Source organism: Luteimonas sp. gir, assembly GCF_037198055.1.
Classification (GTDB): domain Bacteria; phylum Pseudomonadota; class Gammaproteobacteria; order Xanthomonadales; family Xanthomonadaceae; genus Luteimonas; species Luteimonas citri_A.
The window spans coordinates 57,672-112,403 of record NZ_JBBAXQ010000004.1 but is presented as its reverse complement, the minus strand read 5'-3'; the positions used below and the strand labels follow the sequence as shown (position 1 = coordinate 112,403).

Genomic DNA, 54,732 nt, shown 5'->3' with positions numbered 1-54,732 from the left:
ACCAGCACCGGCGCGATCGCCAGGCCCAGTACCAGCAGCGCCAGCAGCAGCTGGCGCGACCAGGACAGGCGGGTGGGGGAGACGTGCATCCGCGCAGCCTAGAGGCAAGGCGCGGCGTTACACAATTCCAGACTCAGCGCGCCCCGCGCAGCCGTTCGAGCACGCCGTCGAGCGCTTCGAGGTTGCCGTAGTGGATCACCAGCCGGCCCTTGTTGCCGCGACCATTGGCGATCGAGACCCGCGTGCCCAGGGTCTCCGACAGTTCGTTTTCCAGCGAGACGATGTCGGCCTGCGGGCGGACCTTGCTGCGCGCGGCGCTGCGGCCGTTGCCGCCTGGCACCCGGCCGGCCGCGAACTGTTGCGCGCGGTGTTCGACCTCGCGCACCGACCAGCCGTGCTCGACCGCGTCGCTGGCGAGTTTGCTGGCCAGCTCGGGCGAGAGTGTGAGCAGCGCGCGCGCATGCCCCATCTCCAGTTGCTTGGACTCGACCAGGATGCGGATCGCCGGCGGCAGTTCGAGCAGACGCAGCAGATTGGACACCGCCGCACGCGAGCGGCCCACGGCCTCGGCGGCCTGGGCGTGGGTGAGGTCGAACTCGTCGATCAGCCGCTGCAGCGCCTGGGCTTCCTCCAGCGGGTTGAGGTCCTCGCGCTGGATGTTCTCGATCAGCGCCATCGCCACGACCGTGCGGTCTTCGACGTTGCGCACGACCACCGGCACGTCGGCCAGGCCAGCCTGCTTGGAGGCGCGCCAGCGGCGTTCGCCGGCGATGATCTCGTAGGTGCGGTCGGGCAACTCGCGCACGACGATGGGCTGAATCACGCCCTGGGCGCGGATCGACTCGGCCAGCTCGGTGAGCTTGTCGGGGTCCCAATGCTTGCGCGGCTGGTAGCGGCCCGCGGTCAGCGCATCGATCGGCAGCGTGCGCAGGGTGTCGGCCTCGGTGGCCTCCAGGCTCGGCGCCTCGGCGGCGGCCTTGGGGCCGAGCAGTGCTTCGAGGCCGCGTCCCAGGCCGCGCTTCTTGGCGGGCGTCTTGGCCGTACTCATGCCGGGGTCTCCGTGGCGGTGGCGTCCTGGTGGGGCGGTGTCCGCGCGCGCTCGCGGCGGAGGATCTCGCTGGCCAGGCCCAGGTAGGCGACGGCGCCGCGCGAGGCGCGGTCGTAGCCGACGATGCTCTGGCCGTGGCTGGGGGCCTCGGCGACGCGCACGTTGCGCGGCACGATGGTCCGAAACACCTGGTCGCCGAAGTGGGCGGTCAGTTCGGCCGAGACCGCATTGGCCAGGTTGTTGCGCACGTCGAACATGGTGCGCAGCACGCCTTCGATCTCGAGCGCGGGGTTGAGGTTCTGCTTGAGGGCGTCGATCGTCTGCAGCAGTGCCGACAGGCCCTCGAGCGCGTAGTACTCGCATTGCATCGGCACCAGCACCGAGTCGGCGGCGGTCAGCGCGTTGAGCGTGAGCAGCGACAACGCCGGCGGGCAGTCGATGATGATGAAGTCGTAGCGGTCGCGCAGCGGCGCGAGCGCGCGCTTGAGGCGCTGCTCGCGGTCCTCGGCGTTCATCAGCTCGACCTCGGCCGCCGTCAGGTCGGTGTTGCCGGGAATCAGGTCGACCTCTTCCTCGGTCTGTACGATCGCGTCCATCGCCTCGACCTCGGCCAGCAGCACGTCGCAGGTCGAGACCGGCACGATCGACTTGTCGATGCCGCAGCCCATCGTCGCGTTACCCTGCGAATCGAGGTCGACCAGCAGCACGCGCTTGGGCGTACGCGCCAGCGCCGCGGCCAGATTGACCGCTGTGGTCGTCTTTCCGACGCCGCCTTTCTGGTTGGCGATGGCGATGATGCGGGCCATGGGCTCCGGGCGCGGTTGAGGACGGGAGCCGGGCGCCATGCGGCGTCCGGAGGGGGATTATGCCCTAAGGCGGGCAGGGGTTCGGGCGCACCGGCCGGCGCCGATGCGGTTCAGGCGCCGTCGCCGTCCGATGCGCGCGCGATGACGACCAGATGGCGGTCGGCCTCCAGGCCCGGCACCCGCAGCGGGTGCACCGCCTCCAGCCGCCAGGCGTCCGGCAACGCGGCGATCTCGTCGTCGGGCCGCTGGCCCTTCATCGCCAGCAGCCGGCCGTCATCGGCCAGCAGGTGGCCGCCGGCGACGAGGATGTCGGGCAGGGTGGCGAGCGCGCGCGCGGTGATCGCGGCGAACGCGCCGGGCCGGTCGACCGCCTCGATCCGGGACTCGGCCACTTCGGTGTTGCGAAGACGCAACTGGCGTACAGCCTCGCGCAGGAAGCGTGCCTTCTTGCCGTTGGACTCGACCAGGGTCACCCGCAGCTCAGGCAGCGCGATCGCCAGCGGAATGCCGGGCAGCCCGGGACCGGTGCCCAGATCGGCGAGCGTTGCCAGCCCGGCCGCATGGGGCGTCATCGCCAGCGAGTCGAGCAGGTGGCGCACGACCATCTCGCGCGGCTCGCGGATCGCGGTGAGGTTATAGGTGCGGTTCCAGCGCGCGAGCAGCGCGAGGTAGTCGAGCAGCGGCGCGGCCAGGGCCGGGTCGAGGTCGAGGGCGCGCAGGCCAGCGTCGAGGTCGGCGCGCAGCGCGGGGTCGTGGGGGTCGGTCATGGCGGGCATTGTAGAAGCCGCGGCCGCCAGGCCAGCGTCGCCAGGTAGCCGGGCAGCGGCGAGAACGCCTCGATGCGCCAGTCCTCGGGGCGGCCGAGTGCGGGATCGCAGGCCACCAGCGACCAGTGCGCGTCCCGGGCGGCGAAGGTCAGCCGCTCCAGACCGAACGACAGCCCGTGGCCGTGGGCCTTGAGCACCGCTTCCTTGGCGCACCACAGCTGGACGAACGCGGTCTCGGCCTCGGCTGCCGGCAGCCGGGCAAGCGCGTCGGCCTCCTCGGGGGCGAAGAACCGCCGCGCCAGCGCCATCGCCTGCGGCCGTGGACGCAGCCATTCGATGTCGATGCCGACATCGACGCCGTCGCCGAGCGCGACCGCCAGTGCCTCGCCGCTGTGGCTCCAGTTGATGTCAAAGCGGGTCGGGGCCTCGCCAGGCGCCTCGGCAGCGAGGCGCAGCCGCGGCCGGCCGCGGGCATCGCGGGCCAGGTCGATCCGGGCATCGTCGGTTGCCAGCTCGGCGGCCAGCCAGGGGCGGATCAGGGTTTCGGCCGACTGGCCACGTCGGTAGTCGCGCCAGGCGCAGCGGACCGGGCCTGTACGCAGGCTGCTGTATGGGCTGAACATCCGCACTTGGCATGCCGCGGGGCGTCCAGCGTAAGCTAAAACGTCGGATACGCGATGCCGCCGGGGCGCGCGGGCCAGGTCACGAGGAGCGCAGTGCGGATGTCGGCAGTCGTGTGGGAACAGGGGGGCGTGGGGGAAGCGCAAGATGCCGGGCGGCTGCCGCTGGCCGCGGGCGAAGGCGCACGCGCGGTCGCGTTCGGTGCGCAGGGCCCGGTGCCGCTGGCGACGTTCCTGGCGCATGTGCGCGGTGTGGCCGCGATGCTGCCCGACGCGCCATGCGCGCTGAACCTGTGCGAGGACCGCTACCGCTTCCTGGTCGCGTTCTGCGCGGTTGCGCTGCGCGGGCAGACGACGCTGCTGCCGCCCTCGCGCACGCGCGGGGCGATCGACGACGTGCGGGCGCGCCACCCCGACAGTTACTGCGTCGGCGATCGCGGCGACTGCGGCTGCGAGGCCGGCGCCCCCGCATCGGGTGCGATGCCGCCGCATTATCTGCGCCTGCCCGAGGCCCTGCCGTTGGCCTTCGGCGACGACCTGCCCACGCTCGCCGCCGATGCGGTGGTCGCGATCGGCTTCACCTCCGGCAGCACCGGCGTGCCGACCGCCAACGCCAAGACCTGGGGCAGCTTCCACGCCAGCACCGCGCAGAATCTGGCGGCGCTGGCCGACCTGCACGGCGGGGCGACGTTGCCGGTGGTGGCGACGGTGCCGCCGCAGCACATGTACGGCATGGAGATGTCGGTCCTGCTGCCGTTGCTGGGCAACGTGGCGGTGCATGACGCGCGACCGTTCTTCCCCGAGGACATCGCCGCGGCGCTGCGCGATGCGCCGGCGCCGGCCCTGCTGGTGACCACACCGGTGCACCTGCGCACGCTGGTCGAATCGGGTGTGGCACTGCCGCCGCTGGCTGCGATCGCGACCGCGACCGCGCCGCTGCCGCAGGCGCTGGCCGCGCAGGCCGAGGCGCGCTTCGGGTGCGAGGTGCGCGAGCTGTTCGGTTCGACCGAGACCTGCATCTTCGCCCGCCGCCGGACCGCCTGCGAGACCGCCTGGACGCCGTTCGCGGGCGTGCGCCTGCAGCCGGTGCCCGACGGCACGCTGGTGACCGCGCCGCACCTGCCCGAGCCGCGGATGCTGGCCGACATCGTCGAGCTCGACGCCGACGGGCATTTCGTCTTGCGCGGTCGCCAGGCCGACATGATCGAGATCGCCGGCAAGCGTGCGTCGCTGGCCGATCTCACCCGCCGGCTGTTGGCGATCGAGGGCGTGCGCGATGGCGTGATCTGCCAGGCGACGACCGCCGATGCCTACGGGGTGCGGCGGATCGCGGCCGTCGTGGTCGCCGATCCTGCGCTCGACGACGCGACGCTGCTGGCCGCGCTGCGCGAGAGCACCGATCCGGTGTTCCTGCCGCGGCGGCTGCGCCGGGTGGACGCGCTGCCGCGCAACGAGACCGGCAAGCTGCCGCGCGCCGCGCTGGACGCTCTGCTCGGCGACGCGGTGGCCTGAGCGCGTCGTTTGTGTGCTGACGGCCGCCGGCGTGCCCGGCGGTTCCCTTTCGCAGTTGGAGGTTGGCTGGCATGGAACCGACGTCGTTCTGGTCCTGGGTGTTCTATCTGTTCGTCGGCGGCATCGCCGGCTGGTTGGCGAGCCTGCTGATGCGCAGCCGCGGCCAGGGCATCGTGCTCAATGTCGTGGTCGGCATCGTCGGCGGCTTCATCGGCGGCTGGCTGTTGCCCAGGATCGGGCTGAACGTGGGCGGCGGCTGGCTCGGCTTCCTGGTCACTGCCTTCCTGGGCGCGGTCATCCTGCTGGCGATCGTCAACCTGTTCCGCCGCTGACCCCACAACCGGGGTCAGAGTCGATTTTTAAACCGGGGTCAGAGTGCAATTCTGCGAAGCGAAATTGCACTCTGACCCCGGTTTTGGAGTCGTGTCGGTGCGGCGCGTGTTGTCTGCGTCTTCCCGCGGCTACGGGTCCAGGCGCAGCTCGACCCAGGCCGGCGCGTGGTCGCTGGGTCGATCCCAAGTGCGCGGTTCGCGGTCGATGCCTGAGGCCAGTACGCGGTCGCGCAGGGCGTCGGAGACCAGCGTCAGGTCGATGCGCAGGCCGAGGTCGCGGCGGAACGCGGCTTGGCGGTAGTCCCACCAGCTGAACATCCCGCCCTGCGCGTGATGCAGGCGGAACGCGTCGTGCAGGCCCAGCGCCTGCAGCCGGCGCAGTGCGTCGCGCTCGGCGCTCGAGGTGAGGATGTGGCTGTCGTTCCAGACTTCGGGGTCGTGCACGTCGCGCGCATCGGGTGCGATGTTGAAGTCGCCCAGCACCACCAGGTGGGGGTGGATCGCCAGTTCGCGCGCGACCCAGTCGTGCACCGCCTCGAGCCAGCGCAGCTTGTAGGCGTACTTCTCGGTGCCCACGTCCTGGCCGTTGACGACGTAGAGGTCGATCACGCGCACGCCGTCGATCGTCGCGGCGATCACGCGCTTCTGGTCGTCCTCGAAGCCGGGAATGCCGATCTGCACGTCGGCGATCGCACGCTCGCGCGCCAGCAACGCGACGCCGTTGTAGGTCTTCTGGCCGGAGAACACGCTGCGGTAACCCAGCGCGGCGAGCGCGGAGTCGGGGAACTTCGCATCCTCGAGCTTGGTTTCCTGGAGCCCGACGATGTCCGGCTGCGCCTCGCGCAGCCACTGCTCGAGGTGCGGCAGGCGGACATTGAGCGAATTGACGTTCCAGCTGGCGATCTTCATTCAGTGGTCACTTGTTGATGTCTTGGAGAGGCCGGGCGGCCTGGTGCGACAACGCGAACGCGACATCCTATGCGCCAAGTACGATAAAGCATAATTATCGGGATTGGCTAATAATTCATAAATATGCGCTGATTCCGATATTGTCAACTTATCGCGATTGGCGCATAGTCTTGAGCCAAGGAGACCGCGATGCACGACCTGGCCCGTACCCCCAAGCAGATCGGCGCCACCATCCGCCGTCACCGCAAGCGCCTTGCCATGAGCCAGCGCGCGCTGGGCGAGCGCGTCGGCCTGCGACAGGAGACGATCTCGTTGATCGAGACTGGCAATCCGGCGACCCGGCTCGACACGGTGCTGGCCGTGCTAGCGGCACTCGATCTGGAACTGCGGATCGCCGCCCGCAGCCGCGGGGCCGACCCCCTGGATCTGGTCTGAGCATGGCCCGGGCACGCCGACATCCGCCGCTACGCGTCTACCAGAACGACCGGCTGGTCGGACATCTGCAAAAAGAGCCCAGCGGCGCGATCGAGTTCCGTTACGACCGCGCGTGGCTGGACCGCGGCAGCAAGGCCTTCCCGGTCTCGCTGTCGCTACCTTTGCGCGAGGACCCCTGGCGGGGTGAGCCGGTCGTCGCGGTGTTCGAGAACCTGTTGCCGGACTCGGACGAGCTACGAAAGCGCGTGGCCGAGAAGGTTGGTGCTGCCGGCATCGATGCCTACAGCCTGCTGGCCGAGATCGGCCGGGACTGCATCGGCGCCCTGCAGTTCATCGCAGGTGATGCGGCGCCGATCGATACGTCGCGGCTTTCGGGCGAAGCGGTCGACGAGGCGGCCATCGAACAACTGCTCAAATCGCTGGCGCAGGCCCCGTTGGGGCTGCGCCGGGATGACGACTTCCGGATCTCGGTTGCCGGCGCGCAGGAGAAGACCGCGCTGCTGCAGTTGGACGGACAATGGCTGAAGCCGCATGGCACCACGCCGACCACGCATCTGATCAAGCCGCAGATCGGCCAATTGCCCAATGGCATCGATCTGTCCAACAGCGTCGAGAACGAGTTCTACTGCCTCCGCTTGCTCGGCCACCTCGGTTTGCCGGTCGCCCATGCGGAGATCGTGACGTTCGGTCAGACCAAGGCATTGGTCGTCCAGCGTTTCGACCGCGTCTGGAGCCAAGGCCGCCTGGTTCGCCTGCCGCAGGAGGATTGTTGCCAGGCGTTGTCCGTTCCGCCGGCGCGCAAGTATCAGAGTCACGGCGGTCCTGGCTTCGTGGCAATCGCGGACCTATTGAAGGGCGCCGACGCGCCCGCCGACGATCACCGCACATTGCTCCAGGCGCAATTGATCTTCTGGCTGATTGGTGCAACCGACGGCCACGCCAAGAACTTCAGCATCTTCCTGCATCCGGGGGGTGGGTACGCGTTGACGCCGATGTACGACGTGCTCACTGCGCAGCTCAGCCTCGATGCGAGACAGATCGAACGCAAGCAGATGAAACTCGCGATGTCGGTCGGCAACAACCACCACTACCGCATCGACGAGATCCAAGCCCGGCATTTCTTCCAGACGGGCGACGCGGCGGGACTGGCGCCCTCGCTGGTGCGCCATGCGATCGAAGACATCGCCGCCCGAATGGATGCTGCGCTGGCGTCGCTCGAACGCGCACTGCCCGCGGACTTTCCGGCGGCGCTGCACGCGTCCGTCAGTGGAGGCATTGGACGCCGGATGCGCGGACTGCTGGCGGGTCTGAAGAGCTAGGTGTGTAAACCCAGTACGTTGTTCAGCGGGATGCGGGAGATGGGTGGCCTGTAACCGAGGCTAGCGTGAGGGCGATGCCAGTTGTAGTGGTGCAACCAGTGGGTGAGGGCATTGGCCCGCTGCTCGGAGTTGTCGTAGGCGCACGCGTAGGCCCATTCGCGCAGGCTGGTCTGGACCAGGCGTTCGGCCTTGCCGTTGGTGCGTGGGGTGTACGGCCGCGTTCGCGAGTGGCGCATGCCGAGCCTGCGGACCAGGCGGTGGAAGCGGCGGGACCGGTAGCAGGAGCCGTTGTCGGTCAGCAGCCGCTCGAAGCGCACGCCCAGGGTGCGGTAATAGCGAACCGTGCGGAGCAGCGCCTTGCAGGCGCTGCTGCCGCGTTCCTCGGGCTCGATGGATCCGAAGGCCACGCGCGAGTGATCGTCGATGGCCAGGTGTACGTATTCCCAGCCGATGCCGCGATGGCGGTGCGACCGGTCGCCGGTGACGCGATGGCCCGGCGAGCCGATCCGCCCCAGCTTCTTGATGTCCAGATGCAACAGTTGGCCGGGCCGGGCGTGTTCGTAGCGGTTCTCCGGCACAGGCGGCTCCAATTCGGCCAACCGATGCAGACCGGCACGGTGCAACAACCGGGCGATGGTGCTCGGTGCCACGGGCACCTGCTGGGCGATCTGGCGGTAGGTCTGACGCGAACGGCGCTGTTCCAGCACCTGGGCCACGATGGACGCAGGCGTGGCATGGGGACAGGTATGCGGCCGGGAAGTGCGGTCGGTCAATCCCTCTGGTCCTTCCTCCCGGAACCGCTTCAACCACTTGTAGGCGGTCCGTAGCTGACGCCCGCTGCATGCGCCGCTTCTTCCACCCGAAGGCCGTGAACGAGGACCCGATCCACGAGCAGGGCTCGACCGCGAGGACTCAAACGGGCATGTTTATGCAGGTTCATCCGGGGCTCCTGGGGGCTGGTTGGCGTCGTAACCCCCATCTTCCAGAGATGCCCCGGATGAACAACCTACTGAGAGATCACAGCTAGGCCGCATGCAGCGGCGTGGGACTGCTGCACCCGGCCGTGCCGTGGCGCCCTGCATCGCCGACAGCCGGTTTGCGCCCTGCAGTGAGCGAATGACGCGCCGGCCGCTCAACGCGCGCTGCCGGATGCGTGCATGCGCAGCGTGGCGGTGGTGCCGCCGCCCGGCGCCGATTCGATCTCCAGCGCCCAGCCCAGGTGTTCGCAGACGCGCGCGATCAGTTCCAGGCCGATGCCGTCGCCCACGGGGGCCGCGCTGCGCGCCATGCGCGAGTAGATCGTGCTGATCTGCTCGGGCGACATGCCGTGGCCGGGGTCGCGGATGACGACGGTCGCATCGGCAGACAGGGCGATCTCGATCCGGCCGTCGTCGCTGTGTTCGATCGCGTTGCGCAGCAGGTTGCCCACCGTCGCGCGGACCACGCCGGGCGGGGCGAGGATCGTGCACGGTTGCGGTGCGTGCAGGACGATCTCCAGCGCCTTGTCGCGGGTGAGGTGGCGGTGGTCGTCGATGATCGCCGGCAGCAACGCCGACAGTTCGATCGGGTGGCCGGCCTGCAGCAGGCGGGCCGGATCCTTCGCCAGTGCCAGCAGCAGCGCGATCAGGCGGTCCATGTCGTCGGCGGTGTGGCGGATGCGTCGAAGCTGGTGGGCGGTTGCCGCGGGGATTTCGGGGGCGGCGAGCGCGAGCTCTGCTGCGCCCGACATCACCGCCACCGGTGTGCGCAGTTCGTGGCTGGCAGTGCGGATGAACGCCCGCTCGCGTTCGACGAAGTGTTCGTTGCGCTGCAGGTAGTCGTTGAGCGCGGCGGCGATGACCTCCAGTTCCGAGCTGGCCTGCGGCCCGGGCACGACGCGTTGTCCTGCGCGGTCGGGCGACAGGGTGGCAATGTCGCGCGCCAGCGTCGTCAGTGGGCGCAAGGCGCGTCCCAGACCCACCGCCATCACCGCGCCCATCAGCAACACCAGCAGCACCGACGAGCCGAGGATGAACAGCGTCAGCCGGTCTTCCTCGCGCTCCATCTCGGTGATGTCCAGCGTGAGCACGTGGCGCAGGCCGTCGACATGCGTCACCAGCACCAGCATCTCGGTGCCGTCGGCGAGCTCGACCTCGTCGTGGATGCCGTCGGGCAGACGATCGGTCTCGGGCGGGGCGCCGGCCTGCCCGACGTACAGGCGCAGGCTGTCCGAATCGCTCCAGCGGTACGCCGGGTCGCCGGCGCGCCGCTCGAGGTGGCGGGCGAACTCGGTGCGCAGCATCGAATCCCATAGCAGGCGTTCGGCGTACTCGTTGACCAGGAAGCCGTGCAGCGACACGGCGGCCGCCAGCAGCAGCGCGTAGGCCGCCAGCCAGTAGAGGATGCGGGTGCGTAGGCTGCGGGTTCGGCTCATCCGGGCAGGCACGCATCCGTGGGCGCGACGAGTCGGTAGCCGTAGCGCGGGAGCGTGCGGATCAGCTTGACCTCGAACGGGCCGTCGACGCTGCGACGCAGGTCGTAGACATGCGAGCGCAGCATGTCGCCGTCGGGCGGGGCGTCGCCCCACAGCGCGTGTTCGAGCAGTCGGCGTTCGACCGCGGCGGGGCTGGCCTGCATCAGCGTCTCGAGCAGCTTGCGCCCGGCCGGGTACAGGTGCAGGACCTGGCCGGCACGCGTGGCTTCCAGCGTGTCCAGGTCCAGGCGCAGGTCGTGGATCTGCAGCGCGCGCGGGCTGCGCCGGCCGCGCGCACGTGCGAGCACGGCATCGAGCCGGACTTCGAGCTCGGGCAGGGCGAAGGGCTTGGTCAGGTAGTCGTCGGCCCCGGCGCGGAAGCCGACGAGCTTGTCGTGCAGATCGTCGCGCGCGGTGAGCATGATCACCGGCGTGTCGATCGCATGTTCGCGCAGCCGCTGTAGCAGCGTGCAGCCGTCCAGTCGCGGCAGCATCCAGTCCAGGATGATCGCGTCGTAGCGCTGGGTCACCGCCAGGTGCAGGCCGACGATGCCGTCCGGTGCGGCGTCCATCTCATGGCCACGCGGTTCGAAGTACTCGAACAGGTTGCCGACAAGGTTGCGGTTGTCCTCGACCACGAGCAGTCGCATCGGTCCTTCCCACAGGGTCGTGCCCGGTATCTGCGTCCGATGATACGGGCGGCGGTCGCGGCGTTACGACAGATTTCCGACATCTTTCCCATGCGCTTCCGACAGGTCGCTGGCGATCCTGTCGCCACCGCCCCCTGCCGGCGGATGGAATCGGCGATGACCAGGCTGCACGGGACGCTCGCCCGGCTCCGCCCTGTACTGGGGATCTGCGCGCTTGGCCTGCTGCTGCTGAGCCTCTCGCGGCTGGGCCTGGCGGCCTGGCACCACACCCGGGTCACCGCAGTCGACGGCTGGGCGCAGGTGCTCTTGCAGGGCCTGCGGGTGGACATCGCCAGCGTCTGCCTGCTGTTCGGCCCGCTCGCCGCGCTGCTGATACTGCTGCCCGCGCGCGTGCTCGCCTGGCGGGCGGTGCGCGGCGCGGTGATCGCGTGGTTGGTCGCAGGCGCCACGCTGCTGGCCGGCCTGGAACTCGCCACCCCTGGCTTCATGCAGGAGTACGGGCTGCGTCCCAACCGCCTGTTCGTCGAGTACCTGGCCTATCCGCGCGAAGTGCTGTCGATGCTGGTCGGCGGCCGCCTGCTGGAGTGCATCGCGGTGCTGGGACTCACCGGCCTTGCGGCCTGGGGCAGCACCCGCCTCGTCCGCCGTTGGTGGCCGCGGGACGATGTGCCCCTGCCTGGATTGCCGGTGCGCGCGGCGCTGGCGCTGGTGGTGCTCGCGCTGGCGGCGCTGGGGGTGCGCTCGACCCTGGGGCATCGGCCGATGAACCCCGCGATGCTGGCCTTCAGCAGCGACCCCACAGTCAACACGTTGCCGTTGAACTCGTTCTACTCGCTGGGCGACGCCGTGCGTGGGTGGCTGCGCCACGAGGACAGCGCGCAGGCGCTGTACGGCGAGTTGCCCGATGCGGAGGTGCTCGCGACGGTGCGCCGCGACACCGGCCTGCCGGCGGCCGCGTTCGCCGATCCGGCGATCCCCACGCTCGCTGCGCGCACGCCCAGTTGGCAGGGGCGGCCGAAGAACCTGGTCATCGTGCTCGAGGAGAGCCTCGGGGCGCAGTTCATCGGCAGCCTGGGCGGGCGCCCGCTGTCGCCGCACTACGACACGCTCTCACGTCAGGGCTGGGCGTTCACCCGCCTCTATGCGACCGGCACGCGTTCGGTGCGGGGCATCGAGGCAGTCGTCGCCGGGTTCGCGCCGACCCCGGCGCAGGCTGTGGTCAAGCGGCAGGGCAGCCAGCATGGCTTCTTCACGCTGGCCGAAGTGCTGCGCCGGCGCGGTTACGACACCACGTTCTACTACGGCGGCGAGAGTCACTTCGACAACATGCGCGGGTTCTTCCTGGGCAATGGCTTCGGTCGCGTGATCGAGCAGCGCGACTACCGCAACCCGACCTTCGTTGGCGCCTGGGGCGTGTCGGACGAGGATCTGTTCGCGCGCGCCGACAGCGAGTTCGCGCGCCTGCACGCCGAGGGCAAGCCGTTCTTCGGCTTTGTGTTCACTTCCAGCAATCACGACCCCTTCGAGTTCCCGGAAGGGCGCATCGCACCCTACGAGCAGCCGCTGCACACGCGCGACAACGCCGCCAAGTACGCCGACCATGCGCTGGGCGGGTTCTTCGCGCGCGCGATGGCCAGCGACTACTGGCAGGACACCGTCTTCCTGGTCGTGGCCGACCACGACTCGCGGGTGTTCGGCCGCGACCTGGTGCCGATCGACAACTTCCACATTCCGGGCCTGATCCTCGGCCAGGGCATCGCGCCGCGCCGCGACGACCGCATCGCCAGCCAGATCGACCTGGGGCCGACGCTGCTGTCGCTGATCGGCATCGGCGATGCCACGCCGATGACCGGCCGCGACCTCTCCGATCCGCGGATCAACCTGCCGGGACGGGCGCTGATGCAGTACGACCGCAACTTCGCGTGGCTGCAGGGCGAGGACGTGGTGGTGTTCCAGCCGGACAAGCCTCCGAGCCAGTACCGCTACACGCCCGGGACCGGGGTGCTGCGTCCGGCCGCGCTGTCGCCGGCGCTGGCCCGGCAGGCGCATGCCCAGGCGCTGTGGGGCTCGCTCGCCTACGACCGCGGCTGGTACCGGCTGCCGTCCGCGCGCTGAGTCCTCGCGCAGGCGCCGGTCCCGGGCACAGGCGCGGATCGCAGCGCCGCGGCTCTGCGCGAGGGGGCAAAGCCGTGCGCGGGCAGGCATACTCGCGCGATGAACCTGCGCCCCTATCGCAACATCGCGCCGCAGCTCGGCGCCCGTGTCTATGTCGATCCGGCCGCGACCGTGATCGGCGACGTGCATCTGGGCGACGACGTCTCGGTCTGGCCCGGCACGGTGATCCGCGGCGACGTCAACCACGTGCGCATCGGCGCGCGTACCAGCGTGCAGGACGGCACCGTGATCCACGTCAGCCACGCCGGCCCGCATGCCAAGCTCGGCGGCTTTGCGACGATCGTCGGCAGCGACGTCACGGTCGGCCACAAGGCGATCCTGCATGCCTGCACGATCGGCGACGCGGTGCTGGTGGGCATGGGCGCGATCGTGCTCGACGGCGTCGTGGTCGGCCGTCACGCGATGATTGGCGCCGGCGCGGTGGTACCGCCGGGCCGGGAGATCGGCGAGGGCGAACTGTGGGTCGGCAATCCGGCGCGCTGCGTGCGCCGGCTCACCGAGGCGCAGATCGAGGGGCTGCGCTACAGCGCGGCACACTACGTCCGGCTCAAGGACGAGTATCTGGCCGCAATGGCGGCCTGAGCGGGACGACGTACGACGCATGAGCGATACGGAGCAGGGGCGCAGGGAGGCCGCGACCGCAGTGCGCACGCAGGCGCCCATGGCCCTGCTCGACACCGTGCGCGAGGTGCACACGCCCGAGGGCGTGGCGCTGCAACTGCCGGCGGCCGGCCCGGTGCCGCGCGCGGTCGCCTGGCTGATCGACCTGGGCATCCGCGGCGTCCTGCTGCTGGCCGCGGCGATCGTGCTCGGTCTGCTGGGCCGGGTCGGCTCGGGCGTCTACATGGTCACGCTATTCGTGATCTTCTGGGGCTACCCGGTGCTGTTCGAGGCCCTGGCCGGCGGCCGCACCCCCGGCAAGCGCGCGTTGTCATTGCGCGTGGTCTCGGCCGATGGCGCACCGATCGGCTGGATGGCCAGCTTCGTGCGCAATCTGATGCGCACCGTCGACATGCTGCCGATGGGCTACGGCGCGGGTCTGGTGGCCTGCCTGGCCGATCCCTGGAGCCGGCGGCTGGGCGACATGGTCGCCGGCACGCTGGTGATCCATGCCCCTCGCGATCGGACCTTGCCGACCGCGCTGGAGCTGCAGCCGCAGGCCCCGGCCGTGCCGCTGCAGGCGCATGAGCAGATCGCGGTGATCGCGTTCGCCGAGCGCGCGGGCACCCTCACGCCCGGACGGCAGCAGGAACTGGCCGACGTGGTCTCGCCGGTGACCGGTGCGCGCGGCGAGATGGGCGTGCTGCGCCTGCTGGGTATCGCCAATTGGCTGCTGGGGCGCCGCGCATGAGGCAGGACCGCTTCGTCGCCCGGCACGCGGCCGAATGGGATGCGTTCGAGCGCTGGCTCGATGCGCGCGCGGCCAGCCCCTGGCGCGCGCGTCGTCACCGCCATGGCTGGGACGGCCTGAGCGACGAGGAGATTCCCTCGCGCTACCGGCGGTTGTGCCAACAACAGGCGCTCGCGCGCCGACGCGGCTACAGCCCGCAGCTCACCGCCCGGTTGCAGGCGCTGATGCAGCGCGGCCATGCAGTGATGTACCGCCCGCCGCCGCCGCCATGGCGGCGCGCGCTGCTGTTCCTGCTGGCCGAGTTCCCGCGCCTAGTGCGCGCCCAGCGCGGCTGCCTGTGGGCGTCACTGGCCTTGTTCGCGTTGCCGATGGTGCTGTTGTTCGCGCTGGTGCTGCGGTGGCCGGAGCTGGCCTATACGGTGCTCTCGCCGTCGCAACTGGCGCAGATGGAATCGATGTACGACCCGGCGGGCGCGGACATGGCCTTCCAGCGTTCGGGCCAGACCGATGTGCAGATGTTCGGCTACTACATCTGGAACAACGTCAGCATCGGGTTCCGCACCTTCGCCAGCGGGCTGCTGGCGGGGGTGGGCACGATCTTCGTGCTGCTGTTCAACGGCGTGTTCTTCGGCGTCGTTGCCGGCCACCTGCAGGCGATCGGCCATGGCGGCCCGTTCTGGCGCTTCGTGGTCGGCCATTCGGCGCCCGAGCTCACCGCGATCGTGATCGCCGGGGCCGGCGGCCTGCGGCTGGGCCTGGCACTGGTCGCGCCGGGCCCGTTGCGGCGGGTCGATGCGCTGGTGCAGGCCGGACGCGATGGCGGCCGGCTGTGCATCGGCATCCTGGTGATGCTGGTGTTCGCGGCGTTCGTGGAGGCGTTCTGGTCGTCGACCGGGTCGATTCCCGATCCGGTGCGCTTCGGGGTCGGCGGCGGGCTGTGGTTGCTGGTGCTGCTGTGGCTGTGGCGCGGTGGGCGTGGAGGCGTGGATGCGCGTTGAGTCGGTCCAGGTCGAGCTGCGCCCGCGGACCGGCTGGGAAGCGATGGAACTGGGCAACGCGCTGGTGCGCCGGCATGCGGCTGCGATCTGGGGGCCGTGGCTGGCGTGCGCGCTGCCGCTGTTTGTCGCGGTCAACGCCGCGGCCTTGGCGATCGACCGTCTCTGGCTGGCGACACTGGCGCTGTGGTGGCTGACGCCGCTGCTCGACCGGATTCCGTTGTTCGTGCTCTCGCGCGCCGTGTTCGGCGCCGCGCCGCGACTGCGGCAGACGCTCGCCGCGCAACTGCGCTGGGGCTGGCGGCCGCTGCTCGGGTACCTGACCTGGCGGCGGTTCAGTCCGTGGCGGACGGTGGCGCTGCCGGTCGCACTGCTCGAAGGTCTGACCGGACCGGCGCTGGCGCAGCGCCGGCGACTGCTGGTCGACGGCGTCGGCGGGCATGCGCTGTTGCTGGCCATCGTCGGTCAGCTGTTCGTCGGCGTGCTGGTGCTGTCGCTGGTCTCGCTGGTGCTGCTGTTCGTGCCGGCTGAGCTGCTGTCGGAGTCGGCGCGCGCGATGTGGGCGCTGATCACCCAGCAGCCCCCGCGCTGGGCGCAGGTGCTGGGCAATCTGGCGCTATGGCTGGCGATCGGTCTGGTCGCGCCGTTCCAGGTCGGCGCCGGGTTCGGGCTGTACCTCAACCGGCGCACGCAGTTGGAGGCCTGGGACCTGGAGATCGCGTTCCGGCGGGTGCGTGCGCGGATCGCACCGGCAGCCTCCACCGTCGCGGTCGCGCTGTTGGCGGGCCTGCTGCTGGCCGCCGGGCCCTCGCAGGCGCAACAGGCCCGGGCCGACGACCCGCTGGCGCCGACCAAGACCTGGACGCCCGAGGACCGGGACCGGCAGCGCGAGCCGGACGCCTCGGCGGTTTCGCTGCAGGACGTGTTCGACGACCAGTTCGCGCAGGAGGCGGACTTCGGCCAGTCCGTCGAGCGCGCCTATGCCGATCCCCTGCTCGACAACCGGCGGATCGAGCGGCGCTGGCAGCCCAAGACGCGCGAGGACAAGGCGCGCGATCGCAGCAGCACGCTCGATCCGGGGGTGTTCGCGGCGATTGCACAGGTGCTTGCGCTGATCGCCGAGTACGGGCTGTGGATCGTGTTCGGCCTGATCGTGCTGGCCTTGGCGTTGACCGCACGCCGCTGGTGGCCGTGGATGCGCGACGGGCTCGCCGCACCGGACGCGCCCAGCGAGATCGTCGTCGATGCGGCGCCGCCGCTGCCCGAGGCCTTGCCCGACGATCTGGTGACGACTGCGCGGACGCTGTGGCGTGAGGGCCAGCGGCGGCGCGCACTTGCGCTGCTCTACCGCGGCAGCGTCGAGGCGATGGCCGAACGGGCCGGGGTGACCCTGGTCCCGGGCGCGACCGAGGCGCAGTGCCTGCGGGCGTCGCGGCGTCTGCCCGAGGCCAGCGACCGTGATGCGTTTGCGGGCATGGTGCGGGTCTGGCAGCGCGCCGCGTACGGTGGGCGGCTGCCCGACGACGAGGGCTTCGAGGCGCTCGTTGCCGCGTTGGCGCCGCGTTTCGGGTGGGCGTCCTGATGGGCTGGCCGACGCGCATCGGACTGGGGGTGCTGGCGGCGCTCGTGCTCGCGCTGAGCGTGGCGTGGTTCCTGCACACCCACGAGCGCGTGGACGAGGAGCGCACGCTGCCGCCGCGCGGCGAGGCGGCCTACAACCCGCTGTACGCGTTGCGCCAGGCGCTGCGTGAGGCCGGGGTGCCGGCGCAGTCGCGCCAGCGCCTGCGCCTGGACACGATCGCGCTGGGGCCGCGCGACACGCTGCTGATCTACGGCGATCCGGGGGCAATGACGCCGGCCGAGATCGCGACCGTGGTCGACTGGGTCGACGGCGGCGGTCATCTGGTGGTGCGCACGCCGCCGCCGCGGCTGCGCGACGGGGCGACGCGGCCGCGGACCTTGCTCGGCGAACTGGGCGTGCGGCTGATCGACGGCGCCGGGGTCTGCGAACACCTGCGCATCGAAGGCCAGCCGCCGCATACCGAGTTCTGCGGGGGGCGCCGCTTCGAGCTCGACGGGGGCGAGCCGTGGCTGGCCTGGGGCGACCCGGACGGCCATCTGGCCTATGCCCGTTTTGCCCACGGCGAGGGCTGGGTCGATGTGCTCGCCGACATGGATTTCCTCGCCAACGATGCGCTGCGCGAGGGCCCGCACTGGATGCTCGCGCGCCAAGTGCTGGCGCCGAACTGGGGCGAGGGGACGGTCCACCTCGTCTACGCCGCCAGCGTGCCGCCGCTGTGGTACCTGCTGCTGACGCGCGGCTGGATGGCCTGGGGGCCGCTGCTGCTGGCACTGGCCGCCTGGCTGTGGATGCGCACGCAGCGGTTGGGCCCGTTGCGGCCGTCTCCGCCGGCCGCACGGCGCGCGCTGCTCGAACACGTGCGCGCCAGTGGCGAGCACCTGGTGCGCTACGGCCGTGCGCCGTTGCTTTACGAGGCGGTCCGCGAGGCGTTCCTGGCGCGCCTGCGCCGGCGTGACCCACTGGCCGCCTCGCTCGAGGGCGAGGCCCGCGACCAGGCCATTGCCGCGCGCACCGGCCTGTCCCCGCGCGAGGTCCGCCAGGCCCTGCTCGCGCCCCGTCCCGACGATGCGAAGGCGTTGCGCCAGCGCATCGCCCGCCTGATCCAGATGCGATCGAACCTCACGAGACTCCGACCATGAGCGAACTGCCTGTGTCCCCGCCCGCGCCGATCATCGGCGATGCCCTCGCCGAACGCGTCGCCGCCGTCCGCGACGAGGTGGCCAAGGCCTTCATCGGCCAGCCCGAGGTGCTCGACCAGATCCTGGTCGCCCTGCTGGCCGGCGGCCATGTGCTGCTCGAAGGCGTGCCGGGCCTGGGCAAGACGCTGCTGGTGCGTGCGCTGGCGACCGCGCTGGGCTGCAACTTCGCGCGCGTGCAGTTCACGCCCGACCTGATGCCCAGCGATGTCAGCGGCCATGCCGTGTGGGACACCAAGAGCGAGACCTTCGTCGTGCGCCGCGGGCCGATCTTCACCAACCTGCTGCTGGCCGACGAGATCAACCGTGCACCGGCCAAGACCCAGTCTGCGCTGCTGGAGGCGATGCAGGAACAGCAGGTCACGATCGAAGGCCACAGCTTCGAGCTGCCGCCGCCGTTCATGACCCTGGCCACGCAGAACCCTGTGGAGCAGGAAGGCACGTACCCGTTGCCCGAGGCGCAGCTCGATCGCTTCCTGCTCAAGGTGCTGATCGACTACCCCGAGCACGAGGACGAGGTCGCGATGGTGACCGCGATCAGCGGCGGCAAGGTCGCGGCCGATTTCGACCTGTCGCAGTTGGCGACAGTGCTGGCCCCGGGCGAGATCGTCGCGCTGCAGCAGGGCACCGCGGCGACCGTCGTCGATGCCGCGGTCGTCGACTACGCCGTGCGTATCGCCGGCGCGACCCGCCGTTGGCCGGGCATCGCGCTGGGCGCCGGTCCCCGTGGCAGCTTGGCGCTGATCCGCGCCGGACGCGCGCAGGCGGTGCTGGCCGGACGCGATTTCGTGACCCCCGACGACATCCGCGAGATCGCCACGCCCGCGCTGCGCCATCGCATCGCGCTTGCGCCGGAACTGCAGATCGAAGGTCAGGATGCCGACCAGGTGCTGCAGGCGGTGCTGGCCAAGGTCGACGCGCCGCGCCGATGACCTCGGGCGTTCGCCAACGCGGAATGCAGACATGAGGCCGGCGCCGGTCCTGATCGGGCTGCTCGTGGTCTGGGGCCTGGCCGGGGTGGCGGCATCGCTGTGGCCGCCTGCGGTGCTGCCATGGCAGGCGATCGGTGCGCTCTTGCTGGCGCTGTCGATCGGTGACCTCGCATTGCTGGCGCGCCGACCCACGCCGGATGTCGTGCGCACGGTACCCGAGGCTTGGCCGATCGGTGTGACCCGCTCGGCGGTGCTGCAGATCGAGGGCGGCGCACGCGTGCAGCATCTGGACGTGCACGACCTGCATCCGCCGGACTGGGAGGTCACGGGCCTGCCGCGGCGGCTGCGACTCGCGCCGGGCACCGTCGCCCGGGTCGAATACCGGCTGCGCCCGATCCGGCGCGGCGAGGCCGCATTCGACGGCGTGCAACTGCGTCTGCGCTCGCCGCTGGGCCTGTGGCGGCAGCGGCGCGATGCCGGTACGCGGCAGCGCGTGCGCGTGTTCCCGAACTTTGCCCCGTTGACCCGGCTCGCGCTGCTCAGCGCCGACCAGGCCTCGCGGCTGGTCGGTGCGCACATCAAGCGGCGACGCGGCGAGGGCACCGATTTCCACCAGATGCGCGAGTACCGCGTCGGCGACAGTCTGCGCCAGATCGATTGGAAGGCCAGTTCGCGCGCGCGCAAGCTGATCTCGCGCGAGTATCAGGACGAGAAGAACCAGCAACTGATCGTCGTGCTCGACACCGGGCGGCGGATGCTCGCCCAGGACGGTGCGCTGTCGCACTTCGACCACGCACTCGATGCTGCGCTCGTCGTGTCCTATCTCGCATTGCGCCAGGGCGATGCCGTCGGTCTGCTGGCAACCGGCGGCGACGCGCGCTGGATGGCGCCGCAGCGCGGCATGGGCGCGGTCGACACGCTGCTGCGCGTGAGCTACGACCTGCAACCGCAGGCGGTGGCGACCGACTACCTGGCCGCGGCGACCGAGCTGTCGCTGCGCCAGCGTCGGCGCGGCCTGCTGATGCTGGTGACCAACCTGCGCGACGAGGACATCGAGGATGTGCTGGCCGCGGTGCGCATGCTGCAGAAGCGGCATCTGGTCGTCGTCGCCTCGCTGCGCGAGCGCGCGCTCGACGAGGTGCTCGACGCCGAAGTGCGCGATCACGACGACGCCGTGCGTGCCGGCGCCACTGCGCGATATCTGGCCCAGCGCCAGGCGGCGCACGATGCGCTGCGCAACCACCGCGTGACCGTGCTCGACGTCACTGGCGAGCAATTGCCGTCCGCACTCGTCGAGCGCTATCTGGCGATCAAGCGCGACGGCATGCTGTGAGGCGAGTGCCAGTTCACGCGATGCGCATGCGACCGCGCTAGGCTGCCCACGCGCGCCAGGACGCCGCGCAGGGGGAGGGTCCGGCCGCGATGCCCGCCATTGGAGGAATCGCCATGCTTACCGTTTGTCGCCAAATCCCATCCGCGGCCGCTCGCCGCTCGCGCGCGCTGCGTCTCGTCGCGGCCACTGCGCTGCTCGCCCTGTTGTCGGCCTGTGCGGCCACGGTGCAGCGGCCGGCCGGCGTGCCGGAGGAACCGGTCGTGTTCGGGGGCGACGTGCGCCAGGTCGTGCTGGTGGTCGAGGGCAGCGATACCGCACGCGCGTCCGACGACTGGTCGCAGTTCCGTGCGCTGTGGGACGAGGCGATCCGCAATGCGACATCGGCCGCCGGGATGCAGGGCAGCGTGCGCGACAGCCGGCCGGCCACGCTCGATCCGCCGGGCGTCGTGGTGGTGCTGCGCGTGGACAGTTACCGCTATGTGTCGACCGGCGCCCGCATCGGCCTGGGCGTGATGACCGGTAACGCGCACATCAAGGCCAGCGCGCAGTTCGTCAAGCAACCCGGGGGCCAGGTCGTCGCCACGCGCAGCTACGACACGACGTCGAGCGCCTGGCAGGGCATCTTCGCGCCGATGACCACCAAGCAGGTGCAGGCGATCGCCGACCGCATCGTGGCCGAGGTCCGCGCCGGCAGTTGATCGGCCGACGCGGTGCCCGGTCGGGTCAGCCGCCGAGGTGGAAGTAGGGCTCGACCGTGCCCTTGAGCTTGACCGTCAGCGGCTGGCCGCGGCGGTCGAGCGCACGGCCGGCCGCGACCCGGATCCAGCCTTCGCTGACGCAGTATTCCTCGACGTCGCGGCGTTCGTTGCCGTTGAACCGGATGCCGATGCCGCGGTTCATCGCGTCCGCATCGTAGTGCGGGCTGCGCGGGTCGTTGGACAGGCGGTCGGGCGGTGTATCGGTCATGGCGGGCGGCATCGCGATCGGAAAGGGCGGAAGGATACCGCCGCCGACCGCGAGCTTCATCTGTGGCGCTGTGGTCAGGGCGCCAGGCCGCGCCCCTGGCGCCGGGCGTTGTCGATCACCGCACGCACCAGCGCGCGATCGTGGTGGCGCGAGATCGGCGTCGCGCCCAGCGCGATCGCGCGTTCGCGTAAGGCGGCGGTGACGTCGTAATGCGCGCCGCTGGTGCGGTTCTGGAACGCGCGGCGCGGAATGCCGAGCTGCGCAGCGAAGGCATGCAGCTCGTCGAGCGTGTCCGCCAGCAGGTGCGCCCAGCGCTCGCCGCGCCACAAGTGCACCGCATCGTCGACGTAGACGGTCATGCCAGGCCTGCACATCGGCGTCATTGCCGGTTGTTCATGATAGCGCCCGGATGCGGTCGTGCGCCTGTGCGATCCGCATTCTCCCCCGACATCGAATGGCTGCAACGCGCGCGTGGCACGGCGGTTCGCGTGGCGAAACCCTGCGTTTTTACCGGTGTTTTGGCGTGTTTTCGCGGCGCCGGATTTGGGGTCGAGCGCGAAAATCGCTAAAATGGCCGATTCGTGTCGATTCATCGAGTGTTTCGAGGAGGGCAGACCTGTTGTGATGATGCGTGGTTTCAAATGGGTGGTATGTGGTGTCCTGGCAGGCGCAATGCCTGTCGTGTCGGCCGATGATGGCGCCGACCCCGGACGCAGTCTCGAGCTCGGCGGCGCGGTCCGCTTCAACTACGGATGGCTCGATTACGGGCCCACCAGCGGCCTGCAGACCGAACTGGTCCGGGTCGATGCCAAAGGCCATGCCGGCCCTGCGTTCTTCTCCCTGCAATACCGCTGGTACGACGGCTTCGACGCCGTGCATCACGCCTATGCGGGCTGGCGCCTGGAGGACGGTCGCGATGGCGGCCCCGTGTCCGACATCCGCGCCGGTGTTCAGCAGGTGCCGTTCGGCCTGTTGCCGACGGCCTCGCACAGTTTCTGGTTCGGCTCCGGCTACTACCTGGGCATCGAGGACGACTACGACCTGGGCGTGGTGTGGCAGCGCCAGCACGGCGCGCACCAGTGGCATGCGGGCGTCTTCTCGGGCGACGAGTACGGCACCGGCGCCAACTTCGACCGCTACTCTTTCGACGTCGCGACGACCGAGGACTTGCCTTATCGCGAGCGCGAACGCGCGATCGTGCGCTACGAGCGCAGCGGCACGAGCGGCGATTGGGAGACGGCCTATGGCGCATCGGCATTCGCCGGCCGCATCGAGAATCGCATTGACGGCCGCAAGCACGATCACACCGGCGCGGCGGTGCACGGGCAGTGGACCCGCGGTCCGCTGACGCTGCAGGCGCAGTGGGCGCGCTACCGTTACGACAACCCCGAATCGCGGATCGCGATGTCGGCCTTCATGTTCCCGTTCGAGATCGCCGCGCAGGCCGATGTGCCGACATTCAACGTCGCCTGGGACATGCAGCGCACGGGCTGGTTCGACAGCATCACCTGCTACAACAACGCCAGCGCGACGCTGCCTGCCGGTCATGATCCAGGCCTGCGTGATTCGATCCAGAACGTCACCGGCTGCAGCTTCGGCAAGGGCGTGATGCTGACCTACGTCGACTGGATCGCCGGCAAGAACATGTGGTTCGCCGGCGGCCCGGGTATCGGCGTGCGCGATCCGGCCAATGACGGCTGGCACTCCCGGCTCAACGTCAACATCGGCTTCTACTTCTGATCCCTGGCCCGGGCATCGCGCCCGGGCCGCTCGTCGTACCGCCGGGCCCGCCCGGCATTTTCACCCGGTCGCTACGGCCCGTGGCGCAGTCCTGTCACGCCCGCCGCTGCGCCCCGCTATCGAGGACTCACCATGAACGATCCCACCGTGCGCCCGGAGACCGATCCGGCCGCGCCGCCGGAACACTGGCACTCGCGCATTCTCGGTCCTGTCTTCTTCCCGTCCGCACTGATCGTGCTGGCATTGGTGGCGATGTCGTTCATCGTGCCCGAGGCCTCGGAGACCATTTTCAGCCGTGCCAAGGCGTGGGTCGCCGAGGATGCCGGCTGGTTCACGATCCTCGCCGTTGCCGGCTTCCTGGTCTTCATCGTCGGCATCGCGGTCAGCCAGTTCGGCAGGCTGCGGTTGGGTCCGGACCACAGCCGGCCCGATTACAACTATGCGACCTGGTTTGCGATGCTGTTCGCGGCGGGCATGGGCATCGGCCTGATGTTCTTCGGCGTGGCCGAGCCGATCATGCACTACGCCGATCCGCCGGTCGGTGATGCGCAGACGATCGCCGCCGCGCGCCAGGCGATGCGGATCACGTTCTTCCACTGGGGCGTGCACGCCTGGGCGATCTACGCGGTGGTCGCGCTGTCGCTGGCGTACTTCGCCTACCGCCATGGCCTGCCGCTGCGGATCCGCTCCTCGCTCTACCCCATCATCGGCGAGCGCATCCATGGTCCGATCGGGCATGCCGTCGATACCTTCGCGGTGCTTGGGACGATCTTCGGCCTGGCGACCTCGCTGGGCCTGGGCGTGATCCAGATCAACGCCGGCTTGAACTACCTGTTCGACGTGAGCGTGAGCACGACGGTGCAGGTGGTGCTGATCGTCGTGATCACGCTGATCGCCACCGGTTCGGTATTCACCGGCCTGGACCGCGGCGTGCGCCGGCTCTCGGAACTCAACATGATCCTGGCCGTCGCGCTGCTCGCGTTCGTGCTGGTGATGGGGCCGACAGTGCACCTGCTGCAGGCCTTCGTGCAGAACACGGGCATGTACATCTCCAACGTGTTCTCGATGACCTTCAATCTCTACGCCTACGACCAGCGTCCGACCTGGCTGGGCGGCTGGACCCTGTTCTACTGGGGCTGGTGGATCGCCTGGTCGCCGTTCGTGGGCATGTTCATCGCGCGCATCTCGCGCGGCCGCACGATCCGCGAGTTCGTCGTCGGCGTGCTGCTGGTGCCGCTCGGCTTCACCTTCCTGTGGATGACGATCTACGGCAACAGCGCGCTGTACCAGGTCATGGTCGAAGGCAGTCAGAGCCTGGTCGATGCAGTCGCTGCCGACAGTTCGGTCGCCCTCTTCCAGTTTCTGGAGGACTACCCGCTGTCGTCGGTGACCTCGGCGGTCGCAACGCTGCTGGTGGTGATCTTCTTCGTGACCTCGGCCGACTCGGGCGCGCTGGTGATCGACATGTTGTCGTCCAAGGGCGAAGAGGAATCGCCGGTGTGGCAGCGCATCTTCTGGGCGCTGCTGGTGGGGGCGATCGCGATCGCTTTGCTGATTGCCGGCGGCCTGTCGGCGTTGCAGGCCGGCACGATCGCCAGTGCATTGCCATTTACCTTGGTCATGATCCTGATGTGCTGGGGCATGGTGAAGGCGATGCGGCTGGAGATGGTGAAGCGCACGAGCATCCGTGACGCGCGCATTGCCCCGGTCGCCACCGGCGGCGGCGACTGGAAGGCGCGCTTGCGTGCGCTGGCGCACCATCCGCTGCAGAAGGAAGTGCTCGCGTTCCTGCAGTCGCAGGTCAAGCCGGCGTTCGAGGACGTCGCGACGGAGCTGCGTCGGCAGGGCCTGGAGGTCTCGGTCGACGAAGGCGAGGACGGTCGCGTCTGGCTGCAGGTTGGCCACGGCGAGGAAATGGACTTCTACTACTCGGTGCGGCCGGTGTCGTACGAGCCGCCGAGCTTCATGCTCGATGACCCGCGCCGGCGCAGGAAGGATTCCGATCGCTACTATCGCGCCGAGGTGCATCTGCGCGAGGGCGGACAGGACTACGATGTGATGGGCTGGCGTCGCGATGAGCTGATCCACGACGTGCTCGACCAGTACCAGCGCCACATCCACTTCCTCAACGTGGTGCGCTAGCGCCCCGCAGGACCGCAACGCAAAAGGCCGCGCAGATGCGCGGCCTTTTGTTGTGGGTCGTTGGCCAGATGATGTGTCGGGCGCGGGCGTTCAGCGCTGGGCGAGGGCGGGGCGTAGTTCGCGTCGCAGCCAGTCGTCGATGAGTTGCTTCTCGTAACGCAAGGCGTCGCTGCTCATGGTGCTGCCGGCGCGCTGCAGAAAGCCCATGTCGCGCAGTTCGCGCGGCCCTTCGGCGACGATCGTGCCGGATGCGTCGCGCAGTACGAAGTCCAGATCGATCCGCGGCGGGTAGTGGTCCTTGACGATGCGGACATGGTCGAGCTGCGGGCCACGCCAGGGCTCGTACATGCCGGCGCGGCGGATGTCGTTGATCGTGACCTCGAGCGTGCTGCCGGGCGGCAACTCGCGCTCGGCGCGTCGGCGGATGTGCTCGGCGATCTGCACGACCCAGTTGCCGCGGCGCGCCTCCCAGCGATTGCCGCTCTGGCGGATGTCGGAAAACGCGTCCGGGTCGCCCCATTGCACCGACACCGGACTGTCTCCGGGCAGCGCCCTCGGGATCTCGGGGTCGGTCACGTCGCTGCGTGCCAGCACCGGCGCGGCGATCGCGGTCAGCGCGGCGGCAAGCAGCAGGGGCAGGGAACGGCGGTTCATGGCGGTGACTCCCTCGCGTGCGGTGTCCGCACGGCGCATCGGACAGGAATTGGAGCATGCGCCGGGTGGGCTTAACCGGCAATCAAATCGGCGTGTCCGTTCAGCCGTGCATGTCGGGGCGGCATCGCCGTCGCGGTTGCGCGCTACATTGGCAGGTCGTCCCGGGCGCGCACGCACCCCGGAAAGGACGCTCACGCAGGCGTCGGGCGAAGCCAGTAGGCTCGTCGTATGCCTGCCAAGCGCCTCCGCCATCTTGCATGGACCGCCTGTCTTCTGTCAGGCGTGCTGCTGCCGGCGGCCGCGCCGCGTGCCGACGATGTGCTCAACCGGCTCGCGGCCGCCGCGCCCGAGCTTGACCGCGAGGTGTTGTCGCTCGCGTTGGCAGCGCGCACGTGCGCCGCGCGGACGCGCGATGTCGGTCGCCGGCTGGCGGTGATCGACTACTCGCGGCCTTCGACCGAGGTCCGTCTTTGGGTGTTCGATCTGGCGCAGGCGCGGCTGCTGCACGCCGAGCACGTCGCCCACGGACGCGGCAGCGGCGGCAACCTGCCGACGGTCTTCTCCGATGTCGAGGGCAGCTACCAGTCCAGCCTGGGGCTGTTCGCGACCGCCGAGACCTACACCGGCCAGAACGGTTACTCGCTGCGCCTGGATGGATTGGAGCCGGGCATCAATGGCCGCGCCCGCGAGCGGCTGATCGTCATGCACGGGGCCGACTACGTCGATCCCGACCAGGCTCGGCGGCAGGGACGGCTGGGGCGCAGTTGGGGTTGTCCGGCGGTGCGCACGGCGGTGGCGCGCGCGGTGATCGATGCCCTCAAGGATGGCCAGCTGCTGTTCGCCTATGCCGACGATCCCGGCTGGCGACAGGGCTCGGCCTTGCTGCACTGTCCGGCCCGCTGAACGCGCGGCGGAGGCTTCACATGGCCGGCGCAGCGGACGCGGAACCATGCCGGCATCCCCGTTGCAGGAGCGCCCCGATGACGCCATCCCGATCCCGTCCCGTCCGCTGGATGACCGCCTGCCTGGGGCTGCTGCTGAGTTGCGCGCCGGCGATCGCCCAGGACCGAGCGCAGGCGGATGCCGGGACTGCGCTGACGCCCGAGTCGGTCAATGCGGCGACGGTCGACGGCGGCGATGCGGCGATGCTGCGCGCGCAGGTGCTGCTCGACCGCGCGCATTTTTCGCCGGGCGAGATCGATGCGGAAGGCGGCACCAATACCACACGCGCGATCGCCGCCTTCCAGCGCTTCCACGGCCTGGAGGCGAGCGGCACGCTGGATGCGCGCACCTGGCAGGCGCTCACCGCCGATGCCGTGCCGGCGTTGACGGCGCACACGCTGACCGCCGACGAGGTCGCCGGTCCCTTCGTCGCGTTGCCTGAGGACATGATGGAAAAGGCCAAGCGCCAGGCGCTGGGCTTCGAGAGTCTCGCCGAAGCGCTGGGCGAGCGTTTCCATGTCGCGCCCGCGCTGCTGCGCCGGCTCAACCCCGGTGTCCGCTTCGAGGCCGGCGCGCGCATCGTGGTCCCGAACACGGCCGATGCTCCGGCGTTGGAGAAGCCCGAGCGGGTGGTGGTCAGCAAGTCCGATTCGGTGTTGCGGTTGGTTGATGGCGCGGGCAAGGTCTATGCGCAGTTCCCGGCGTCCACCGGCAGCGAGCACGATCCGCTGCCGATCGGCGAGTGGAAGGTCGAGGGCGTGGCCGAGGACCCCACGTTCCACTACAACCCGGACCTGTTCTGGGATGCCGACCCGGGACACGCCAAGGCCACGCTGCCGCCGGGGCCCAACAATCCGGTCGGCACGGTCTGGATCGACCTGTCCAAGCCGCACTACGGCATCCACGGCACACCGGAGCCGGCGAACATCGGCAAGACCCAGTCGCACGGCTGCATCCGGATGACCAACTGGAGCGCGCGCCGGGTCGCCGGCGTCGTCGGGCCGGGCACCGTCGTGCTGCTGGAGGAATAGACCATGACCCGTGCCGGCCTGTGGGTCGCGCTCGCGGCGGTGCTCGCGCTGGCGAACGCGGCCGTGTTCCTGTGGCGCGACGGATCCGCGCACGACGCCACGTCGCCCATGACCACCGGGGCCGCGCCGTCGCCGCCTGATTCAGATCCGAGGCCGGCCGATACCGTTGCAACGAGCGCTGCATTGGCGCCTGCTGCGCCCGTGGCGGGCACCACGTCCGTGGCGGCGCCCGAAACGACGCCAGAAACGCCCGCGCCCGCCGCGGATGGGGATGCAGGCACGCCGCCGCGGCTGCTGCTGCCGGTGCAGGGCATCGCGCTCGCCGACGTGCGCGATACGTTCGACGATGCGCGCGGTAGCGAGCGCCGCCACGAGGCGCTCGACATCATGGCGCCTGCCGGTACGCCGGTGCTGGCGGCGGCCGACGGCACGATCGAAAAGCTGTTCACCAGCGATCGCGGTGGCCTGACGATCTACCAGTTCGAGCCCACCGGGACGTGGTCGTACTACTACGCGCACCTGCAGGCCTACGCGCCCGGCATCGCGGAGGGCGTGCAGGTGCGGCGCGGCGATGTCATCGGTCGGGTCGGCAGCACCGGCAACGCCGATCCCGCCGCCCCGCATCTGCATTTCGCGGTGTTCCGGCTGACGCCCGAACGCCAGTGGTGGACCGGCGCGCCGGTCAATCCGTATCCGCTGCTCGAACGGCCGTGACTCAAGGCGCGAGCAGCGGACGCAGCGCCGGCCAGACGTGATCGAGGATCTTCGGCTGCGCCTCGGCGGTGGGATGCAGGTTGTCGTTCTGGAAGTTGGCGCGCTCGTTGGCGACCGGTTCGAGCAGGAACGGCAGCAATGCGACATCGAACGTGTCGGCCAGCAGCCGGTAGTTGGCTTCGAAACCGCGCGTGTAGTCCGGGCCGAGATTGGGCGGCATGCGCATGCCCACCAGCAGCACGCGCGCGCCGACGTGCTGCGAGGCGCCGATCATCCGCGCCAGATTGCGCCGGGCCTCGGCCAGCGGAAGCCCGCGCAGCCCGTCGTTGGCGCCGAGCGCAATGACCACCACCTGCGGACGCTCGCGCACGACCGCCTGCACGATCCGGGACGCGCCGCCGGCGGTGGTCTCGCCGGAGATGCTCGCATTGACCACCCGCCAGTCCGGCGCCTCGTGCTGCAGCCGCTGTGCGAGCAGGCCGACCCAGCCCTGCGCTGCGGACATGCCGTAGCCCGCCGACAGTGAATCACCCATGACCAGCAGCGTCTTGGTCTGCGGATCGGCGGCAGGGCGCGCCGTGGCGGCCTGGGCCTGTGCTAGAACGGGCAGGGCCAGCAGACACGCCAGCATCCAGCGCGCCACGCGCGCTTGCATCGGGCGGCGCGTGGCCGCAGTTCCCAGTGTCATCTCCCATGTCTCCGGTTGGTCGGCGGTGCCGCGTCGCGGTGGTGCGCCCGGCTGGTGCGAACAGTGAAGGATATCTATGCACGACGGTTCCCCCCTGCAAGATGAAGCCGCGCGCGCGGCGCACTGTGCGCTCAACGTCGATGGGCTGGGCAAGCGTGTGGCGCTGCCGTCCGGGGACCTGATGATCCTGCAGGACGTCGGCTTCCGCATCGGGCATGGCGACACGGTGGCGATCGTCGGCGCCTCGGGCTCGGGCAAGAGCACGCTGCTGTCGCTGCTGGCCGGGCTCGATACACCGAGCACGGGCCGCGTGCTGCTCGATGGCGCGCCGATCTCCACGCTCGACGAGGACGGCCGGGCGCGGGTGCGCGGCGAGAAGGTCGGCTTCGTGTTCCAGAGCTTCCAGTTGCTGCCGTCGCTGACCGCGCTGGAGAACGTGATGCTGCCGTTGGAGCTGCGCGGCGACCGCGATGTCGAGGCGCCGGCGCGCGAGGTGCTGCAACGTGTCGGTCTTGGCGAGCGCCTGGGCCACTATCCGCGCCAGCTCTCGGGCGGCGAGCAGCAGCGCGTGGCGCTGGCGCGCGCGTTCGTGACCCGGCCCTCGCTGCTGTTCGCCGACGAACCGACCGGCAACCTGGACACCGCCACCGGCCAGGCGATCGTCGACCTGCTGTTCGCGCTCAATGCCGATGCCGGCACCACGCTGGTGCTGGTCACCCACGACGATCGTCTGGCCGCGCGTTGCGCGCGGCGTTTGCGCATCGACAGCGGCCGGCTCGTCGCCGACGAGGCGCTGGCCGCATGAGGACCGCGGGCCTCGCCTGGCGGCAGCTGCGCCGCGACTTCAAGGCTGGCGACATCCGCATTCTGTTCGCCGCCCTGGTGCTCGCGGTCGTCGCGGTCACCGCGGTGGGCTTCGTCACCGACCGCGCCGAGCGCGCATTGGCGATCGAGGCCAACCGCTTGCTCGGCGGCGACGCGGTGGTGCGCGGCGATGCGCCGATCGACGGCGCGCTCCGTGCGGCTGCCGATGCGCCGGGGCTGCGCGCGGTCGAGACCGTCGAACTCGACAGCATGATCCGCGTCGGCGAGGGCGATGCGGCCAATCTGCGCCTGGGCGATGTCCGTGCGCTCGGTGACGGCTTCCCGCTGCGCGGCAGCTTCCGGATCGACCGCGGCGATGGCGTCGAGCGCGACGCGCAGACGGTGCCTGAGCCGGGGACCGCGTGGATGAGCCGGGCCGGCGCGGACACGCTCGGTGCGGCGGTCGGCGACACCGTGCACCTGGGCGAGCGCAGCTTCCGCCTCGCCGCGCTGGTGCTGCAGGAGCCCGATGCGTCGATCGATTACTTCAATGTCGCGCCGAAGGTGTTTCTGCATCTGTCCGACCTCGCGGGCACCGGGCTGATCCAGCCGGGCAGCCGCATCGGCTATCGGCTGGTCGTCGCCGGCGACGCCAACGCCGTCGACGGCTTCACCCGCCTGGCGCGCGCGCAATTGGGCCGTGGCCAGCGCGTGGAGACGATCGGCGACGCGCGTCCCGAAGTGCGCTCCTCGCTCGATCGCGCCGGCCGCTTCCTCGGGCTGGCGGCGCTGGTCTCGGTGATCCTGGCGGCGGTCGCGGTGGCGATGGCCGCGCGCCAGCACTCGGCCCGGCATCTGTCGTCGGTGGCGGTGATGCGCTGCATGGGCGCGCAGCAGCGCACGCTGGTCGGCATCCACGTCGGCGAGCTGTTGCTGCTCGGGCTGGTCGCCTGCACCCTGGGCGTTGCGATCGCGTTCGGCCTGCAGTGGGGCGTCGGCCGCTGGCTCGAGTCGCTGCTGGGCTTGTCGATTCCGGCCGCTGGCGTGTTGCCCGCGCTGCAGGGCTACGGCGTCGGCCTGGTGGTGTTGCTGGCCTTTGGTGCGCCACCGGTGCTGGCGTTGCGGCGAGTGCCGGCGTTGCGCGTGCTGCGCCGCGACCTCGGCGGCTTCGAGCCCAGCGCCTGGCTGGTCGGGCTTGCCGGCTTTGCCGGTCTGGCCGCGCTGCTGTGGTGGAAGGCCGGCTCGGCGGCACTCGGTGGCGCGATGCTGGCCGGCATCGCGGCCACGTTCGCCGTGCTGGCGCTGCTCGCCTGGGGACTGATCGCGCTGGTGCGCGCGCTGCGTTCAAGGCTGCGTGGCAGCCTGCGCTATGGCCTGGCCAATGTGAGCAGGCGCGCGGGCACCAGCGTCGCGCAGATCAGCGCACTCGGCCTGGGCCTGATGGCGCTGTTGCTGCTGACCTTCGTGCGCACCGACCTGCTCGATCGCTGGCAACTGTCGATCGGCCAGGATGCGCCGAACCGCTTCATCATCAATGTGCAGCCCGACCAGCTCGACGCCGTGCGCGGCTTCATTGCCGAGCAGGCGGTCGAGCCGCCGGTGCTGTTCCCGATGGTGCGTGCGCGCCTGCTCGCGCGCAATGGCGAGGCGGTGCGCGGCGACGATTACCTGGGGCGCAGCGGTGACGAGGCGCAGGACCGCCAGGCCCAGCGCCGGGCCGAGCGCGAGTTCAACCTGTCGATGCAGGGTGCGCTGCGTGATGACAACCAGATCACCGCGGGTACGTACTGGGGCGACACGGTGCCGGCGACGCCGGAACTGTCGGTCGAAGAGGGCTTCGCCAAGGACCTGGGCTGGCAGATCGGCGACCGCATCGCGTTCGATATCGCCGGCCAGCGCTTCGAGGCGCCGATCACCAGTCTGCGCAGCATCGAGTGGGAGAGTTTCCGGCCGAACTTCTTCGTCGTCGCCTCGCCCGGCGCGCTCGACACCTACCCGGCCAGCCACATCACCGCGGTACGCGTGCCCCCGGAGCGGCCGCGCTTCACCGCCGATCTGGTGCAGCGCTTCCCGAACCTGTCGGTGGTCGACATCGACGCAGTGCTGACCCAGGTGCGCAGCACCGCCGACCAGGTCTCGACCGTGGTGCAGGTGGTGTTCTGGTTCTCGCTCGCCGCCGGCGTGCTGGTGCTGCTGGCGGCGGTGAGTGCCAGTCAGGACGAACGCCTGCTCGAAGGCGGGGTGATGCGCGTGCTTGGCGGCCGGCGCGCGCAGTTGCGTCTGGCGCAGGCCTCGGAGTTCGCGGCGATCGGCCTGCTGTCGGGCGTGGTCGCCGCCCTGGCCGCATCGGTGCTGGCCGGCGTCGTCGCGGTGCAGGTGTTCGACCTGCCGTGGCGGCCTAACTGGGCGCTGGCCGCGGCGGGCGGCGGCATCGGCGTCGGCGTGACGCTGATCGCCGGCCTGTGGGCGACCCGTCGCGTGCTCGACGCGCCGCCGTCGGTGACGCTGCGCGAACTGCAGGACTGAGACGGCCGGGCACCGCGTGGGCGCTGCCCGGCCCGAGGCTCACTCGATCACGTCCTCGGCCGCATCGAAGCGGCGCGCGTACTCGCGTTCCGTGCTGACCCGAAGCACTTCCTCGCCCGCCAGTTCGGGCGCGCCGTAGACGGCGTACGCGACGTGGTTCTGTTTCCGGCCGACCAGATGCAGGCGGTAACGCGATTGGCCGCTGCCCGTCTCGGGCGGGTAGTGCTTCGGCGGTTCCGTGCCGTCGAGGTCGAGTTCGTTGTTGTCGATGACGCCGCCGACGAACAGTGCACGGATGGGCATCGCGGTCTCCTTTGGGTGGGGAAGGCCCGGTCATCGTGCCGGCGTGGATGTTCGCGATGCATCAACATCGCGTTGGAATCGCGATGGCGTGCCCGACGCGGCCCGCGCATCGGCGACGGTCTTGGCCGGCGGTCCCGATCGAGCGGTCCCGGTAGAATTGCCGGCTGTTTCTCTGGACCTCTCGCGATGGCCGATCCCGCACTCGATGCGCTGTTCCTCCCGTTCGAGCAGCGGCTGCTGGCGTGGCCGTCGGCCGGAGCCCTGTTCCTGCGTGCGCGGCCAGGCGTGGCGACGACCGGCGGCCGATGGCCTGGCCTGCTGTGCGAGCAGACCCTGGCGCCCCTGCACACGGCGCTGCAGCGCGCGGGCCTGGAGACGCTGCCGCAGACCGACGATGGCGAGGACCCGGCGCTGCCGGAACGCCCACTTGTGCTGGCACTGCCGCCGCGCCAGCGCGACGAGGCGCGGGCGTTGCTGGCACGCGCGCTGGCGGCGGTCGTGCCCGGCGGCTGGGTCGTTGCCAGCGTCGCCAACGACGAGGGCGCGAAGTCCGCGCAGGCCGACCTGGCCGCGCTCGCCGGCAACATCGGCGCGCTGTCCAAGCACAAGTGCCGGGTGTTCTGGGCGCAGCGCGATGCGCGCGGCGACCAGGCATTGCGCGCGCGTTGGGCGGCGCTGGACGCGCCGCGCCCGATCCTCGGTGGCCGGTTTGTCAGCCGGCCCGGCGTGTTCGCCTGGGACCGGATCGACCCGGCATCGGCGCTGCTGGCCGCGCACCTGCCCACGACGCTGGCCGGGCACGGCGCCGATCTCGGCGCAGGCTACGGTTTTCTGGCGGCCGAGGTGCTGCAGCGCTGCCCGGGCGTGCGCGCGCTCGACGTGATCGAGGCCGAGGGCCGCGCGCTGGCGCTGGCTCGACACAATCTGACCGGGCTGCGCGACGATGTGGCGCTGGATTTCCAGTGGCGCGATGTCACCGCGGGCCTGACGCGGCGCTACGACTTCATCGTCAGCAACCCGCCGTTCCATGCCCACGGGCGCGAGGAGCGGCCCGAGTTGGGACGTGCGTTCATTGCCGCGGCTGCCGACGCGCTGACGCCGGGCGGCAGCCTGTGGCTGGTCGCCAACCGGCACCTGCCTTACGAGGACGTGCTCGGCGCACGCTTCGGCCAGGTGCGCGAGGTCGCCGCGCAAGGCGGCTTCAAGATCGTGCACGCGGAGCAGGCCCGATGAAGCTGGTCAAATTGCTCGCCAACCTCGGCTACGGCAGCCGCAAGCAGGTGGCGTGGATGTTCCGCGAAGGCCGCATCACCGATGCTGATGGCGAGGTGCTCTACGCCGACGACCGTGTCGAGCACGCGGCCATCCGCGTCGACGGCGAACCGCTCGACCCGCCGCAGGGCCTGACGCTGCTGCTGCACAAGCCGACCGGCTACACCTGCTCGACCAAGGACACCGGCCGGTTGGTCTACGACCTGCTGCCGCCGCGCTTTCGGCTGCGCGCGCCGGCGCTGTCGACGGTCGGGCGCCTGGACCGCGAGACCAGCGGCCTGCTGCTGTTCACCGACGACGGCCAACTGCTGCATCGGATCATCTCGCCGAAAGCGGCGCTGCCCAAGGTCTACGAGGCGACCTTGGCGCAGCCGCTGCGCGGGGACGAGGCCGCGCTGTTCGCCAGCGGCGCACTCATGCTCGAGTCCGAGACCACGCCGCTGCTGCCCGCCGCGCTCGAGGTCGTCGACCCCACGCATGCGCAGCTGACCATCGTCGAAGGTCGCTACCACCAGGTCCGACGCATGTTCGCGGCCGTCGGCAATCATGTCGTCGCCCTCCACCGCAGCCGCATCGGCGGCCTGTCGCTGGGCGACCTGCCCGAAGGGCAATGGCGGCCCCTCGACGCCACCGACCTGAGCACCCTCTTCGGTTAACCCGAAACCGGGGTCAGAGTCGAATTTCCCCGATCGCCACCAGGCGAGGGACATCCTGTTAGAAATTCGACTCTGACCCCGGTTTTTGGTTTCGGGCCCTGGTTTCGTCAGGTGTCCCAGCGGCGCAGGGCGAGGCTGGCGTTGGTACCGCCGAAGCCGAAGCTGTTCGACAGTACGGTGCGCAGCTGGGCGGGGCGGCTTTCGCGGACCAGCGGCAGGCCTTCGGCTTCGGGGTCGAGGGTGTCGATGTTGATCGAGCCGGCGATGAAGCCGCGTTCGAGCATCAGCAGGCAGAAGATCGCTTCATGCACGCTGGTCGCGCCGAGCGAGTGGCCGGTCAGCGACTTGGTCGACGAGAACGGCGGCATCGCCTCGCCGAACACCGTACGCATCGCACGCAGTTCGCTGACATCGCCGACCGGCGTCGAGGTGCCGTGGGTGTTGATGTAGTCGATGCTGCCGTCGAGGCTATCGATCGCCATGCGCATGCAGGCGATCGCGCCGTCGCCGGAAGGCGCGACCATGTCGACGCCGTCGGAGCTGGCGCCGAAGCCGACCAGTTCGCCGAGGATCGTCGCGCCGCGCGCCTGCGCGTGCTCCAGGCTCTCGAGCACCAGCGCGCCACCGCCGCCGGCGATCACGAACCCGTCGCGATCGGCGTCGTACGGCCGCGAGGCGCGGGTCGGCGTGTCGTTGTAGCGGCTCGACAGCGCGCCCATGCCGTCGAACAGCATCGCCATGCCCCAGTGCGCCTCCTCGCCGCCGCCGGCGAAGACCACGTCCTGCAGGCCGGCCTGGATCTGCTGCGCGGCCACGCCGATGCAGTGCGCCGAGGTCGCGCAGGCCGAGGAGATCGAGTAGTTGAGGCCCTTGATGCCGAATGCAGTGGCCAGGCACGCCGAGACCGTGGAGTTCATCGTGCGTGTGACCTGATATGGGCCAATCCGGCGCACGCCCTTGTCGCGCAGCACGTCGGCCGAACCAATCAGGTTTTCCGGCGAACCGCCGCCCGAGCCCATGATCAGGCCGGTGCGCGGGCCGGAGATCGCGTCGTCGGCCAGACCCGATTGCGCGATCGCGTCACGCAGCGCCAGATAGGCGTAGCCGGCGGCATCGCCCATGAAGCGGCGCAGCTTGCGGTCGATCAGCGCGTCGAGGTCGACATCGGGCATGCCAGAGACCTGGCTGCGCAGGCCTTGTTCGGCATGGCCGGCGTCGAAGGCGATGCCCGAGCAGCCCTCGCGCAGCGAGGCGGCGACGGTGTCGAGATCGTTGCCGATGCACGAGACGATGCCCGCGCCGGTGATCACGACGCGGCGTGCGGTCGGATTCAGGCTCATGCGGCCTCGTCGCGCATGAACAGCCCCACGCGCAGGTCGCTGGCGGTGTAGATCTCGCGTCCGTCGACGAGCATGCGCGCATCGCCGATGCCCAGGATCAAGCGCCGCTTGATCACGCGCTTGATGTCGATCTCGTAGCGCACCAGCTTGGCGTCGGGGCCGACTTCGCCGGTGAACTTGACCTCGCCCACACCCAGCGCCCGGCCGCGGCCGGGCAGTTGCTGCCACGTCAGGTAGAAGCCGACCAATTGCCACATCGCATCCAGGCCCAGGCAGCCGGGCATCACCGGATCGCCCTGGAAGTGGCACTGGAAGAACCACAGGTCCGGGCGCACGTCGAGCTCGGCGTGGATCTGGCCCAGCCCGTGTGCACCGCCATCGTCGTCGATGTGGGTGATGCGGTCGAACATCAGCATCGGCGGCAGCGGCAGGCGGCCGCTGCCCGGCGCGAACAGCCGGCCCTCGCCAGAGGCGATCAGTTGTTCGTAGCTGAAAGAATCCTTCATCGACGCGTGGACCGGGGAAGTGAGGCGGACGGCGATTATTGCGGAATGCGTGCGGCATTGCCCGTACGCACGGGTACGCTGAATGGGCCTTCGCGTCGATGCGGGGTAGAATCGAACGCGTGTCCACGCCCTCGATGTCCGCCACCGTGTCGCCATCTCCGCAGGGGTTCGCCCTGCCGTCGCCGCCTGCCGGGGTGGTGTTCGACATGGACGGCCTGATGCTCGAAAGCGAGCGCGAAATCCTCGATTGCATGCGTCTGGCGGCCGCCGAGCAGGCGCAGGACATCGAGCCCGATTACTGGCGCGCGATGATCGGCCACAGCGACAGCATCTGCCGCGCACGTCTGGTCGAACGCATCGGCGAACCGGCTGCGGCTGCGCTGTTTGGTCGCAGTCAGGCCTTGTATCTGGCGCGGGCCGAAGCCGGGATCGCGCATCGTCCGGGCATCGTCGCGTTGCTGGATCTGCTGGCCGAGCGCGGCATTCCGCGCGCGGTCGCAACCTCCACGCGGGCGCCATTGGCGCAGCGCAAGCTCGCCGCCGCCGGTCTGCTGCGGTACTTCGATGCGGTGTGCACCAGCAGCGATGTCGCCCATCCCAAGCCGGCGCCGGATGTCTACCTGCTCGCGGCCGAGCGGCTGGGCGTGTCGCCGGCACGGTGCCTGGCGTTGGAGGATTCGCCGACCGGCGTGCGCGCCGCGCTTGCGGCCGGCATGACCACGATCCAGGTGCCCGACCTGCTGCTGCCCGACGACACGGTGCGGGCACTCGGTCATCACATCGTCGATTCGCTCGACCAGGTCCGCGCGCTGATCGAGGCCGCGCGCTAGCATCGCGGCCACTGCGGCGTTACGGCACGTCGTGCCAGGTCACATCCATCTGACGCGCTGTGCGTACAGCCAGGTCGCGACCGGCGAGCCGCGCGACCAGGTGCAGGCTCATGTCGATACCGGCGGCGATGCCGGCCGACGTGACGACAGCGCCCTCGTCGATCCAACGCACGTCCGCGCGCACGTCGACGTCGCGGTGGCGCGCGCGCAGGGCGTCGAGGTCTTCCCAATGCGTCGTCGCCGCGCGGCCCGAGAGCAGGCCGGCCTCGGCCAGCAGGAACGCGCCGGTGCACACCGAGGCGACGATCCCGGCCTCGTCGGCGCGCGCGCGGATCCAGTCGATCGTGCGCGCGTCGGCGAGCTCGGCATCGACCACGCCGCCGGGCACCAGCAGCACGTCGACCCGCGGGCAGTCGGCGAAGCCGTGATCGGGCAGCACCCGCAGCCCTGCGCGTGCGCGGACCGGTGCGGCCTCGCGTGCGACGGTGAATACCGCGAACGGCGGCGGGGCCGTGGGGCGCAGGCGCGAGGCGACCCGGCTCGCGGTCGCGAAGACCTCGAACGGCCCGGCGAAGTCGAGCACCTCGACCTCGGGATAGAGGTGGATCGCAACCGCCTGCGTCTGCGACGCGCGGTCAGCGATGGACATCGTCATCGTCCTGCGGCTCGTCGGCGTGCGCGAGCATGTCGACCAGCATGTCGCGGATATGCGCATCGGCGGTCGCGTAGAACACCTGGCGTTGGCGCCGTTCGCCGCGCACCAGTCGCGCGCCGCGCAGCAGGCGCAAGTGATGGCTGACCAGCGGCTGCGAGGCGCCGGTCCGACGGGCGATCTCACCGACCGGCACCGGGCCGTCGAGACAGGTCAGCAACACGCGCAACCGGGTCGGGTCGCCGAGCAGGCGGAAGGTGCCGGCAAGGATCTCGACATGCTCTGAATCGTGCGGGGGCTCGACTTCGGGCGCAGACGTGCTCAATGCGGGCCTCCCGGCTTCGCTGCACCCGGGATGCGATCAGCGGCATCAGCATCGTCGTGGTCGTGGTCGTGGTCGTGGTCGTCGTCGTCGTCGTCGTCGTCGTGCGTGTGCGCGTGGCCATGCGATGCCCGATGGCCGGACTCCAGCGCGCAGGCATCGTGCAGCGCGTGCACGACCTCGACCGTCGTGTGGCCGATCGAGAACCGGTCGGCCAGCGCGCGCTTGACCGCCGGCACCACACGCGACGCCGGCGCGTCCTCGTCGAGGGCGAGTTCGAGTGTCGCTAGCACCCGGCCCGAGGTGATCGACCACACATGCACGTGGTCGACGCCGGCCACGCCCGGCACCTGCTCGCGCAGATGCGCGCGCAGCGCATCGATGTCGATGTCCGGCGGCGTGGCTTCCATCAGGATGTCGAAGGCGCCACGTAGAAGCGCCCAGGCACTGCGCAGGATCAGCAGGCAGACCAGCACCGAGAGGATCGGGTCGATCGGCATCCAGCCGGTGAAGTGGATCACCAGCGCAGCGACGATCGCGGCCACCGAACCGAGCAGGTCGCCGAGCACGTGCAGCGTCGCGCCCTTGATGTTGACGTGCGACTGGTCGCCGCGATGCAGGATCCAGAACACCAGACAGTTGATCAGCAGGCCGACGACCGCGACCGCCAGCATCGGCCCGGCGAGCACCTCGCCCGGATGCCGCAGGCGCTGCACAGCCTCCCAGGCGATCCACAGCACCAGCGCGAACAGCGTGATCGCATTGATCAGCCCGGCCAGCACTTCGATGCGCATGTAGCCGAAGGTGCGCCGTGCGTCCGAGGCCCGGCGGCCGATGCGGAAGCCCAGCCAGGCGAGCAGCAGCGCCGCGGCGTCGGTGAGCATGTGCCCGGCGTCGGCGATCAGCGCCAGTGAACCCGACAGGACCCCGCCGACCATCTCGACCACCATGAAACTGGCGGTCAACGCGAAGCCGGTCAGGACGGCGCGTTCGTTCGCGGCCGAGACCGACGGGGCATGCGCGTGATCATGGTCGTGCGCATGGGCATGCGCCTTGTGCGCAGTGGGGTCGTGGGCGTGCGACATCGGGAGAATGGGGGGTGTGAAAGTGTCGACATATAAGCATGTATTTATGGTTTGAGGAAGTGCCGGCGCACGCCTGCCGTCGAGCGGCGAGAATGGCGACATGACCGTTGACTCTCCTTCTCCTGACGCGCCGTTGCCCGAGTCGCCGGTCGTGGGCATCGTCGGCAGCGCCGGCGCCTACGGCCGCTGGCTGCGCGGGTTCTTCGCCGCGCGCATGGGGCTGCAGGTGCTCGGCCACGACCCCGCGGACCCGGCCAGCGATGCGCCCGAGGCGCTGCTCGCGGCGGCGGACGTGCTGGTGTTCGCCGCGCCGATCCGCACGACCGCGACCGTCGTCGCCGATTGGACCGCGCGTTCGGCCGGGCGTGAGCGTGGGCGGCTGTGGCTCGACGTGACCTCGCTCAAGCAGGCGCCGGTCGCGGCGATGCTGCGCGCCCAGGCCGAGGTCGTCGGCCTGCACCCGATGACCGCGCCGCCCAAGTCGCCGACGCTGCGCGGCCGCGTACTCGTGGTCTGCGAGGCGCGTCTGGCGCGCTGGCGGCCGTGGGTCGCGCGCCTGCTCGCGGCGCTCGAGGGCCAGGTGGTGCATGCCGAGGCCGAGCGCCACGACCGGATCATGGCGCTGGTGCAGGCGCTGGTGCACGCCGGGCATCTGGCCCAGGCCGGCGTGCTGCTCGACCAGGCGCCCGACGGCGGCGGATTGGCGGCCCTGCTGCCGTTCCGGTCGGCCTCGTTCGAGCTCGATGCGGCGATGATCGCGCGGATCCTGTCGATGAACCCGGCGATCTACGAAGACATCCAGTTCGACAATCCGCACGTGGTCGGCGTGCTGGCCGACCTGGCCGCGCGCACGGCGCAACTGCATGGCCTGGTGGCGCGCGGCGACGAGGCCGCACGCGCGCAGTTCCGCGCGTTGCTCGAGACGCAGCGCCAGGCGCTGGGCGCAGCGGCGCTTGAACAGGGGAACTACGCCTTCGAGCGTGTCGGTTATCTGCTGGCCGATCTTGCCGGCGACCGGTTCGTCAGCGTGCACCTGCCGCTGGACCGGCCGGGCTCGTTGCGCGCGCTGTTGCACGTGTTCGAGCGGCACGGCGTGAACCTGGGATCGATCCATTCCTCGCGCACGCCGGGCGGCGACTTGCATTTCCGCATTGGGCTGCTGGCCGGCTGCGATGGCGACGCGCTCGCGGCCGCGACCCGGGAGATCGACGCCAGCGGCATCGGCCGGGTGATCGAGCGCGGCTGACGCTCAGGGGCGGCGCAAGGCGGCCCAGCCGTCCGGTCCGAGCCGTTCGAGCGTGGCGATGTTGCGTTCGACGATCGCATCGGGGTCGGGATAGATCGCCACCGCGCGCTCGACGCTGTCCTCGCGCAGTAGATGCAACGTGGGGTAGGGCGAACGGTTGGTGCAGTGGCCGATGTCGTCGTCGGGTGCGTCGGCGAAGCGGTAGTCAGGATGGAAGCTGGCGACCTGCAGCACGCCGTCGAGGTCGAGCGATTCGACCAGGGCATCGGCCGCGTCCAGGAAGTCGTTGTAATCGAGGAAGTCCTGCAACACGTGCGGATGGACCAGCAGCGTGGTGTCGGTGGTCTGCGCCGGCGTGTCGCGCAGGTGGAGCAGTTCCTCGGCCAGGCGTTCGAGCAGGGCCTCGGGCGTGGTCGCCTCGCACAGCACCAGCCGCACCTGATCCTTGACGTACACCGCCTTGGCGAACGGGCACAGGTTCAGCCCGATCACCGCGCGCTCGACCCAGCGGCGGGTGGCGGTCAGCGGGTCGTCGGCGGTGGGCGCGTCGGGGAGCTGGGCGGTCACGGACAATCGGCGGCGCGGACGGGCGCGCAGTCTAGACCAGCCGGCATGCCGCAATTGGTATGTTATAAAATAACCTGTTCAGCCGTTGCGATTTGCCATGCCCGTTCCCGTCTCTCCGCCTCGTCCGCGCCTGGTCCAGATCGATCTGCTGCGCGGCCTGGTCATGCTGTTGATGTTGCTCGACCACGTCCGCGAAACATTCTTCCTGCACGTGCAGATGGCCGATCCGGTGGACATCGATCAGGTGCCGCCGTTGCTGTTCGGCTTCCGCCTGCTCGCGCATCTGTGCGCGCCGGTGTTCGTGTTCCTGACCGGGCTGTCGGCCTGGCTCTACGGCCAGCGCCAGGGGAACCCACGTGCGGCGACCGCGGCGTTTCTGTTCAAACGTGGCCTGTTCCTGGTGCTGCTGGAAGTGACGCTGGTCAACTTCGCCTGGACGTTCGAGTTCCCGCCGCAGACGTTGTATCTGCAGGTGATCTGGGCGATCGGCCTGTCGATGCTCGCGCTCTCGGCGCTGCTGTGGCTGCCGCGTCCGGTGCTGGCCGCACTCGGCCTGGCCCTGGTGGCCGGGCACAACCTGCTCGACGGCGTACGCGTGGACGGCGCCTGGTCCGGGGTGTGGGCGGTGCTGCACCAGCGCGCCTGGCTCGAGCCGATCGAGGGCCTGCGGGTGCGCACCTCGTACCCAGTGCTGCCGTGGATCGGGGTGATCGCACTCGGCTATGCCGCTGGCCCGTGGTTTTCGGCCGGCTTCGATCCCGTGCGCCGCCAGCGGCGGCTGCTGGCCTGGGGTGTGGGGGCGCTGGCGGCGTTCGCCGTGCTGCGGCTGGTCAACGGCTATGGCGATGCGCCCTGGCGCCTCGGCGAGGACGGGCTGCGCACGGCGATGAGCCTGGTCAATGTCACCAAGTACCCGCCGTCGCTGCTGTTCCTGTGCCTGACCCTGGGTGTGGGCCTGTTGCTGCTGCGGCTGTTCGAGCGGCCGACGCTGGCCCGGCGGCTGGCGCCGGTGGCGACCTACGGCGCGGCGCCGATGTTCTTCTACCTGCTGCACCTGTACGTGCTGAAGCTGCTGTACCTGGCGGCGGTCGCCGTGTGGGGTCACAACCAGGGCGCGGTCTTCGGCTTCGGTGCGCCGGCGTGGTTGCTGCCGGTCGCGGCGGCGCTGGCGCTGGCGCTGTATCCGGCCGTGCGCGGGTTCGCCGCGCTCAAGGCGCGGCGCCGGGACTGGGCGTGGCTGCGCTACTTCTAGAACGCGGCGCTCAGTCGCGGAAGTTGTCGAACTGCAGCGGCAGTTCGAACTCGGTACCGCGCAGCAATGCGATCGCCGCCTGCAGGTCGTCGCGCTTCTTGCCGGTCACGCGCAGCTTGTCGCCGTTGATCTGGCTGTCGACCTTGAGCTTGGCGGTCTTGAGCGTGGTCTGGATCTTCTTGGCCAGGTCGCGTTCGATGCCCTGCTTGACCGTGACCTTCTGCCGGGCGCCGGCGAGGTTGGTGTCGATGTCGCCGAACTCCAGACAGCGCACATCGATCTTCCGCGCGGCCAGGCGCTGACGCAGGATCTCGGTCATCTGCTGGAGCTGGAATTCGCTCGGGGCCGACTGGGTGATCACCGCATCTTCGCGCTCGAACGAGGCCTCCACGCCCTTGAAATCGAAACGCGTCGTCAGTTCGCGGTTGGCCTGGTCGACCGCGTTGGTCAGTTCATGGGTGTCGACTTCGGAGACGACGTCGAAAGACGGCATGGGGCACCTGGCTGTAGGGAAACGGCCCGCAGGGTAACGCAGCCGGCGTGGAACGTTGCATCGCGCGCTCGCCGCGTCCTGCTCGCCGCGCGCGCGCGACAATGGCGGCCTCCCCCGCTGTTGCAGACCACCGTCATGTTCGAGACCCCTGCCTACGCCGCCGCAGACGCCACCGCGCCGCTCGCGCCCACCACGATCCAGCGCCGCCCGCCCGGCCCGTCCGAGGTGCTGATCGACATCCTCTACTGCGGCGTCTGCCACTCCGACCTGCACCAGGTCCGCGACGAGTGGGGTGGGGCGATGTTCCCGATGGTGCCCGGCCACGAGATCGTCGGCCGCATCGCCCAGGTCGGCAGCGCGGTGACCGCGTTCTCGGTCGGCGACGCGGTGGGCGTCGGTTGCTTCGTCGACTCGTGCCGGACCTGCCCGCAGTGTCGCGCAGGCGAGGAGCAGTTCTGCGATGAGGGCATGACCGCCACCTACAACGCGATGGCGCGTGATGGCAGCGGGCCGACCTACGGTGGCTACTCGACCCGGATCACGGTCGATACGGCCTATGTGCTGCGCATTCCCGACGCGCTGCCGCTCGATGCCGCCGCGCCGCTGCTGTGCGCGGGCATCACCACGTATTCGCCGCTGCGGCACTTCGGCGTCGCGCCCGGCGACGAGGTCGCGGTCGTCGGTCTGGGCGGTCTGGGCCACATGGCAGTCAAGTTCGCGGTCGCGATGGGCGCGCGGGTGACGGTGCTGAGCAGTTCGGAATCCAAGCGCGCCGACGCGCTGGCGCTCGGTGCGCACGCGTTCGCCGCCACGCGCGACAAGGGCACGTTCAAGGCGTTGGCCAAGTCGTTCGACTTCATCGTCGACAGCGTGTCGGCCGAGCACGACTACAACGCGTACCTGTCGCTGCTGCGCGTCGACGGCACGATGATTCTGCTCGGCATTCCCGAGGTGCCGGCGCCGGTCGCGGCCGGCGCGTTGATCATGCAGCGCCGGCGCCTGGCCGGTTCGCTGATCGGCGGTATCCGCGAGACTCAGGAGATGCTCGAGTTCTGCGCCGAGCACGGCATCGTGTCCGACATCGAGCGCATCGGCATCGCCGACATCGAGACCGCCTACGCGCGCATGCGCAAGGGCGATGTACGCTACCGCTTCGTCATCGATATCGAGACGCTGCGGCGCTGAAGACCCGTGCGCGCCGGATGCCCGGCGCGTGCTTCCATGCGAGGATGGACGCCCCCTGTTCATCCTTCGCGACCATGTCCCGTGCCGCTCCACCGACCGATGCCCGCGCCGCCGTGTGGTGGATGCTGCTGGCGGTGCTCGCGTTCGCGGGCATGGACGCGGGCATGAAGTGGATCGCCGAGGATTATTCGGCGTTCCAGGTCGCCACGTTCCGCAGCCTGACCACGCTGCCGCTGATCGCGGCGTGGATCGTGCTGCGCGGCCGCGGCGGCACGTTGTGGCGGATCCATTGGCCGCTGCACCTGCTGCGCGGTGTGCTTGGCGTGGGCATGATCGCCGGCTTCGTGTACGGACTGGCGCGCATGCCGCTGTCGACGGCGTATGCGATCGTGTTCGTCTCGCCACTGCTGGTCACCGCGCTGGCGGTGCCGCTGCTGGGCGAGCGGGTGGGCCCGCGCCGGTGGACGGCGATCGCGGTGGGCATCGTCGGCGTGCTGGTGGTGCTGCGCCCGACCGGCGAGGGTGTCGCCACGCTGGCCGGCCTGGCGGTGGTGCTCGGTGCGCTGTGCTACTCGGTCGCCTCGATCACCGTGCGCATCCTGGCCCAGCGCGACAGCCCCGAGTCGCTGGTGTTCTGGTTCCTGGTGCTGATGGCGGTCTTCGCCGGCCTGCTGGCCTGGCGCGACTGGCGGCCGCTGCAGACCGAGCACCTGGGCGTGCTGGCGCTGATCGGCAGCGCGGGCGCGTTGGGCCAGGTCGCGATGACCCATGCCTTCCGCCTGGGCGAGGCCAGCCAGGTCGCGCCGCTGGAGTACACCGCGCTGCTGTGGGTGATCGTGCTCGATCTCACGCTCTGGGGCGTGCTGCCGGACGCGCCGACCTGGCTGGGCGCGGCGATCATCGTCGCCAGCGGCTTGTACATGTTCCGCCGCGAGCGGGTGGTCGCCGACCCGCCGGTGCGCCACCCGGACGCGACCCCGCCACCCTGAGGGCGGCGGGCCGGAGCCGCCGACGCCGCAGCCACGCGGCGTGCCGCACACTGCCGCCATGCCCATCGTCCTGTTGATCCTGTTCGCCCTGGCGCTGTGCGCGGCGATGCTGCTGCTGTGGCCGCTGGCGCTGTGGAACCGCTATCGCGTCGGCACCTCGCGTCGGCGCCCGCCGCGCTGGTTGACCCGGCTCAATGCCTGGCTGCTGCCGGCCTCGGCATTGCTGTTTCTCGGCGCAATGGGGGTGACCCAATTGTTCGTCGCGCATGCGTTCGTCTATGCGGCGCTCGGCGTCCTCGCCGGGCTGGCGACCGGCGGCCTGGGTTGGGCGCTGACGCGGGTCGAGCACCGGCCCGGGGCGGTCTGGTACACACCCAACCGCTGGCTGGTGCTGGCATTGACGCTGGTCGTGGTCGCGCGGGTGATCGCGGGCATCTGGCAGGCCTGGGAGCGCTGGCAAGGCAACGTCGAGGTCCTGGCGGCCTGGGGGCCGCTCGGCGAACCGGCCGGGCTGTTCGCCGTCGCCGGGCTGGTGCTTGGCTACCACGCCGCCTACGCGGTGCTGCTGCAGTGGCGTCTGGGGCGTTGGCTCTGAGGCTTGCGGCGTTCGACCGTCTAGCGCAAGCCGGCGCGGTGCCGCGCGCACCGCCCGTGCGTCTCATCGCGGTGTACGGCGTCGGAGGCCGCGTCGCGCCGGCCGGTGCCGTGGGGAGCGACTTCGCCTGACGGTCAGCGTGGGCGCCTCCCGGGTACCGTGCCCAGTCGCGGCCCGATATCCGCTTGGTGGTCACGGCACCCGGCAGGCGCTGGACACGGATGCGACAGCGGACCCAAAAGCGGGTTAGACCACGAGGTAGAGGGCGCGCGACTTCTTCCAGCGTATTTGCAGCGATCCGAAGCCGGGTTGGCTACGTCCGCAGCAGCGGACTGACGGTCGGTGGCCGCGTTCAGCGCGCCATGGATGGCGCGCGCCCGAGTCAGGACAGGATGTCCTGACCGAGGGAGAGCGGCTTCCGGCCGGCAGGCTGCTGCCCATTCGAAGTGGAGTTCCTGCTTCCATTTCTGCGAGGGGATCAAAAAAACGGCCCCGCACAAGGCGGGGCCGCTGGGCACGTCTCTGGGAGAGAGAGGATCAGAAGCGTGCGCCGATACCGACACCCACGGTCCACGGGTCGAGCTTGAGATCGCGCTGCACCGTCTGGCCGGCCTGCTTGACGTCCGCACGGCTGCGCAGGTAGCGCGCATCGGCACGGGCGAACCAGGTGGAGTTGATGTTCATGTCGACGCCGACCGTGCCGATCGCGCCCTTGGGCGTGGTCAGGCTGACGTGGTCGCCGCCGCCGCCCAGGTCCTCGTTGCTGATGTTGGACTGGTGATAGCCCAGACCGACGAACGGGCGGAAGGTGTTGTCGACATCACCGAAGTGGTACTGGCCGCTCAGCGCGATGGGCTGCTGGTCGACATTGCCGATCTTGACGCCGTCCTGCTTGACGCGGTGATCGAACGAATCGAGCGCGCCCCACAGCTCGGCGCTGATGTTGTCGGTGAAGTTGTACGACACCGAAGCGGTCGGCGCCGGGCCGCCGTCGACCTTCAGCCCGTTGTTCCGCGCGCTGTCGTTGGTCGGTTGCAGCAGCGTCACGCCGCCGACGACCGAGAAGCGCTTGCCGGCCGCGGTATCGGCGTCCTGGGCGAAGGCCGCGGACGAGACCGCGAGCGAGGCCAGGGTGGCGAGGATCAGGCTGCGCTTGTTGAGGATGGACGCGTTCGGCTTCATGGGGGTTCTCCTGTACTTGGGTGCCGGCAGCGCAGACGCGCCGGCGGGATTCTCGCGGTCGGGACCGAAAGTCCCGTCGCGACCCTCCTCTTCGGGAAGGCGCGGCCATGCTGGCGCGGGCAACCTGAATCGGCGATTTGCGCTGTCTGAAGCGTTCCTGACGTTTCACAGCAGCTTCGGAAATCTGCGCAGCGCGTTCATCGCAAGACGCGTTGCCATGCGGGTTGGTATGGCAGTGCCGGGCAACATCGCGCCTGTACGGTAGACGAACGTCGTGGATGCGACGCAACGTTCCGCGACCGATGCCGGCACGCGATGCGACATCACAGCAGTTGGCGCCGGACCTGCGGGGCGCCACAATAGTGGGTCACGAGATGCCCGGAGGGCCGCATGGCCGACCTGAAAGAAGCGCGCGTTCCCGACATTGGCGGGTATGACGATGTCCCGGTGATCGAGGTGCTGGTCGCCGTCGGCGATACGGTGTCGGTCGACCAGGGCCTGGTCACGCTGGAATCGGACAAGGCCACGATGGAAGTGCCCTCGACCGTGGCCGGTGTGGTCCGGGAACTGAAGGTCAAGGTCGGCGACAGCCTGTCGGAAGGCAGCGTGGTCGCGCTCATCGAGGCCCAGGATGCCGCGGCCGATGCCCCTCCCCCGCAAGCGGGGGAGGTCGACGCGCGCCGCGCGTCGGGTGGGGGTGAAGCGCCCGCGCCGCAGGAGGCGCCGGCCAAGGCCGCCGACAAGCCGGCGGCCGAGAAGGCCGCGCCCGCTGCGAAGACCGAGGCGCCCAAGGCGCAGGCCGGCGGCGGTGGCGCGCAGGAATCGAAGGTGCCCGACATCGGCGGCTACGACGACGTGCCGGTGATCGAGGTGCTGGTGGCGGTCGGCGACACCGTGGCCAAGGACCAGGGCCTGGTCACGCTGGAATCGGACAAGGCGACGATGGAAGTGCCGGCGGCCGTCGCCGGCGTGATCAAGGAACTGAAGGTCAAGGTCGGCGACACCCTGTCGGAAGGCAGCGTGGTCGCGGTCATCGAGGCCGAAGGCGCCTCGGCCGATGCACCTCCCCCGCAAGCGGGGGAGGTCGACGCGCGCAGCGCGTCGGCTGGGGGCGGGGGCGCCGCACCTGCCAAGTCCAAGGACGACCCGGCCGCCGAGCCGGTCGCGCCGCAGACCAAGCCCGACCCGATCGCGCAGGCCTCGATGGACCATCGGCCGGCCGGCAGCGGCCAGCCGCCGGTGCGTTTCGATGCCGAGGCGATCCTGCCGGACAACGTGCCCTACGCCAGCCCCGCGGTGCGCCTGTTCGCACGCGAGCTCGGCGTCGATCTGGCCCAGGTGCGCGGAACCGCGCGCGCCGGGCGCATCACGCGCGAGGACGTGCAGCAGTTCGTCAAGAGCGTGCTGGCGGGCGGTGGCGCCACGAAGGCCGGTGCACCGGCCGCGGCCGGCGGCGGCCTGAACCTGCTGCCGTGGCCGAAGGTCGACTTCGCCAAGTTCGGCGAGATCGAGGTGCAGGAACTGGGCCGCATCCAGAAGATCTCGGCCGCCAACCTCGCGCGCAACTGGGCGATGATCCCGCACGTCACGCAGCACGATGATGCCGACATCACCGATCTCGAGGCGTTGCGCGTGCAGCTCAACAAGGAGAACGAGAAGGCCGGCATCAAGCTGACCATGCTCGCGTTCCTGATCAAGGCCTCGGTCGCGGTGCTCAAGCAGTACCCGCGCTTCAACAGTTCGCTCGATGCGGCCGGCGAGACGCTGACGCTCAAGAAGTACTTCCACATCGGCTTCGCTGCCGACACGCCCAACGGCCTGGTCGTGCCGGTGATCCGCGACGCCGACAAGAAGGGCGTGCTGGAGATCTCCCAGGAGATGTCGGCGCTGGCCAAGAAGGCGCGCGACGGCAAGCTCGGCCCGGCGGACATGCAGGGCGGGTGTTTCTCGATCAGTTCGCTGGGCGGGATCGGCGGCACCAGCTTCACGCCGATCGTCAATGCGCCGGAAGTGGCGATCCTGGGCGTGTCCAAGTCGGCGATCAAGCCGGTCTGGGACGGCAAGCAGTTCCAGCCGCGCCTGATCCTGCCGCTGTCCCTGTCCTACGATCACCGGGTCATCGACGGCGCTGCGGCCGCGCGCTTCACCGCGACGCTGGCGCAGTTGCTCGGCGATATGCGCCGGGTGCTGCTGTAACCGCCTGGTTGCCGGCATGAGCGATCCGTCCACGCGCGAGCGGGCGCGGTTGACGTTGCGCCATGCCGGCATCGCCGATATCCCGGCGATCGTTGCGCTGAGCGAGCGCGTCTACGGACGCGACAACGGCTACACGGCCGAGATGCTCAACGGTCAGATCGCGCAGTTTCCGCAAGGCGTGTTCGTGGCGTTCTACGACGGGGTCGCGGTCGGCTACTGCGGCACGTTCCGCATCGACGAGCGCACCGCGATGGCCCCACACCGCTGGCTGGAGATCTCCGGCGGCGGCTACGCCTCGCGGCACCTGTCGACCGGCGACTGGCTCTACGGCATGGAGGTCTGCGTCGATCCCGACCACCGCGGGCTGCGCATCGGCCGCCGGCTCTATGAGCTGCGCAAGCGGTTGTGCCAGGAGCTGCGGCTCAAGGGCATCGTGTTCGGCGGGCGCCTGCCGGGCTTCTCGCGCCGCGCCCGCGCCTATCGCGGCGACGTGCGCGCGTATGTGGCCGACGTGTGCGCCGGGCGCATCCGCGACCGGGCGCTGAGTTTCCAGCTGCGTAACGGCTTCGAGCTGATCGGCGTGCTGCCCGGCTATCTGCCGCAGGACACCGAGTCGGCCGGCTACGCCGCGCACCTGGTCTGGCGCAACCCCAAGATCGACCCGGATGCCGACCCGCGCGGCACCGCGCGCCCGCTGCCCGATTCGGTCCGCGTGGCGACGGTGCAATATCAGCAACGCCGCGTGGCCTCGTTCGAAGAGTTCGCCACCCAGGTCGAGTACTTCGTCGACATCGCCGCTGATTACCGCGCCGACTTCGTGGTCTTCCCCGAGCTTTTCACGCTGCAACTGCTGTCAGTGGAGAACAAGCCGCTGTCGCCGGTCGACTCGCTGCTGGCGCTCACCGGCTACACCGAGCGTTTCGCGCAGTTGCTGTGTGAACTGGCGGTGCGTCACAACATCAACATCATCGGCGGCTCGCATCCGACCCGGACCAGCGACGACGACGATGGCAAGGTGCGCAACATCTGCTACGTCGCGCTGCGCGACGGCTCGCTGCATACCCGCGACAAGCTGCATCCCACGCCCAACGAGCGCACATGGTGGGGCATCGGCGGCGGCGACAGCGCCCAGGCGATCATGACCGACTGCGGGCCGATCGGGGTGATGATCTGCTACGACAGCGAGTTCCCCGAACTCGGCCGGCACCTGGTCGACCAGGGCGCGATGATCCTGTTCGTGCCGTTCTGCACCGACACCCGCGAGGGTTACCTGCGGGTGCGTTACTGCTCGCAGGCGCGCGCGGTGGAGAACCAGTGCTACGTGGTGCTGTCGGGCAACGTCGGCAATCTGCCGGGCGTGAACAACTTCGACATCCAGTATGCGCAGAGCTGCATCCTCACGCCCTGCGATTTCCCGTTCGCGCGTGATGGCGTCGCCGCCGACACCACGCCCAATGTCGAGCAGGTGGCCTTCGCCGACCTGCGCCTCAACGATCTGACGGTCGCGCGCAACGACGGCACCGTGCAGAACCTCAACGACCGCCGCCATGACCTGTATACGCTGAGCTGGGCCCGGCGCCCGGCATCGCGCGTGGCGGTGCCAGAACAGACGCAACCCCCGGAGAACGCGTGATGGCCAAGACCCTGGAAGTGACAGTCCCCGACATCGGCGGCTACGACGACGTGCCGGTGATCGAGGTGCTGGTCGCCGTCGGCGATACGGTCGCCAAGGACCAGGGCCTGGTCACGCTGGAGTCGGACAAGGCGACGATGGAAGTGCCGTCCTCGCACGCGGGCGTGATCAAGGCGCTGAAGGTCAAGGTCGGCGACACCCTGTCGGAAGGCAGCGTGGTCGCGGTGATCGAAGCCGAGGGCGAGGCCGAAGGCGATGCCAAGTCGGCCGCGGGATCTGCCGACAAGGCGCCCGCACCCCAGCCCGCCCCTGCGAACGCGGGAGGGAGCAAGCGCGAGGCGCCGGGCAGCCAACCGCCGGTCGCGCGCTCGCATCGCGCCCCGGCCGAGCCCGAAGCGGTGAAGGCGGCGCCGTCGTCGGGCCGCAAGGCCGACGTGGAATGTCGCATCGTCGTGCTCGGCTCCGGCCCCGGCGGCTACACCGCCGCGTTCCGGGCTGCCGATCTCGAGCTCGACACCGTGTTGATCGAGCGGTACGACACGCTCGGCGGCGTCTGCCTCAACGTCGGCTGCATCCCGTCGAAGGCCCTGCTGCACGCGGCCGACGTCATCGACCAGGCGCAGCACGCCAGCGATTACGGCGTGGAGTTCGGTGCGCCAACGATCTCGCTCGACAAGCTGCGCAGCTACAAGGAGAAGGTGGTCGGCCAGCTGACCAAGGGCCTGGCCGGGATGGCCAAGCAGCGCAAGGTACGCGTGGTCGCCGGCACCGGCACCTTCGTGTCGCCGAACGAGATCGAAGTGGTCGCCCAGGACGGCAAGACCACGCTGGTGCGGTTCGAGCAGTGCATCATCGCCGCCGGCTCGCAGGCGCTCAAGCTCCCGGGCTTCCCCTGGGACGACCCGCGCGTGATGGATTCGACCGACGCGCTGGAACTGGCCGAGGTGCCCAAGCAGTTGCTGGTCGTGGGCGGCGGCATCATCGGCCTGGAGATGGCCACGGTGTACCGCGCACTGGGCGCGCAGGTCACCGTGGTCGAGCTCGCCGACCAGTTGATGCCCGGTGCCGACAAGGATCTGGTCAAGCCGCTGGCCGACCGGCTCAAGAAGCAGGGCGTGTCGGTGCATCTGAAGACCAAGGTCGTCGAGGCCAAGCCGGAGAAAGCCGGCATCGTCGTTGCGTTCGACGGCGAGAGCATTCCCGACACGACGCTGTACGACCGCGTGCTGGTCGCCGTCGGCCGCTCGCCCAACGGCGCCAAGATCGGTGCCGACAAAGCAGGCGTGCGCGTGGGTGAGCGCGGTTTCATCCAGGTCGATGCGCAGATGCGCACCAACGTGCCGCATATCTTCGCGATCGGCGATCTGGTCGGCCAGCCGATGCTGGCCCACAAGGCCACGCACGAAGGCAAGCTCGCGGCCGAGGTCGCTGCGGGCGAGAAGAAGGAATGGGTCGCGCGGGTGATCCCGTCGGTGGCCTACACCGATCCGGAGATCGCCTGGGTCGGCATCACCGAGACCGAAGCCAAGGCCAAGGGCCTGAAGGTGGGCGTGGGCAAGTTCCCGTGGGCGGCCAGCGGCCGCGCGATCGGCCTGGGCCGGACCGAGGGCTTCACCAAGCTGGTGTTCGACGAGGCCACCCACCGGATCGTCGGTGCCGGCATCGTCGGCGTGCATGCCGGCGATCTGATCGCCGAAGCTGCGTTGGCGATCGAGATGGGGGCCGAGGTCGCCGATATCGGCCACACGATCCATCCCCATCCCACGCTCAGCGAATCGGTGGCGATGGCCGCCGAGGTCTACGACGGCACGATCACCGATCTCTACCTGCCCAAGCGCAAGTAGTCGCCCACCGCGGCCGATGCCGCGCATGCCGGTCCATTGCTGGGCCGGCAAGCCGCCGGTGCCGTCGAAAGACGGTGCCATGCATCGTCGGCGTGCAGTGTCCTGCGCGGTCTGCGCGAGGTCCGTGCCGGCCGTCACTCGATGCGCGCGCAAACAGTCGCGCGCAGCCCCGACTTGCCGGCGAGCACGCGACAGGCTGCAGGGGCGCGGCGCCCACAAGCTGCTGCAGGCCATCAGCATTCTCCAGGCCGCCCGAGCAGACCTTTGATCCGCGTCGGCAAGCCCGTCCGCCTGGAATGCGGAGCGCGCAACGGGCGCCTATGCCGATCCCGTTCCGACATGCCCAGGGCGGGGCGACAGGCAGCACACCGCTTTGTTGCAGTGCATGGTGACAAAGCCTGCCGGTCGCTATACACCTGGCGCCGAAATGGTAGCGCTATCAGTCGGCTGCCTTTCGCGACATGCGGGTGAGCTGGAGGCAGTGCGCCGGGCAGGGGGCCGGGCGCGGTGCGGGGTGACGAAGACCGTTTCACCAGGATCGTTTGCAGAACAGGGCAAACGGACGCTGCCGTTTGTGGGCGCCCGTTTGGCTGGGAGGCGGGCGCTTCGTCGAGTTCGAGCGCGCATGCAAGCTGCAGAAGTCGGTAGTGCCGCATCCGCCACCTGCGGAGACGGATCGTGACGTACGCCGGGAGCGGCCAGCTCGCGGTTGTTCCCATTCCGATGCTGAGGACCCGTCAATGAGCATGAAGTTCAGGCGTTTGAAGTCGACGGCAATGTTCACCTTCGTGGGAGGTGTGCTGATCATCAATCCCGCGTTCGCACAGCAACCGTCAACGCCGCCCTTGAGTGCGGACACGCGAGCCGCGTCCGCGCCGCAGGACGCCACGACGCTCGATGCGGTCGTCGTCAGCGGCATCCGCAACAGCCTCAGCCAGGCGATGGACACCAAGCGCGAGGCGGCGGGCGTGGTCGATGCGATCAGCGCCGAGGACATCGGCAAGTTCCCCGATACCAATCTCGCCGAGTCGCTGCAGCGCATCACCGGCATCTCGATCGAACGCCGCGATGGCGAAGGCGCGCAGGTCACGGCCCGCGGCTTCGGGCCACAATTCAACATGGTCACCCTCAATGGTCGCCAGGTGCCCGGCGCCGACGCCTTCGGCGCGGCCGGCCAGGTCGCCATCGGCGGCGTGGACGGTGGGACGCGCGCGTTCAACTTCGCGCAGTTGGCGGCCGAATCGATCAGCGGCATCGAGGTGTACAAGACCAGCCAGGTGCATGTGCCGAGTGGCGGCATGGGCGCCACCATCAACATCCTCACCGACCGGCCCTTCAACCACACCGGCATCGTCGCCAGTGCCGGCGCCAAGGCGGTCTCCGATCGCAGCCAGCTGTTCGACGACGATCTGACGCCCGAACTGTCGGGCATCTTCAGTTACACCAACGCCGACCGGACCTTCGGTGTGGGCTTGAGCGGCAGCTACCAGAAGCGCAAGGGCGGCTCGGTGCAGGCCACGGAGAACTACTGGAACGTCCAGCCGTGGACGGGCACGATGCCGGGCAATCCGCAGGTGACCAATGCGCCGGGCGTCGGCGACCTCTACGCACGCCCCAACGACCTGCGCTACGCGTTCTCCGAGTTCGATCGCGAGCGCATCAACGGCCAGGCGGTGCTGCAGTTCGCGCCCACCGACAGTCTGACCCTGACGCTGGATTACACCTACTCCACCAACGAGATCACCGAAAATCGCGGCGAGCAGGGCATGTGGTTGCAGAACAGCGACTACACCCACGTCGAGTTCGACACCTCCGGCGCGGTGGCCACGCCGATCTACCTGCGCGAAATCGCCGGTACCAAGGACTTCGGCCTCGAGCAGCAGCGCAGCATGCAGAAGTATCGGCTGGGCTCGCTGGGCTTCAATGCGGTCTGGGACGTCAACAGCGATTTCCGGCTGAGTTT

Annotated in this window: 53 protein-coding genes and 1 pseudogene (2 of these 54 running past the window's edge); 32 read left to right on the top strand and 22 right to left on the bottom strand. The window is 69.9% G+C overall.

Annotated elements, in window-relative coordinates:
- The 5 genes from WAF18_RS08200 to WAF18_RS08180 form a co-directional block, all read right to left on the bottom strand.
- Positions 1–89 carry the start of a DUF2946 family protein gene (locus WAF18_RS08200; protein ID WP_337244659.1) on the bottom strand. It extends 259 nt beyond the left edge of the window, so 89 of the gene's 348 nt are visible here — the first part of the coding sequence; its start codon is at positions 87–89; the stop codon falls past the left edge of the window.
- A gap of 44 nt (positions 90–133) precedes the next feature.
- On the bottom strand, positions 134–1,048 hold the full coding sequence (locus WAF18_RS08195) for a ParB/RepB/Spo0J family partition protein (RefSeq protein ID WP_337244658.1): 915 nt from the start codon (positions 1,046–1,048) through the stop codon (positions 134–136).
- A complete protein-coding gene (locus WAF18_RS08190) occupies positions 1,045–1,854 on the bottom strand; it encodes an AAA family ATPase (protein ID WP_337244657.1) in 810 nt (269 codons plus the stop codon). Before WAF18_RS08190 ends, WAF18_RS08195 begins: the two co-directional genes overlap by 4 nt.
- A 110-nt stretch (positions 1,855–1,964) precedes the next feature.
- Positions 1,965–2,621: a 16S rRNA (guanine(527)-N(7))-methyltransferase RsmG gene (rsmG, locus tag WAF18_RS08185; RefSeq protein WP_337244656.1), complete on the bottom strand. Its 657-nt coding sequence runs from the start codon at positions 2,619–2,621 to the stop codon at positions 1,965–1,967.
- Positions 2,618–3,244: a 4'-phosphopantetheinyl transferase superfamily protein gene (locus WAF18_RS08180; protein ID WP_337244655.1), complete on the bottom strand. Its 627-nt coding sequence runs from the start codon at positions 3,242–3,244 to the stop codon at positions 2,618–2,620. Before WAF18_RS08180 ends, rsmG begins: the two co-directional genes overlap by 4 nt.
- Positions 3,245–3,343: 99 nt before the next feature.
- On the opposite strand from WAF18_RS08180, the gene WAF18_RS08175 reads away from it, so the two are divergent.
- Positions 3,344–4,753 carry an AMP-binding protein gene (locus tag WAF18_RS08175; protein ID WP_337244654.1) on the top strand — a complete coding sequence of 470 codons (1,410 nt, stop codon included), beginning with the start codon at positions 3,344–3,346 and terminating at the stop codon, positions 4,751–4,753.
- Positions 4,754–4,824: 71 nt separating this feature from the next.
- Positions 4,825–5,085, top strand: coding sequence for a GlsB/YeaQ/YmgE family stress response membrane protein (locus tag WAF18_RS08170; RefSeq protein ID WP_337244653.1), 261 nt, complete (start codon positions 4,825–4,827; stop codon positions 5,083–5,085).
- A 129-nt stretch (positions 5,086–5,214) separates the two neighbouring features.
- Here WAF18_RS08170 and xth read toward each other — a convergent pair whose 3' ends face one another.
- Positions 5,215–5,994, bottom strand: a complete 780-nt coding sequence (gene xth / locus WAF18_RS08165; protein ID WP_337244652.1) for an exodeoxyribonuclease III — start codon at positions 5,992–5,994, stop codon at positions 5,215–5,217.
- 189 nt (positions 5,995–6,183) lie between these two features.
- Here xth and WAF18_RS08160 point away from each other — a divergent pair, with 189 nt between their 5' ends.
- Together WAF18_RS08160 and WAF18_RS08155 are read left to right on the top strand one after the other, a co-directional pair.
- Entirely contained in the window at positions 6,184–6,429 is a 246-nt protein-coding gene (locus tag WAF18_RS08160; RefSeq protein WP_337244651.1) for a helix-turn-helix domain-containing protein, read from the top strand.
- A gap of 2 nt (positions 6,430–6,431) precedes the next feature.
- Complete coding sequence (locus tag WAF18_RS08155; protein WP_337244650.1) at positions 6,432–7,748, top strand: type II toxin-antitoxin system HipA family toxin; 1,317 nt, start codon at positions 6,432–6,434, stop codon at positions 7,746–7,748.
- Here WAF18_RS08155 and WAF18_RS08150 read toward each other — a convergent pair.
- The 3 genes and pseudogenes from WAF18_RS08150 to WAF18_RS08140 all read right to left on the bottom strand — a co-directional run bounded on the left by WAF18_RS08150 (position 7,745) and on the right by WAF18_RS08140 (position 10,850).
- Positions 7,745–8,688 (bottom strand): annotated as a pseudogene (locus tag WAF18_RS08150) (IS481 family transposase). The gene WAF18_RS08155 and the pseudogene WAF18_RS08150 sit on opposite strands and share 4 nt — an antisense overlap.
- A gap of 192 nt (positions 8,689–8,880) precedes the next feature.
- Positions 8,881–10,161 (bottom strand): HAMP domain-containing sensor histidine kinase, encoded by a 1,281-nt coding sequence (locus tag WAF18_RS08145; RefSeq protein ID WP_337244649.1) that lies wholly within the window; start codon positions 10,159–10,161, stop codon positions 8,881–8,883.
- Entirely contained in the window at positions 10,158–10,850 is a 693-nt protein-coding gene (locus tag WAF18_RS08140; protein ID WP_337244648.1) for a response regulator transcription factor, read from the bottom strand. The genes WAF18_RS08145 and WAF18_RS08140 overlap by 4 nt, the downstream gene beginning before the upstream one ends.
- A 156-nt stretch (positions 10,851–11,006) precedes the next feature.
- On the opposite strand from WAF18_RS08140, the gene WAF18_RS08135 reads away from it, so the two are divergent.
- From WAF18_RS08135 to WAF18_RS08095, 9 genes are all read left to right on the top strand, one after another.
- Positions 11,007–12,965, top strand: a complete 1,959-nt coding sequence (locus WAF18_RS08135; RefSeq protein WP_337244647.1) for an LTA synthase family protein — start codon at positions 11,007–11,009, stop codon at positions 12,963–12,965.
- Between the two features lie 99 nt (positions 12,966–13,064).
- Positions 13,065–13,607, top strand: a complete 543-nt coding sequence (locus WAF18_RS08130) for a gamma carbonic anhydrase family protein (protein ID WP_337244646.1) — start codon at positions 13,065–13,067, stop codon at positions 13,605–13,607.
- 19 nt (positions 13,608–13,626) lie between these two features.
- Positions 13,627–14,376, top strand: a complete 750-nt coding sequence (locus tag WAF18_RS08125; RefSeq protein WP_337244645.1) for an RDD family protein — start codon at positions 13,627–13,629, stop codon at positions 14,374–14,376.
- Positions 14,373–15,374, top strand: coding sequence for a stage II sporulation protein M (locus tag WAF18_RS08120; protein ID WP_337244644.1), 1,002 nt, complete (start codon positions 14,373–14,375; stop codon positions 15,372–15,374). Before WAF18_RS08125 ends, WAF18_RS08120 begins: the two co-directional genes overlap by 4 nt.
- The gene (locus WAF18_RS08115) at positions 15,364–16,953 is read left to right on the top strand and encodes a DUF4129 domain-containing protein (protein WP_337244643.1); all 1,590 of its coding nucleotides are present in this window, start codon (positions 15,364–15,366) and stop codon (positions 16,951–16,953) included. The genes WAF18_RS08120 and WAF18_RS08115 overlap by 11 nt, the downstream gene beginning before the upstream one ends.
- Positions 16,953–18,092, top strand: coding sequence for a DUF4350 domain-containing protein (locus WAF18_RS08110; RefSeq protein ID WP_337244642.1), 1,140 nt, complete (start codon positions 16,953–16,955; stop codon positions 18,090–18,092). Before WAF18_RS08115 ends, WAF18_RS08110 begins: the two co-directional genes overlap by 1 nt.
- On the top strand, positions 18,089–19,081 hold the full coding sequence (locus WAF18_RS08105; RefSeq protein WP_337244641.1) for a MoxR family ATPase: 993 nt from the start codon (positions 18,089–18,091) through the stop codon (positions 19,079–19,081). Before WAF18_RS08110 ends, WAF18_RS08105 begins: the two co-directional genes overlap by 4 nt.
- 31 nt (positions 19,082–19,112) lie before the next feature.
- Positions 19,113–20,414, top strand: coding sequence for a DUF58 domain-containing protein (locus WAF18_RS08100; RefSeq protein WP_337244640.1), 1,302 nt, complete (start codon positions 19,113–19,115; stop codon positions 20,412–20,414).
- A 113-nt stretch (positions 20,415–20,527) separates the two neighbouring features.
- Entirely contained in the window at positions 20,528–21,112 is a 585-nt protein-coding gene (locus WAF18_RS08095) for a DUF4410 domain-containing protein (protein WP_337244639.1), read from the top strand.
- Positions 21,113–21,137: 25 nt separating this feature from the next.
- Here the strand turns inward: WAF18_RS08095 and WAF18_RS08090 are convergent, their stop codons facing one another.
- On the bottom strand, positions 21,138–21,380 hold the full coding sequence (locus WAF18_RS08090) for a DUF3297 family protein (protein WP_337244638.1): 243 nt from the start codon (positions 21,378–21,380) through the stop codon (positions 21,138–21,140).
- Between the two features lie 74 nt (positions 21,381–21,454).
- Positions 21,455–21,739, bottom strand: a complete 285-nt coding sequence (locus WAF18_RS08085; RefSeq protein WP_337244745.1) for a DUF4031 domain-containing protein — start codon at positions 21,737–21,739, stop codon at positions 21,455–21,457.
- Between the two features lie 313 nt (positions 21,740–22,052).
- Between WAF18_RS08085 and WAF18_RS08080 the strand changes: the two genes are divergently transcribed.
- Together WAF18_RS08080 and betT are read left to right on the top strand one after the other, a co-directional pair.
- The gene (locus tag WAF18_RS08080) at positions 22,053–23,120 is read left to right on the top strand and encodes a hypothetical protein (RefSeq protein WP_337244637.1); all 1,068 of its coding nucleotides are present in this window, start codon (positions 22,053–22,055) and stop codon (positions 23,118–23,120) included.
- A gap of 132 nt (positions 23,121–23,252) precedes the next feature.
- Positions 23,253–25,262 (top strand): choline BCCT transporter BetT, encoded by a 2,010-nt coding sequence (gene betT / locus WAF18_RS08075; protein ID WP_337244636.1) that lies wholly within the window; start codon positions 23,253–23,255, stop codon positions 25,260–25,262.
- Between the two features lie 90 nt (positions 25,263–25,352).
- Here betT and WAF18_RS08070 read toward each other — a convergent pair whose 3' ends face one another.
- Positions 25,353–25,916 carry a DUF3016 domain-containing protein gene (locus tag WAF18_RS08070; RefSeq protein ID WP_337244635.1) on the bottom strand — a complete coding sequence of 188 codons (564 nt, stop codon included), beginning with the start codon at positions 25,914–25,916 and terminating at the stop codon, positions 25,353–25,355.
- Between the two features lie 228 nt (positions 25,917–26,144).
- Here WAF18_RS08070 and WAF18_RS08065 point away from each other — a divergent pair, with 228 nt between their 5' ends.
- The 3 genes from WAF18_RS08065 to WAF18_RS08055 all read left to right on the top strand — a co-directional run bounded on the left by WAF18_RS08065 (position 26,145) and on the right by WAF18_RS08055 (position 28,603).
- Entirely contained in the window at positions 26,145–26,819 is a 675-nt protein-coding gene (locus tag WAF18_RS08065) for a murein L,D-transpeptidase catalytic domain family protein (protein WP_337244634.1), read from the top strand.
- Positions 26,820–26,896: 77 nt separating this feature from the next.
- A complete protein-coding gene (locus WAF18_RS08060; RefSeq protein ID WP_337244633.1) occupies positions 26,897–27,889 on the top strand; it encodes a L,D-transpeptidase in 993 nt (330 codons plus the stop codon).
- A 3-nt stretch (positions 27,890–27,892) separates the two neighbouring features.
- Positions 27,893–28,603, top strand: coding sequence for a M23 family metallopeptidase (locus WAF18_RS08055; protein WP_337244632.1), 711 nt, complete (start codon positions 27,893–27,895; stop codon positions 28,601–28,603).
- 1 nt (position 28,604) lies between these two features.
- Here the strand turns inward: WAF18_RS08055 and WAF18_RS08050 are convergent, their stop codons facing one another.
- A complete protein-coding gene (locus WAF18_RS08050) occupies positions 28,605–29,291 on the bottom strand; it encodes an arylesterase (protein ID WP_337244631.1) in 687 nt (228 codons plus the stop codon).
- Between the two features lie 181 nt (positions 29,292–29,472).
- On the opposite strand from WAF18_RS08050, the gene WAF18_RS08045 reads away from it, so the two are divergent.
- Complete coding sequence (locus WAF18_RS08045) at positions 29,473–30,096, top strand: ABC transporter ATP-binding protein (RefSeq protein WP_337244744.1); 624 nt, start codon at positions 29,473–29,475, stop codon at positions 30,094–30,096.
- Positions 30,093–32,621: an FtsX-like permease family protein gene (locus WAF18_RS08040; RefSeq protein ID WP_337244630.1), complete on the top strand. Its 2,529-nt coding sequence runs from the start codon at positions 30,093–30,095 to the stop codon at positions 32,619–32,621. The genes WAF18_RS08045 and WAF18_RS08040 overlap by 4 nt, the downstream gene beginning before the upstream one ends.
- A gap of 39 nt (positions 32,622–32,660) precedes the next feature.
- Here WAF18_RS08040 and WAF18_RS08035 read toward each other — a convergent pair whose 3' ends face one another.
- Positions 32,661–32,918, bottom strand: a complete 258-nt coding sequence (locus WAF18_RS08035; RefSeq protein ID WP_337244743.1) for a hypothetical protein — start codon at positions 32,916–32,918, stop codon at positions 32,661–32,663.
- 192 nt (positions 32,919–33,110) lie between these two features.
- Here WAF18_RS08035 and WAF18_RS08030 point away from each other — a divergent pair, with 192 nt between their 5' ends.
- Together WAF18_RS08030 and WAF18_RS08025 are read left to right on the top strand one after the other, a co-directional pair.
- Positions 33,111–34,157 carry a methyltransferase gene (locus WAF18_RS08030; RefSeq protein WP_337244629.1) on the top strand — a complete coding sequence of 349 codons (1,047 nt, stop codon included), beginning with the start codon at positions 33,111–33,113 and terminating at the stop codon, positions 34,155–34,157.
- Positions 34,154–34,852 carry a pseudouridine synthase gene (locus tag WAF18_RS08025; protein WP_337244628.1) on the top strand — a complete coding sequence of 233 codons (699 nt, stop codon included), beginning with the start codon at positions 34,154–34,156 and terminating at the stop codon, positions 34,850–34,852. Before WAF18_RS08030 ends, WAF18_RS08025 begins: the two co-directional genes overlap by 4 nt.
- Before the next feature lie 107 nt (positions 34,853–34,959).
- On the opposite strand, the gene fabB is transcribed toward WAF18_RS08025, so the two are convergent.
- Positions 34,960–36,192 (bottom strand): beta-ketoacyl-ACP synthase I, encoded by a 1,233-nt coding sequence (gene fabB / locus WAF18_RS08020; RefSeq protein WP_337244627.1) that lies wholly within the window; start codon positions 36,190–36,192, stop codon positions 34,960–34,962.
- Positions 36,189–36,698 carry a 3-hydroxyacyl-[acyl-carrier-protein] dehydratase FabA gene (gene fabA, locus WAF18_RS08015; RefSeq protein WP_183427137.1) on the bottom strand — a complete coding sequence of 170 codons (510 nt, stop codon included), beginning with the start codon at positions 36,696–36,698 and terminating at the stop codon, positions 36,189–36,191. The genes fabB and fabA overlap by 4 nt, the downstream gene beginning before the upstream one ends.
- Positions 36,699–36,832: 134 nt before the next feature.
- Here fabA and WAF18_RS08010 point away from each other — a divergent pair, with 134 nt between their 5' ends.
- Positions 36,833–37,528 (top strand): HAD family phosphatase, encoded by a 696-nt coding sequence (locus WAF18_RS08010; protein ID WP_337244742.1) that lies wholly within the window; start codon positions 36,833–36,835, stop codon positions 37,526–37,528.
- 19 nt (positions 37,529–37,547) lie between these two features.
- Here the strand turns inward: WAF18_RS08010 and WAF18_RS08005 are convergent, their stop codons facing one another.
- Genes WAF18_RS08005 through WAF18_RS07995 form a run of 3 tightly spaced genes read right to left on the bottom strand, consistent with a single transcriptional unit; the run spans position 37,548 to position 39,587 of the window.
- Complete coding sequence (locus WAF18_RS08005) at positions 37,548–38,177, bottom strand: DJ-1/PfpI family protein (protein WP_337244626.1); 630 nt, start codon at positions 38,175–38,177, stop codon at positions 37,548–37,550.
- Positions 38,164–38,505, bottom strand: a complete 342-nt coding sequence (locus tag WAF18_RS08000) for a metalloregulator ArsR/SmtB family transcription factor (protein WP_337244625.1) — start codon at positions 38,503–38,505, stop codon at positions 38,164–38,166. The genes WAF18_RS08005 and WAF18_RS08000 overlap by 14 nt, the downstream gene beginning before the upstream one ends.
- Positions 38,502–39,587: a cation diffusion facilitator family transporter gene (locus WAF18_RS07995; RefSeq protein WP_337244624.1), complete on the bottom strand. Its 1,086-nt coding sequence runs from the start codon at positions 39,585–39,587 to the stop codon at positions 38,502–38,504. The genes WAF18_RS08000 and WAF18_RS07995 overlap by 4 nt, the downstream gene beginning before the upstream one ends.
- 100 nt (positions 39,588–39,687) lie before the next feature.
- Between WAF18_RS07995 and WAF18_RS07990 the strand changes: the two genes are divergently transcribed.
- Entirely contained in the window at positions 39,688–40,833 is a 1,146-nt protein-coding gene (locus WAF18_RS07990; RefSeq protein ID WP_337244623.1) for a prephenate dehydrogenase, read from the top strand.
- Between the two features lie 3 nt (positions 40,834–40,836).
- Here WAF18_RS07990 and WAF18_RS07985 read toward each other — a convergent pair whose 3' ends face one another.
- Positions 40,837–41,400: a DUF1415 domain-containing protein gene (locus tag WAF18_RS07985; protein WP_337244622.1), complete on the bottom strand. Its 564-nt coding sequence runs from the start codon at positions 41,398–41,400 to the stop codon at positions 40,837–40,839.
- Between the two features lie 97 nt (positions 41,401–41,497).
- On the opposite strand from WAF18_RS07985, the gene WAF18_RS07980 reads away from it, so the two are divergent.
- Positions 41,498–42,652 carry a heparan-alpha-glucosaminide N-acetyltransferase domain-containing protein gene (locus WAF18_RS07980; RefSeq protein ID WP_337244621.1) on the top strand — a complete coding sequence of 385 codons (1,155 nt, stop codon included), beginning with the start codon at positions 41,498–41,500 and terminating at the stop codon, positions 42,650–42,652.
- 10 nt (positions 42,653–42,662) lie between these two features.
- On the opposite strand, the gene WAF18_RS07975 is transcribed toward WAF18_RS07980, so the two are convergent.
- Entirely contained in the window at positions 42,663–43,145 is a 483-nt protein-coding gene (locus WAF18_RS07975) for a YajQ family cyclic di-GMP-binding protein (RefSeq protein WP_337244620.1), read from the bottom strand.
- 135 nt (positions 43,146–43,280) lie between these two features.
- Here WAF18_RS07975 and WAF18_RS07970 point away from each other — a divergent pair, with 135 nt between their 5' ends.
- The 3 genes from WAF18_RS07970 to WAF18_RS07960 all read left to right on the top strand — a co-directional run bounded on the left by WAF18_RS07970 (position 43,281) and on the right by WAF18_RS07960 (position 45,914).
- Positions 43,281–44,330 carry an NAD(P)-dependent alcohol dehydrogenase gene (locus tag WAF18_RS07970; protein ID WP_337244619.1) on the top strand — a complete coding sequence of 350 codons (1,050 nt, stop codon included), beginning with the start codon at positions 43,281–43,283 and terminating at the stop codon, positions 44,328–44,330.
- Between the two features lie 74 nt (positions 44,331–44,404).
- A complete protein-coding gene (locus WAF18_RS07965; RefSeq protein WP_183427128.1) occupies positions 44,405–45,319 on the top strand; it encodes a DMT family transporter in 915 nt (304 codons plus the stop codon).
- Positions 45,320–45,377: 58 nt separating this feature from the next.
- Positions 45,378–45,914 carry a DUF1453 domain-containing protein gene (locus tag WAF18_RS07960; RefSeq protein WP_337244618.1) on the top strand — a complete coding sequence of 179 codons (537 nt, stop codon included), beginning with the start codon at positions 45,378–45,380 and terminating at the stop codon, positions 45,912–45,914.
- A 537-nt stretch (positions 45,915–46,451) separates the two neighbouring features.
- On the opposite strand, the gene WAF18_RS07955 is transcribed toward WAF18_RS07960, so the two are convergent.
- Positions 46,452–47,096, bottom strand: coding sequence for an OmpW family outer membrane protein (locus WAF18_RS07955; protein ID WP_183427126.1), 645 nt, complete (start codon positions 47,094–47,096; stop codon positions 46,452–46,454).
- A 390-nt stretch (positions 47,097–47,486) separates the two neighbouring features.
- Here WAF18_RS07955 and aceF point away from each other — a divergent pair, with 390 nt between their 5' ends.
- The 4 genes from aceF to WAF18_RS07935 form a co-directional block, all read left to right on the top strand.
- On the top strand, positions 47,487–49,292 hold the full coding sequence (aceF, locus tag WAF18_RS07950) for a dihydrolipoyllysine-residue acetyltransferase (protein ID WP_337244617.1): 1,806 nt from the start codon (positions 47,487–47,489) through the stop codon (positions 49,290–49,292).
- Positions 49,293–49,308: 16 nt separating this feature from the next.
- Complete coding sequence (locus WAF18_RS07945) at positions 49,309–50,925, top strand: bifunctional GNAT family N-acetyltransferase/carbon-nitrogen hydrolase family protein (RefSeq protein WP_183427124.1); 1,617 nt, start codon at positions 49,309–49,311, stop codon at positions 50,923–50,925.
- A complete protein-coding gene (gene lpdA, locus WAF18_RS07940; protein ID WP_337244616.1) occupies positions 50,925–52,769 on the top strand; it encodes a dihydrolipoyl dehydrogenase in 1,845 nt (614 codons plus the stop codon). The genes WAF18_RS07945 and lpdA overlap by 1 nt, the downstream gene beginning before the upstream one ends.
- A 740-nt stretch (positions 52,770–53,509) precedes the next feature.
- Positions 53,510–54,732, top strand: the start of a protein-coding gene (locus WAF18_RS07935; protein ID WP_337244615.1) for a TonB-dependent receptor. The gene runs 1,918 nt beyond the window's last position; only the first 1,223 of its 3,141 coding nucleotides appear in the window; the start codon lies at positions 53,510–53,512; its stop codon lies off the right edge, out of view.

Coding starts and splice junctions, on each gene's coding strand:
- WAF18_RS08195 (WP_337244658.1), bottom strand. CDS start 1,048: ATGAGTACGGCCAAGACGCCCGCCAAGAAGCGCGGCCTGGGACGCGGC.
- WAF18_RS08190 (WP_337244657.1), bottom strand. CDS start 1,854: ATGGCCCGCATCATCGCCATCGCCAACCAGAAAGGCGGCGTCGGAAAG.
- rsmG (WP_337244656.1), bottom strand. CDS start 2,621: ATGACCGACCCCCACGACCCCGCGCTGCGCGCCGACCTCGACGCTGGC.
- WAF18_RS08180 (WP_337244655.1), bottom strand. CDS start 3,244: ATGTTCAGCCCATACAGCAGCCTGCGTACAGGCCCGGTCCGCTGCGCC.
- WAF18_RS08175 (WP_337244654.1), top strand. CDS start 3,344: ATGTCGGCAGTCGTGTGGGAACAGGGGGGCGTGGGGGAAGCGCAAGAT.
- WAF18_RS08170 (WP_337244653.1), top strand. CDS start 4,825: ATGGAACCGACGTCGTTCTGGTCCTGGGTGTTCTATCTGTTCGTCGGC.
- xth (WP_337244652.1), bottom strand. CDS start 5,994: ATGAAGATCGCCAGCTGGAACGTCAATTCGCTCAATGTCCGCCTGCCG.
- WAF18_RS08160 (WP_337244651.1), top strand. CDS start 6,184: ATGCACGACCTGGCCCGTACCCCCAAGCAGATCGGCGCCACCATCCGC.
- WAF18_RS08155 (WP_337244650.1), top strand. CDS start 6,432: ATGGCCCGGGCACGCCGACATCCGCCGCTACGCGTCTACCAGAACGAC.
- WAF18_RS08145 (WP_337244649.1), bottom strand. CDS start 10,161: ATGAGCCGAACCCGCAGCCTACGCACCCGCATCCTCTACTGGCTGGCG.
- WAF18_RS08140 (WP_337244648.1), bottom strand. CDS start 10,850: ATGCGACTGCTCGTGGTCGAGGACAACCGCAACCTTGTCGGCAACCTG.
- WAF18_RS08135 (WP_337244647.1), top strand. CDS start 11,007: ATGACCAGGCTGCACGGGACGCTCGCCCGGCTCCGCCCTGTACTGGGG.
- WAF18_RS08130 (WP_337244646.1), top strand. CDS start 13,065: ATGAACCTGCGCCCCTATCGCAACATCGCGCCGCAGCTCGGCGCCCGT.
- WAF18_RS08125 (WP_337244645.1), top strand. CDS start 13,627: ATGAGCGATACGGAGCAGGGGCGCAGGGAGGCCGCGACCGCAGTGCGC.
- WAF18_RS08120 (WP_337244644.1), top strand. CDS start 14,373: ATGAGGCAGGACCGCTTCGTCGCCCGGCACGCGGCCGAATGGGATGCG.
- WAF18_RS08115 (WP_337244643.1), top strand. CDS start 15,364: ATGCGCGTTGAGTCGGTCCAGGTCGAGCTGCGCCCGCGGACCGGCTGG.
- WAF18_RS08110 (WP_337244642.1), top strand. CDS start 16,953: ATGGGCTGGCCGACGCGCATCGGACTGGGGGTGCTGGCGGCGCTCGTG.
- WAF18_RS08105 (WP_337244641.1), top strand. CDS start 18,089: ATGAGCGAACTGCCTGTGTCCCCGCCCGCGCCGATCATCGGCGATGCC.
- WAF18_RS08100 (WP_337244640.1), top strand. CDS start 19,113: ATGAGGCCGGCGCCGGTCCTGATCGGGCTGCTCGTGGTCTGGGGCCTG.
- WAF18_RS08095 (WP_337244639.1), top strand. CDS start 20,528: ATGCTTACCGTTTGTCGCCAAATCCCATCCGCGGCCGCTCGCCGCTCG.
- WAF18_RS08090 (WP_337244638.1), bottom strand. CDS start 21,380: ATGACCGATACACCGCCCGACCGCCTGTCCAACGACCCGCGCAGCCCG.
- WAF18_RS08085 (WP_337244745.1), bottom strand. CDS start 21,739: ATGACCGTCTACGTCGACGATGCGGTGCACTTGTGGCGCGGCGAGCGC.
- WAF18_RS08080 (WP_337244637.1), top strand. CDS start 22,053: ATGCCTGTCGTGTCGGCCGATGATGGCGCCGACCCCGGACGCAGTCTC.
- betT (WP_337244636.1), top strand. CDS start 23,253: ATGAACGATCCCACCGTGCGCCCGGAGACCGATCCGGCCGCGCCGCCG.
- WAF18_RS08070 (WP_337244635.1), bottom strand. CDS start 25,916: ATGAACCGCCGTTCCCTGCCCCTGCTGCTTGCCGCCGCGCTGACCGCG.
- WAF18_RS08065 (WP_337244634.1), top strand. CDS start 26,145: ATGCCTGCCAAGCGCCTCCGCCATCTTGCATGGACCGCCTGTCTTCTG.
- WAF18_RS08060 (WP_337244633.1), top strand. CDS start 26,897: ATGACGCCATCCCGATCCCGTCCCGTCCGCTGGATGACCGCCTGCCTG.
- WAF18_RS08055 (WP_337244632.1), top strand. CDS start 27,893: ATGACCCGTGCCGGCCTGTGGGTCGCGCTCGCGGCGGTGCTCGCGCTG.
- WAF18_RS08050 (WP_337244631.1), bottom strand. CDS start 29,291: ATGACACTGGGAACTGCGGCCACGCGCCGCCCGATGCAAGCGCGCGTG.
- WAF18_RS08045 (WP_337244744.1), top strand. CDS start 29,473: ATGATCCTGCAGGACGTCGGCTTCCGCATCGGGCATGGCGACACGGTG.
- WAF18_RS08040 (WP_337244630.1), top strand. CDS start 30,093: ATGAGGACCGCGGGCCTCGCCTGGCGGCAGCTGCGCCGCGACTTCAAG.
- WAF18_RS08030 (WP_337244629.1), top strand. CDS start 33,111: ATGGCCGATCCCGCACTCGATGCGCTGTTCCTCCCGTTCGAGCAGCGG.
- WAF18_RS08025 (WP_337244628.1), top strand. CDS start 34,154: ATGAAGCTGGTCAAATTGCTCGCCAACCTCGGCTACGGCAGCCGCAAG.
- fabB (WP_337244627.1), bottom strand. CDS start 36,192: ATGAGCCTGAATCCGACCGCACGCCGCGTCGTGATCACCGGCGCGGGC.
- fabA (WP_183427137.1), bottom strand. CDS start 36,698: ATGAAGGATTCTTTCAGCTACGAACAACTGATCGCCTCTGGCGAGGGC.
- WAF18_RS08010 (WP_337244742.1), top strand. CDS start 36,833: ATGTCCGCCACCGTGTCGCCATCTCCGCAGGGGTTCGCCCTGCCGTCG.
- WAF18_RS08005 (WP_337244626.1), bottom strand. CDS start 38,177: ATGTCCATCGCTGACCGCGCGTCGCAGACGCAGGCGGTTGCGATCCAC.
- WAF18_RS07995 (WP_337244624.1), bottom strand. CDS start 39,587: ATGTCGCACGCCCACGACCCCACTGCGCACAAGGCGCATGCCCATGCG.
- WAF18_RS07990 (WP_337244623.1), top strand. CDS start 39,688: ATGACCGTTGACTCTCCTTCTCCTGACGCGCCGTTGCCCGAGTCGCCG.
- WAF18_RS07980 (WP_337244621.1), top strand. CDS start 41,498: ATGCCCGTTCCCGTCTCTCCGCCTCGTCCGCGCCTGGTCCAGATCGAT.
- WAF18_RS07975 (WP_337244620.1), bottom strand. CDS start 43,145: ATGCCGTCTTTCGACGTCGTCTCCGAAGTCGACACCCATGAACTGACC.
- WAF18_RS07970 (WP_337244619.1), top strand. CDS start 43,281: ATGTTCGAGACCCCTGCCTACGCCGCCGCAGACGCCACCGCGCCGCTC.
- WAF18_RS07965 (WP_183427128.1), top strand. CDS start 44,405: ATGTCCCGTGCCGCTCCACCGACCGATGCCCGCGCCGCCGTGTGGTGG.
- WAF18_RS07960 (WP_337244618.1), top strand. CDS start 45,378: ATGCCCATCGTCCTGTTGATCCTGTTCGCCCTGGCGCTGTGCGCGGCG.
- WAF18_RS07955 (WP_183427126.1), bottom strand. CDS start 47,096: ATGAAGCCGAACGCGTCCATCCTCAACAAGCGCAGCCTGATCCTCGCC.
- aceF (WP_337244617.1), top strand. CDS start 47,487: ATGGCCGACCTGAAAGAAGCGCGCGTTCCCGACATTGGCGGGTATGAC.
- WAF18_RS07945 (WP_183427124.1), top strand. CDS start 49,309: ATGAGCGATCCGTCCACGCGCGAGCGGGCGCGGTTGACGTTGCGCCAT.
- lpdA (WP_337244616.1), top strand. CDS start 50,925: ATGGCCAAGACCCTGGAAGTGACAGTCCCCGACATCGGCGGCTACGAC.